Raw genomic sequence first — 55,487 nt, forward strand, 5'->3', positions numbered from 1 at the left:
TCCTCCGGGAACAACACGTCAGACTCGGTAACGATGTAGTACGTCCCAGCGGTCAGCGTCGTTACTCGCATGATCCGTAGTGACTCGGAGCCGTACACGTCTGTCCGCATCACGGGCAGGGCCTCCCCCACCACCCGCCGCAGCTCCGCTCTCGCGCTAAATGTGCTCACGTCTTGCCTTGCCCCCCACGCTGATGAAACAGACGGGCGGGGGTGCGTAACCCACCCCCGCCCAGCCCCCGTACTCCACCTCTACGGCTACGGCCGCCCGTTTGTCATCCCCAATTCGTATCGGACGGCGCGGCAGAAGCCGGAGGCGCGGGCCAGTTGGGATCCGGCTCAGGACTCTCAACGACCGGGCCAGATCCCCAGTTGGTATCGCCCTCAGTGGCTTGCCCCCAACCGGCCAGTTCGGCGGTCGACCCTGTCACCACCACGCCGGCAAGCGCCATGGCAGCCAGGAACCCCCGGAATCGCCGTTGCCTCATAACCCCTCCAAGATGACTGCGAAGACTGCGCTGACCCCGAGTGAGCGATGCCGGGGAGGCCCCCCGGCGCCTCCCCGGGCCTTAACTGGCGCGGTACGGGGGGCGTCCGCCCCTGGGCGCCATTCATCTCTCAACCGCCGTACCCATACGTACGATCGGAAGATCACACTCTGTAGGCTGCACCGCAGCACGGCGTAGATCAAGTCAACAATCGTGCCCCTTGGTGCAGTGCACCAAGGTGCACGCGAGACCGGGCAGGAGGACGAATGAGCGACGCACACAAGTCGGTTCACACACAGCCGTACGAGCTGTCAGCACCCGCCCGCGACCTGTGGCAGCGGCTAGCCGATGGCGCCCAGGTGCCGGAGTCGGAACCCGATCTCCAAGAACTCATCAAACACCGTCTAGCCGCGAAGAATCCATTTGCGGACCTGTGGGGCGCGGGGGATCCACGGCGAGCCCAGCGTGAGGCCCTGGCAGAGGAACACGGCCGGATCAGGCATCACCTCAACCGTGCCCAGCGCGCGGCTGAGCTGTACGAGGGATTGGGCCACGCACAGAACACCGACAGCGGAGGCGTGGAATACCTTCCTCGTCTAGATCTTGCCACCGCCGCTATCTCCCGGGCCGTGCAAAGTGCGGGGCACTACATTTATACGGCGCATCCCACAGACCGTGATCCTGAAATGTTGCGCTCGTCCGCAGTGCAGGACATTGATTTACTCAGCAGGGGAATCCGGTACCGCACCATCTACCCGGACACCGCGAGGGCCCGCGCAGGAGAGCGTGAGTGGGCGAGCACGGTAAGCGCTCACGGCGCGGAGGTGCGGACGCTGTCCGCTCACATCACTCGAATGATCATTATTGACGGGAAATTCGCTTTCGTCTCCGATCTGACAGGTGAGCGCAGTAAGGCCAGAGCTTTCAAAGTCACGAATTCCGGTATGCTGGCACTCCTGGAGAGCATCTATGAGGATCAGTGGGATCGAGCAGAGCCCTGGTTGGGGGGAAAGACCGCCCAGCCGACAGACGGAGCGACCAACGCCAGGTCCCGGCAGATCCTCAGACTTCTGGCCAAGCAATACGCCCTCGCTCAGATTGCGAAGGAAATGAATCTGAGCCTTCGTACAGTAAAAAACGAACTCGCCAAGCTGTATCAAAACGTCGGAGTGGAAACCCTTTTCGCTCTTGGCGTGTGGTGGGCCTCAAGCGACGCCGCCGAGGAACGCCAGAAACCTTAAGCCAGTCCCCCAGGAGGCGCCCCCGTCACTAAGCGTGGGCGCCTCCCGCGTTTCGTATCAGAATTAAGAAAATAGCCCCGCTCAGCACAGCTCCGGCACGGGCCCTGCACTAGAACCCCGTCTAACTCTCTGGGGGCGCCTCAACCACCTTTAGACGGAACAACGCTTTCCGCTCGTCGTCGAGCGGGACAGACCTGGGCCACCTGATGACAAGCTCCCCGTCCCGCTCGGGATCGCGCGGAACGTAGTGAGCCCCCTGAGTTTCATGTAGGTCCAGGACTTCGCCTTGGACAACATGATTAAGGAAGGCTCTAAGCGCCAGTTGAGACCTTTGAGAAACTTCGGCACCCATCCTTTGCCGGAGAAACGCCCTGAGCCCTAGGTACGGCTGCTGTGCCCACAGTTTCTTCTTAGCCGGGTGGTTAGCAATGTCCCATGGAAGTGCGGCGGTCACATCTTGGATGGGCCCGCGACTGTACTTGCCCATGTCATTGAAGCGCTTTGCGACTGCCTGTCGACTTACACCGAACTCGGCGGCGATCTCCGCACGCGACATGCCGAGTGCTTCTCTCTTCAGCAGTTCAGCGTTGTCAGGGAGAATCGGCTTCCTCATTACGCGCCATTCCGATCACTCGTTCAACGTTCACTGACCTCCAGCGGACGGGAGCGCGGAGCCGTAGCCGACTCTACCGGCACCGCCTACGCGCCTACACCGCCCAATCACGGCACTGTGATCCAGGTCTCAGTCCCCCGCTTCGCGTCCGATGCCACCTCACAGGACAAGTACATACCTAGCGAGAGTGAAAGACGCGAAGTTTACTTAGATCAGTAGCTACTCTCTTACTGAGAGTAGCGTAATGGTGATGACTTGGTAAGCAGAATCAAGGACTCCCTTTATCTAAGCTTTCCTCTCGGCCGAGTCTCCGGGCCGACCACGCCGCCCAGGCGTAGGACGGGGGCAGAGGGTGACCCCGGCGCCAGACCAGAAGCCGCCGGGGGTCACGGCTTAGATCCGAAGGCAAGAACCAGCCCACCCCTCAGAGCCGTGAGCGAAACACTCACCCAGAACACGCGATCGAACGGGGGTGAGTATGCCGCGCGCCGCTTCCATCTGCCTTGTGCATGGCTGCACTAAGCGGACCGCTCGCGCAGGCCGATGCGGGGAGCATGCCCCGTCCGAGCAGCCTTGGGCCCGCAAGAGCGCCAGGAACCTGCTCAAGGACAGTGCTTGGGAACGACAGGTCCGGCCCAGGGCCCTGGCTCGTGACAGTTTCGCCTGTCTTGTGTGCGGCGCCTGTGAGCGCCTGGAGGTCGATCACATCTTGCCGATCGCCAAGGGCGGTACATGGGCGCTCGATAACGCACAGACCCTGTGCCGGCGATGCCACGAGGAGAAGACGGCCAGGGACCGGCGGAAGAAGTAACGGCCCTTAGCTCAGTCACGGGAGAGCACCGGAGTGAAATCCCGGGGCGCGGCGGTTCGAGTCCGCCAGGGCTAACTAGGAGTGATTGACGGTACCACTCCTACTCAAAACTCTCCCCGTCCGTAGTTTCCGGAGCTACGTTGCGAAAACCGGCACTGGCCATTAGCTCAGACAGGTTAGAGCACGCTCCTGATAAGGGCGGGGTCCCTGGTTCAAATCCAGGATGGTCAACGGCGGGGTAGCTCCCCTTAGCCTGAAACTCCCCCTGATCAGGGGACGGATGGCTAGCGTGTTTCGTCTAGTGGCCCAGGACGCCGCCCTTTCAAGGCGGTAGCGCGGGTTCGAATCCCGTAACACGCCTATGTAGTACCGAAGTTGGGTAGCGAACCTCTCATGGACGCCACCTTGCACTGCCCGAGCTGCTACGAAGCTGTCACGGTCGACGTCAAGTCCGTACCGCACAACGAGGCCAGGAAGGTCCTTGAGCTGAGCTGCGGACACAGACTTTCAGTGCCGACAGGTGCTGGGGAGCTTGACGTGCTACGACTCCCTGCCCACTTGCTGGCGAACGTGGCAAAGCTCAAAGAGGAGGGTCGTTGGCCCCGTCCCGTCAATCTACGGTCCTTCGATCCCGCAGCTAATGAATTCCCACCACTGTAGAAACCTACTCCTTAAGGATCGAGGGTCCGGAGCGGGTCGAGACACGGGTTCGAATTTCACAACGTAACACGCGCACGCTCCCTTAGTTCAGCGGATAGAACACCGCCCTGTCGAGGTGGATGCCGCCGGTTCGAATCCGGCAGGGAGCGCAAGGCCCGAAAATAGCGCTCTGACCGGCGCAACGATAGGGCTGGGGGCAAGCTCACGGAGAGCGCTGCCCGAGTACCGACGGCTAGTCACCCGAGGGAAAAGGCGGCGGGCCGGTTCAACTCCGGCGCCCCGTCATCTGGTCATAGCTCAGCTGGTAGAGCACTCGCTTTGGGAGCGAGGGGCCGCAGGTTCGAGCCCTGCTGATCAGACCGCCAGGCCCCCGAGGAGGGGCCTTTTTTGTTGTCACCTCAGGGAAGTGATGCACCAATGTACGACGCCCAGGCGGAGCCGCCCGAGGACTCCCACCTGAGGTCAGTGACCCAACCGAACCGTGCTCAGAGCAAGGTGCGCTGGCACCAGGAGGCGGCCTCTGAGCTTGAGGACCTGGGCGACCTGTACGGGTACGGCCTCGATGTGCCGGGGGTGCAGCTCCGATGACACGAGGACCTGCCCCCAAGGAGAACGCTCAGCGACGCAACGTTCACCCGGGAGCACAGACATTGCCGGCGGAGGCCCAGAAGGGCCGTGAGCTGCCTAAGGGACTCGGGATCACAACTTCTGGCGCCAAGCGGTTCTGGAAGACGTGGAGCACCGCGCCGCAGACGGCCGCATGGGCTGAGACCGACTGGGCCGAGCTGGAACTAACAACAAAGCTCGTTGATGGCCTCTTCAAGGGCGACTTGAAGCTAGCCGGTGAGATCCGTCAGCGGGTCGCCAAGTGGGGGGCCACGGTTGAGGATCGTTCGCGGCTCCGAATGACTTTCCAGAAGCCGGGCGAGGAAGAGACCGCGGCACCTTCTCCGGCCCGTGTGGAGATGGACATTGACGAGGAGCTTTACAAGCTACTGAACGGCTCCTAAATAGGCGGTGATCCTTGCAGACAGGAAATCTTCCCGCAGGGGTCCCGAAGCCTACTGAGACACTCGGTTACGGCATCATCCGATGGGCTCAGAAGTTCATCGTCCAGCCTGACGGTGACAGGGCCGGTGAGCCCTGGCTGTTCAACCCCGAGCAGCTCCGATTCGTCTTGTGGTTCTACGCCATCAAGCCTGACGGATCATGGCACTACTCGGCAGCCACTCTAAGACGTGCAAAGGGCTGGGGGAAGACACCTCTCCTTGCTGCCCTCGCTATTGCCGAATTCCTGGGCCCTTGCAGGTTCTCCCATTTCGATTCGTTCGGTCTTCCTGTCGGTAAGCCTGTCCCTTTGCCGGTCGTGCAGATAGGCGCTACCGCGCTGGACCAAACAGAGCAGACCATGGACATGATCCGAGGAATGCTCTCGGAGTCTCCAGCCGAAGCAGTTTACGGCCTGGACATCGGCAAGATGGTGGTCCAGTTCAAGAGCGGCAAGCCCGGTTCCATCAAGCCGAAGGCTACCGCCGGCAGGACTAACGAGGGGAATCGCCCGACCTTTGTCCGGGGCCCCAGTGGACTCGTCTGCTGGGGCCCCGGTCATTGCGTGATTCGCACTTATGGACGAGGTCCATCACTGGGTTAGTTCCAACGGTGGTCCGGACTTCTATCAAACTCTGAAGCGGAATATCGAGAAGACCACCAAGGCGGGTTCCCGCTGGGTCTGCACGACTAACGCTTACAACCCGAACGAAGACAGCGTGGCCCAGATCATTCACGAGAGTGAGATGGTCGCGCAGGGCTATTGGCTGTACGACTGCCTTGAGGGTTCCATTGCCCTGGAGGATCTTCGGGATGCGGAGAAGGTCCGCGCCGCTCTTATTGAAGCGTATGGCGACGCGTCATGGGCCGACATTGAGGGTCTGACGCGAACGATCCTGTTTGACCGCACGACTCCCGACAGCACATATTGCCGCTTCTATTTCAACCAGATCGCGGAGTCCTCGGACGGCTGGATGAGCAAGGCCGAGTGGGACGCCTGCCTCGATGAGGAGGACGCGATCATTCCTGGGGATCAAGTGGCTTGCGGTTTCGACGGATCGATCCGCGGTGACGCAACAGGGCTGGTCGCAATCAGATTGCGCGATGCCAAGCTTTTCGTCATTGGGGTTTGGGAGCGACCCGAGAATGCTCCTGATGATTGGGAAGTTGACGTTCTCGCTGTAGAGGCCGCAGTAGCAGAAACGTTCCGCCGCTATCGCGTCGAATGGTTTTACGCTGACCCGCCCTACTGGCAAGAGAACATCGGCCGTTGGGCCATCGAGCACGGGGACGACATCGTTTACGAGTTCTGGACCAATAAGCCGACGAGAATGGCTCAGGCTGTCGAACGGTTCCGTACTGCTGCAATGGTCAATGACCTGAAGCATGACGGAGACCATCACCTGACCCGACACGTTCTCAACGCCGTTACTCGGGAAGTCCCTCAGGGCCTTCTCATCCAGAAGGACAGTCCGCGCTCTAAGCGCAAGATCGACCTAGCTGTTTGTTCCGTTCTAGCTCTGGAGGCCAGAGCCGATGCCATCTCGGATGGACGTCTAAAGATTCGCAGGAGCCGCGTAGTGGGCTTCTAAGGGGGCCCATTTATGATCGTTCCGCCAAGAGGCCACACCTCTTTCATCGGTAAGCCAGAGAATCCGGAACAGTGGCTCATGTATCTGTACGGAAAGATACCGGGTCCAATGCACCCCTCTAAGGCGTACTCCGCCTATTATGAGGGAGAGCAGCAGAAGCTTGCGTTCTCACAGATGCGCTATAAGGCCGCTTTCGCCAGTGTTTTTGAGCAGTGGCGAGACAACTTCTGCGGCACGATCATCGACGCCACGAATGAGCGCCTTCATGTCGACTCCTTCCGCATTCCGGGCCAAGACGACGGCAGGGATGCACGGTCCTTCTGGCAGCGCTCTTGCATGGATGCCTACTCGACCTCGGTGCACCTTGAGTCTCTGATCACGGGTATCGCATACGTCGTCGTCTGGGCGGACGCCCAGGGCGAGCCGACCATCACGCCCGTCCCCGGTAGCCGTATGGCCGTCAGCTACAAGCCCGGCTCCCTCTGGGAGCTGGAGGCTGCGGCACGGTTCGAGATGGATGCCTGGGGCCGGCAACAGGTCACGCTGTGGACCGAGGAGTACGTCTATGAGGTCGCATACGGCACGACCGAATGGGACCAGGGCGTACGGCAGTCGAACCCCCTGAAGAGGGTTCCCGTCGTGCCTTTCGAGAACCGATCTCGGCTCGGCATGGAGCCCACCTCTGATCTCGCGAACTGCGTACCGATCCAGGATGCAATCAACAAGATCACCATGGATGCCCTGACGGCATCCGAGATGGCTGCTTATCCTCAGCGCTGGGTCACGGGAATTGAGATTCAGGAGGACGAGAACGGCAACCCTGTTGCTCCGTTCAATGTCGGCCTGGACAAGCTTTTGCAGGCTGAGGACCCCAACGCGAGTTTCGGCGTATTCCAGCCGGTTGACCTTAAGAATTACGTGACGTTGGTTGACATGCTCGTTCAACATCTCGCCACCGTCTCCAGGGTCCCCAGTCATTATTTCCTGGTCAACTCCTCCAACACGCCTTCCGGCGAAGCGATCATCTCGGCCGAGGCCGGACTAGTCGCTAAGGTCCGTGAGCGGATGCTTCATTTCGGTGAATCCTGGGAGCGAATCATCAGACTGTGCTTTGCAGTCAAAGACGACAAGCGCCAGGACGCTTTCGAAATGGAGACGCGTTGGCGTGACCCCGAGTACCGCACTGAAGCGCAACACATTGACGCACTGCTCAAGCTGAAGCAGCTTGACGTTCCCCTCGAATTCCTGTGGTTCGAGGCGGGATTTACCTCCTCTCAGGTATCCGACTTCCGCGAAATGCGGAAGCAGGACGCTATGGCTCAGGCCGAGATTCAGAAGCTCATGCCGCCGCCTCAACCCCGGCACGACCCCGCAGCTATTGCCGCCAAGCAGGACGCTTCAAAGCCTCCGCAGGGCAACAGCGGAAACGCTGCCCGAAAGATCAACGAGGTTAGGGGCTGACTCCTAGCAAGCCAGCCCCCTCAGCTTTCACGACTATCCCTCTCTCCTAGCCGCGTTTACAGCCTTCTTAAGGGCTGCGATAGCCGGACTCAACATGTCTTCCGGCATGTAGAGCTTCCGTCCGTCCTTCAGCTCTGTGCCATCGAGGCGGTACAGCAACTCTTCCCAGTCAATTCGAGTGCCCTGTTACCAGCCATCAGCGATCTCGTAAGCCGCATCGACTATTTCGTCTGTAATCTCGCCCGCGGAATACGGAGTGAATTCCTGCATGAATGTAGGGAAGCGCATGAGGCGCCAATAGTCAAACGGCATCCTATCCAGATGCGTTCGGCGCCTATTTAAAACATGACCGGCCGAAACGGCACGGCCCCTCTTCCGAAATGGAACCGTGTATGACAACTGAGAACGATGGTGCCGGCGAGAGTTCCACAACCCCCAAGACAATGGGCAATCCTTCGGACACTCCGCCTGTCACGCCTCCTGCCTCTCCAACGCTGGAGGCGGTCACCGCCGACCGAGACCGCTGGAAGGCTCTCTCTCGCCAGAACGAGAGCAACTACAACACGACCCGCACGGAGCTTCAGCAGCTTCAGGCAGCGCAGGAGCGCGCCGTTGAAACCGCTCGCATCGAGGGCCGGACGTCCGCCCTTGGAGAGGTCTCTACCGAGCTGGTGACGGCTGAGCTTCAGCTTCAGGCCCTCAGAGCTGGTGCTGACCTCCCTGACCTCTCCTATCTGGATCTGAACCGCTTCGCTGGCGACGACAGCCGCCCTGACGCGGATGCGGTCAGGGCGTTTGTCGAGTCCCTGCCCACTAAGGCTTCCGGATCGGAGTTCCCGCACCTTGCGGGGGCTGGTCACAACCGAGGTACTTCCGGCGATTTCAGCAGCAACGACCCCACGGAACTTGCTGACTTCATCGCCGGGGGTTCGTTCCTCTAAGCCTCTCCGTCTTTCAGCCCTCCATCCCTGGGGGGCTTTTTTCATGCCCTCTTGGAGGCCGAATGCCAACTCAGCACCACTTCAATTTGAACCCGGTGCAGGTAACCATTGCCGCACTTGGGATTCTTGACCGTCAGCTCACACTTGGTGGTATCCCAGCCCGGTACTCGGAGCTGAATTTCACTGGTGGAGTCGGTGACGTCATCAACGTCAACCGAGAGAGCAGGGGGATTCCGGTTCAGGAGTCGGGTATTTCGACTCCGATCAAGAACCCGATCACGGGTGACAAGAACGTGTTTGCGGCGGCTTCGGACCGCCCACTTCCCGACGTTGATCGTCGGGCGCCAAACGGCTTCGTGAACGAGACCCGCTTCCCAGTCCAGCTCACTACTTCGGCCTCTAACGCGACTGCGCTCGGCATGGAGCAAGTAGCTTTTGACCTCCGCCAGTTCGGCGCTCAGGTCCTCACCAAGCTCACCCGAGGTTTCGCCGAGTACTTCGATGACACGGTTGCCGCCTTCATCAAGGCAAACATCAACCGATCAGGCCTGACGGCTGCTCAGGCTAAAGCCGTTGGCGGTGACGTTGCGGTCAGCATTCCGCAGGCGGACGGTACGGGCGAGAACATGAGCGCCCGCGCTCTTGCGATTCGTGCCGCACTGGTCGACGCGCGAATGAACATGAACCTTGCGCTTGTTCCGACTTCGGAGCGATACCTTATTGCTGGTCCTGAGGTTGAGGCAATCCTGCTGAAGGACCCGGAGTTTGTTGCCGTGGACTACAGCGGCGACACCAACGCACTTCGGCGTGCAACTGTCGGCCGTATCTACGGCTTTGACATCGTGATTCACAACAGCTTCGGCCTGGAGATGTTCCTCTTCCACAAGTCGGCCATGCTGATTGCTTCTGCCTGCCCGGCTCTGCCGATGGGTGCCGTTACCGGCTCCATCCAGAACGTGAACGGCATTGCTACCCGCATGCTGGTTGACTACAACTACAACCAGAAGTCGGACACCATCGGGCTCGACACGATGTACGGCCTTGCCACCATCAAGGAAGACCCGGATTACTCGGTTCGTGGCACGACCATCGGTGAGAAGTTCGTCCGTGGTCTGAAGATTTCCATCACGGAGACCGCTCCCGCTGGCGGCTGATCTCCCCTGACTACTTAGGGAGTTCGCATGCCACTGGCAAACACTGAGGACGTAGCTGCCCGCCTCGGGCGTCCCGTCCTCCTGGACGAGCATCCTCGCATCGCGGCCTTCCTTGAGGACGTCTGTGGACTCATTGAAGACTACTGCGGGAGGGACATGGACAGGCGACTTGGCCAGTCCATCACCCTCTACCCAGCGAATAGTTGCGTCCTCCCCATTCCCCTTCGTTATCGGACCTTTCTTACCGTTGCCGGCGCCCGGCAAGACGGACGGGAGGTCACCGGATGGACCTTCAACGGTCGACAGCTGACCCACAAAGACGGTTGGGGCGAATCCGCGGTGGTCCTCACAGCCTCTTGGGGCTACGAGGTTGTACCTGCCTCGGTCAGGGCCGTTGCCTGTTCCGAGGTCATCCGCTGGCTTGCTCTCGCACCGGGTATCGGCAGGGAGCGAGTGGGAGAAGTCGAGGTTGAGTTCTCCGCGCCCAGCTCGGCGCAGACGCTCTCTCAGGCATCCCGGACGAGCCTCACGCCATACAGGCGGAGCCGTATCGGTTCCCTCACTCTTCGCCGCCAGGGCACGGCCCTCACCCTCAGGAGGCCGGTTGATTCCCATGACTGACCCTGTGGAGGTCTGGCGTACTACCGAGAGGGTCAAGGCCGCGTACACGAGCCGACCCGACTGGGACCAGGCCGTGAAGGTCTGGGCTGGCCTCGCATCTGTCCAGCCCGACAAGGCATATGAGTTTGCCTCCCCTGCAAGGGACCAGTCCCAAGAGCGCTATACGGCCTTCCTGCCGTACACGGCCGCCGTCGCCGCAGGCGACAGGGTGAAGTTCGACGGCCACGCGTACGAGGTCGAGGGAGAACCCGAACGGTGGGGCCACACCTCCCGCCGGCACCTGAAGGTGTCCATTTGGAGGGCTCTGCGATGACCGAGCCCAAGAGCGCCCGTACGAGGCTCGTCCTTCACCAGGGCTGGCAGCGAGAGGCCCTTGCGCTCCCGGGTGTCAGGGACCTGGTGGCCAAGCGCACGGGCGAGCTGCTGCACAGGGCGATTACTGACGCTCCCCGGAGGAGCCACGGCGCCCTGCCCTGGAACGCGGTCAAGGAGAACCTTGAGGCGTACGTGCAGCTCTCGCATGAGGGCTGGTTCGGCAACGTCCTGATCGAGAACGATCCCAGGGTCCGTCACGCGATGTTGCAGGAACGGGGGTTCACCAGCCCCCGAGGCCGAAGGGTCAAGGGCCGTAGGTACCTCAAGGGCGCCCTTCTGAGGATGAAGGTGAAATGAGGATCGACCCAATCGAATTTCTGGTCATCTATCTCAGCTCCCTCGCAGAGATCCCTAACGGATCAGTGCTGGGTGACCTCAACAACCATGTCACCGGGGAAACCGCCGTCTACCTAGAGCACATGGGCGGCTTCCGCGTGATCCGAGACCGCATGGACAGAGTCGACGTTGAGTATTCCGCATACTCGATGGACCGTAAGGGCGCCGTTGACCTGTCCCTTCTTGTCCGCGAGAAGCTTCTAGAGGATCTCCCGGACACTGCGGTAGGTAGTGCCCTCGTGCTGGATGTTGAGGAGATCGACTCTCCGAAGTACGACCCTGACGAGTCCTCACGGGAACACGTCTACTGCGGGCAAGTGGCTGTCTTCTATTCCGAAGCATGAGGTACCCGAATCATGACGTCGTCGGATGAATCTCCCACGAACCCATGGCGGCCGTACCAGGCCCTCAGAGCTTCGTAAGAAAGTCCGTACGGTCCAGGATCAACGGACAGCATGAGCGTGATGGCTTCAGCGTCTGCCTCAGCGCAAACCATTCTGAGGATTTCACTCCCCCACCCCTGCCCTTGATCATCCGGCCGTACTGCGACCTCAGACAGAATGGCGGGTTGATTACCCGTGGGGTCGAGCAAGAGACTTGCTGATACCGCGCCCGCATGCAGGACATAGACATCTTTCATCCCTCAACCCTAGCGACTCAAGCCCTGCACTTGGGGGCCTTTTGCGCACTCAGGAGATCTTCTATGGCGAATGACGCAAAGAATATTCGGTTTGCCCCAAACGGAGCTATCTACGTAGCTCCCGGCGCGACCACGCCGCCCACCGAGTTGGGTGATGGTGCGACGCCTCCAACCGGGTTCAAGGCGCTCGGGTATGTCGATGAGGGCGGCGTAACTCTGACACCAGCCATCGAGACTCAGCCCGTGAATGCGTGGCAGTCGGCCAGTCCTGTGCTCTACACAGTGACTTCCGCCAGTTTCTCCATCAAGGCAACTCTTCAGGAAACCAACCAGGTTACGACTGAGCTTTTCTGGGGCGCCGAGTGGCTTGAGGTCATGTCGAATGATCCGACGCCAGTTGGGACCGGCGTTTTCCGGCTTGACCTCTCCTCTACTCCGGACCTCAGGGAGCTGTCCATTGTCGTCGACTGGAACCAGAACGCCATCAGGAGCCGGTGCGTGATCCCTCGCGCGATGATTTCGGACCGGGGCGCTATTCAGCTTTCACGCACCGAGAACGGCAAGTTTGAGTTGACCATAGAGGCATTGGACTCCGCCGGCGGCCTTGGTTTCGTGTTGACCAACGATGACATCGTTACAGAGGTTGCCTAACTACCCCCGAGACGGGGTGGGGTAACACTCCGGCATCTCCCTCTTAGACAGGCCAAGGAGTCTCCTTATGTCAGCTCAGAAAAACCGCGCCTCAAAGAAGAACGGTGCCAAGAAGGTTGCTGCGGCCAAGTCCGAGGCGACCAACAGTCACGTCACGTTTCAGCACCGCGGTCTCACATTTAAGCTCCGTCACCCGAAGAACTTTCCCCTTGAGGTTCTGATGACGGACGATGAGATCGTGGCGACGCAACTGATACTTGGCGAGGACCAGTGGGCCGCCTATCTCGCCACCCGTCCTGACATCGAGGACTTCGGCGAGTTCGCTAAGAAAATGTCCGAAGCGCAGGGGCTGGATCTCGACTCGGGAAACTGATGTCAGTCGTCCACGTAATCCAGGATTTCCCAGGTGAACTCGAAGCGGACCTGATGGAGTTCTTCGGCGTAGACTTCCTGGACCTGTGGCGTGGGCGGCTATCGCTGCGTCGACTCGGTGTACTCATCAACTCCCTTATGCGCAAGCCCGGACGTTCAACTCTGCTGATGGCCATGGATGAACGGGCCACATGGGGCGAACAAGATTACTTCCTCGCGCGCATCTCGGACGCACTTGAACTCTCGAACTTCCTGTTCCTCAAAGCCAACGTCCCAGACGAGGATGCGCGCGGCCTTGAGATTCCTGCACCACTACTACGGCCCGGCGCCTCGGAGCCGCAGACCGCGTCAGGGCCAGAGCTAGAGCCGGTGTTCAGCAACGCCCATGAACTCACCAGCTTCTTCGGGCGGATGAGCAGCCTCTAGGAGGTCCAATGGCAGAAGGACGCGGACCGATCAAGGTCGGTACCGGGTACATCGAAATCATTCCCAAGGTCCTCCAGAAGGACATGCAAGACCTTCGCCGCAGGGTTCACCGTGAGATGGCAACGCTTGGCGCGACGGCCGCCAAGGAGGTCTCAAAGGCCGCTAAAGATGGCCTTGCCGGCCTGCCGAAGGAAACGCAGAAGCAGGCGAAGAGGGCCAGGCAGACGGTTGAGGTCGAGGCCAAGGACTCCGCCAAGACCCTGAAGAGGATCGAAAAGCAGCTCACCAAGGAGTACGGCGAGGAAGCAGTCAAGCGCTTCCGCGCCTTCCGCCAGGCCGAAGAGCAGAAGCAGGGGCTTCTGGAACAGACGTCCGCTCAGACTCGGACCGCTCTGCGTGAGACTGTGCGCCTGGAGGAGCGGACCGCGCGCGAGCGTCAAACCGCTCTTGAGCACCTGGACCGCGAGCGCCGACAGCTCCTGATCCAGACTCAGCGCGAGCACGACCGCATTGAGCAGGAGAAGCGCCGGGAGGCGGAGAAGCAAGCCCGGCTTGCCCTGGCGTCCCAGCGTGAAGCCCTGCGGCAGCAGGTAGCCGCTCAGCGCGAGGCGGCGCGTCAGCAGGTTGCAGCCCTCAGGGAACAGGCTGCCGCACAGCGGGCGACACTTCAGGACGGGATTGCTGATCAGCAGCGCCGCATGGTCCAACTCCGGGACCAGATCCGGGACATCAACCGGAACATCAACACGGCTAACACCACTACGCAGAGCTATTTCAAGCGCACTGAGACCAGTCTCCGCCGGATGGGCACCTGGTTTGATCAGGTCGGCATGTCGATCAATGAGGCTGCGAACATCCTCGCGACGCGCTTCCTGGCCCCGCTCGCTACCGCTGGTGCTGCCCTAACAGCTGTCGGCGTCGAGAACGCTGACAAACGCCTTCTGGGTCAGCTCGGCCTCACTTCTGCTGGTGTTTCGAAGTCTGTTTCTGCGGCCCAGATGGAAGCCATTCAAAACTACGCGATCAATACGCCGTTCTCCATCGACGTGATGCACGAGTATCAGATGAAGCTCATCCGCTCTGTTGCTGGTGCTGACAAGAACTGGTACAGCTCGGATGCGGGTACGCGTACGGGGGCGGCCAACCAGGCTGCCGGTAAGACGACTGATTTGATTATGGCTATCGGTGACTCGATGGCACGGGCCGGAAACCTGAATCCTACTCAGTTCCAGCGCGCTATGTACGCGATGGACATGATCATGGACATGGACCGTGCGCCCACGAAGAATGTGAAGCAGCTCGCAGCCGCATCCGGTATGCCGGCTGCTGAACTTGCCGCAATCCTGGGGTTCAAGAACTCGCAGGAAATGTGGAAGGTCATTGGAACGCCTGCAAAGGATGGCGGGGGTGTCTCTGGTACTCAGATCATGGACGCCATGCTCAACTACTGGAACCCTGAAGCCTATCCAGGAAGCCAGACGGGCAGGGGCTCCAAGGGCTTCGCCGCCGAAATGACCAGCGAGACAATCACTGGTCGCCTTCAGCAGATGAAGGAGCGTGCGGCTTTCGAACTGGGCAACCTGTTCGTTGCAAAGGACGAGGGCGGGCAATACAAGTACACGGATCTCGGTAACAAGCTCGCGGGATCCGGCGGGATCCTGGAACAGGTAGAGGCTCTGGCCAAGAAGTGGTTCCCGAAGGTTGATGATTTCCTTGGTCTCTTCCTGGATTCGCTTGGTCAGTTCATCAGCACGATCGACAGGGCAGCCACATGGCTTGAGGATTCTGGACTGGCGGATGTTGCCGCGAGTGTCGGGCGGTTCCTCCTTGAGTGGGGCCCCCTGATCCTCGCTGTGGGCCTCCTGTCAAAGGTCATCGGTAAGGCCGTGGGCCTGGTCGGCCGCCTCTTCGCTCCGGCCGCAGCGGTGACCCGAGCGGGTGTACGCGCCTACGAGGGACAGCGGGACATCCGTAGCCAGCGTGCCGCAGCCCGCACAGCGCGGGAGGACGCTCAGGATTCCGGCTCGTCACGTGCGGCCGTTCGTCAGGCGGGCCGGGACGCATACCGCCAGCAGCGGACGACCAACCGTCAGGGTGACGACCGGTCGGCCCGGACGCGGCTCCTGGACGGCTTCATGGGACGTGACTCCCGTGGGACTGAGGGAGAGCGGCAGATACGCGCCCTGGAGGATCAGATTCGTGAAGCCCGCGACAGCGCCAACCAGTTGCGCGACGAGCTGCGCGAGACCAACCGCGAGTCAATGCGCCAGATCACGTCTGCCCTCGCCGGCAACGGTCAGACCTCCGTCCAGGGTGCTGCCAACGCGGCTCAGAACGCCGTCAACTCCGTCCGGACACAGGCCCAGCAGACCAACAACACAGGTCTTGACCAGCTTCGGCAGGAGATCGAAAAGACTGAGAAGGCGGCTCGGGATACCGTCACGCAACTGAGCAAAGTCAAGGACAATGTCACTGCATTGGACGGCCAGAAGCTCACCAAGGTCACCGCGGAGTTTGGTCAGCTCAGATCGGGAGCCGAAGAGGCCGGTAAGCAGATCACTTCCGGAAACGCTCGTGTCGGTGCCCTCAACGGCAAGCATGTCAAGGGAGTCACGGGCTCGGTCAACCAACTCCGCGACGCTGCCAAGAGGGCTGCGGACCAGATCGGCGACGGTGCTATGTCGTCGTCTGCGTCTGGTCGTGCCGCGAACCTGAACAAGCGCAAGCTGACCGACATCATCAACGAGTTCAAGAAGCTCACCAATGCGGCCGAGGACTCGTACAGGCAGATCGGGCAGGGAACGGGCGCCAGCTCCCTCGCTGGCCGCGTGGGGCTCCTCAACGGCAGATCACTGAAGAAGATCACCGACGCGGTACAGGACCTGGAGAAGGCGCTTAAGAAGGCCCATACCGAAGGTGACGGCCTAGACGGGGCGCTTGACCGGATCGGCAAGAAGTCCCCTGGTGGAGGCGGAAGCGGGAGCAAGCCCAAGAAGAGGGCCCGAGGCGGCGTCATGCAGCCTTCGGACGTCTCCTTCGCTGGGGTCATGCCGGGGTATCAGCCCTGGGCAGACAAGATCCCCACTCTCCTCACTCCCGGTGAGGCGGTTCTTCGCCCCGAGGTCACGAACCATATCGGCGAGGAGACCATCAACGCTTGGAACTCCCTCGCAGTCCGTGGAAAGATCTCGCGCCATGCCCGGGGTACCGGTGGCGGAGGGAAATTCGACCTTGCCCAAGTCAAGGAACTGATTGAACTCCAGAACATCTATCCCGTGGGCACCGCCATGCTCAAGACGATGAAACTCGACGGCACTTCTGACCAACTCGGCGGGAGTGTTCAGGGGGGAATCCTCCGCACCGGAGATCATTCCGCAAATGCGGGTGGTTCCGCTGGGGCACAGAAGTTCCGTGGCATGTACGACTGGATGACTGAGGACGTTTTCACCGTCCTCAAAAAGGTCCCCACCCTTGTAGGACAGGCGGCCGGAATTCTTGGCGGCGCTTTCGCTCCGGTCCAGGCAGACTATTTTTGGACTGACGTCTGGAGAGGGAATGGAAACATTGTCGATCGCGGTAGAGCATACCTCGATCACCTCTTCAGCATGGAAACACTGGAAAAGGTCTGGGGCAATCTGTGGGGCGGAGTCACTGACTCTTTGGGGTCCATCTGGGACACAATCACTAACCCGGTCGATGCGTTCAGCAATGTTTTCGGGGATATCGGAGACATCGTCTCCGGGTCCTACAACAACCTAATCGGGATGGTCGACACCGTTAAAGAAATCAAGGATTCCCCTCTCGGCTATGCGGGCCGCGTGTTCGACGGATTCATGGAGAACGCGCGGGAGTCCATGCCGAACACTAAGGGACTCTTTGATTTCAGAAGCGGTTCCAAGGTCAGTGCCGATGTACCGGAATTTTCCGCCGCGGCCTCACTACCTGAAGGCAGTGGCGCTAAACGATGGGGTGTCATTGCGGCTCAGGCTCTGAGCATGCTGGGGCTTCCTGCATCTGCTTTGAGTACGGTCCTTTACCGCATCAACATGGAATCTGGCGGTAACCCCAACATCGTCAACAAGTGGGATAGCAACTGGGCTGCCGGACATCCGTCTGTGGGATTGATGCAGGTAATCGGCCCCACCTTCAAAGCATTTGCCGGCATGTTCAAGGGGACGGGGCCATTCAGTTACGGAACTTCCGTCAACCCGCTCGCCAACATCTACGCAGGCTTGAACTACGCCCGTAATCGCTACGGCTCTCGCTGGCAGTCAGTATTGGCCGGCAACACTGGTTATGCGACAGGAACAATGTCTGCATCCCCCGGTCTCGCAATGGTCGGGGAGCGCGGTCCTGAACTGGTCGACTTCGGCCGTGGAGGCGCACGTGTCTATACCGACCAGGAGACCCGGGACATGGTGGCTGGGCGCCGGTACGAGATCCACATTCATGAGGCGAAGGACGAGCCCACCCCTCAAGCCGTAATGCGGGCTCTCCAAACGGCAGAAGCTCTCTACACGACTCCCTTGTAAGGAGGCCCTATGCCACTTCCCGCCAAGGCGGCACCGAGGGTACCGGAATCCCTTAGGGATCTACCCCCTGTACCTCAGGAGTGGGGGCGTACGAGTGTGGTACTCGCCGGAAGCAATGGTGAGGGGGACGCAATCCCTCTCACCTCCGTCAGCAATACCGTATGGCCCGGGATTCTGATCCAGCCCGGGGCGACCGGGCTGGATATGCCCCTCTATCAGCTTTTCTCGGATGAATCACCGAATCTCGACGGTTCAATTTTCAGGTCTACGCGTGCGTCTGCACGAGAGATCATGATCCCGGTCTTCCTCTACGGAGTAGACAGGCCCACCGTAAATTCCCTGAAGCGGAAACTCTTTCAGGCGCTCAATCCCAGGAATGGCTACTGCGCTATCCGGTTCACCGAATGGAGCGGGGAGACACGGCAGCTTGCGGCCTACTACAAAGGCGGGATGGAGGGCGCCGAGGGAGACACGGCCGGTTTCACCTGGGCCAAGTACGCGCTGAACTTCACTGCCATGGACCCGTACTTCTATCCCCTGTCCCCCCGCTCGATCAAATGGAGCTTCGGCACCGGGGATCCGCTCCTCAGCGACAGCAAGAACCTCTTTCCCATGGAGATCAGCGAGGGCGTGTTGGGCGGGGACGGCGAACCCCTGATCATTGAGAACCCCGGAGATGTCGAAGCTTGGCCTGTCTGGGACCTACGCGGCCCCATCAGGTCTTTTCAGCTCACGTCATCAAGTGGAGCGACCATCAAGGCTTCTCCTCCCGGTGACAGTTCGGATCTCATACCGGCAGGACGCACATTGACTATCGACACGAGACCGGGCCGGAAAACCGTGAGGGACGATCGCGGAACTAATTACTGGGAAAGACTCGACACCAATCCGGAGTTCTGGCCGGTGGCGCCCGGCAGCACGGACGCCCTGATCACGGTCGTCACCGGATCCGGCAAGTCGGCCATCACCCTTCTGTTCCACCCGCGATACGCATCGTTTATCTGAGGAGGGCCATGGGGTACCGTGTCGAAGTTTTCGACAAGAATTTAAAGAGGGTCGGTGAGATCGATGAGTGGATCTCGCTGGATTTCACTATCCGACTATGCCAGGAAGGCTCGTGGCAGATCCTCATCAAGGACGGCACACCACAGGCCGACCTCATCGAGAAAGGGGGTGGCATCGTCATCCGGCAGGACGGGGTTGCTCGCCCCCTCCTGAGTGGCCAGGTAGACGTATTCCAAAAGTATTGGACGAAGGTCCAGCACACTGGGCCCGGCTCACTGTATATCGGCGGAAAGTGCCACAACTCACTGGCTTACAGGCGCCTAGCCTTCCCCGATACGTCCCGCCCAGTCTCACAGCAGCATGCTGCCGCTCTGGGCAGCCGGATATTGAACTGGTCGAGTGCGGGAGCAATGATCTACCACGAGTTGAACAATGCACTGGGAACCGGTGCTCTACCGGACCGCAAGATATCCGGAGTCAATCTGACCCCTTCTGCGCTTGGCAAGGGGAAAGCGGAGACACTACGGTTCGACGTGATCGGCTCAAAAATTGAGGAGTGGTTCGCAGCTCTGGGAGTCGCATACCGCTTCATTTACAACGCCACGAGCCAGATGATTGACCTGGAGATTTTCGAGCCACGCAACTTGTCTAAGTCAGTGAGGTTCTCCCCCGAGCTGGGAAACCTACGCGAATACATCTGGACCCTGAGCGCGCCGAGAATAACCCGCGCCATTGTCGGGTGCGCTGGTGAAGGACTGGACAGATACTACTACCAGAAGGTTGACACCGCCTCAGAAACCGAGTGGGGCATTTCAATCGAACAGTTCGTAGACCGTCGCGACATCGGCGTAAAAATGGACAGGCGCACGGGAAAGACCGTCAAGGCGGAAGAGTCCATGACGGATGCCGAATTCGCCGAAGCCATGAAGGCTGCCGAAGAAGCCGCAGCTGAAGCACTTCAAGACGGAGTGAAATCCGGGAACTTCCAGATCTATCCCATTGACACAGACTCCTGCCTGTTCGGCCGGGATTACTACGTAGGCGACATCGTGACTGTAGCGGTGGACGGCTCCGAGTATTCCGATGTTGTGCGGGAGGTGGTCATTTCTGTGGACGATGCCGGTAACGCGGCAGACGTGAGCCCGAAGCTTGGGCAGCAGGGCACGGGCGAGCCCTTGAACCTCTACAAGACCGTGTACGAAATGCAAAAAAAGCTTCGGCGCCTTGAGGCGAGGATGTGACATGGCAGAGATCAGTTTCCCCTTCAACGCGGCCAATTCCAACGGTGGGACTTCCGTTGTCTCCCAGACGCAGTGGCAGCAGATGGCCGCCGCGTGGGGAGGGGACCGTATTGATTTTCAGCTGACGAACTCAAACTATTCCGGGACCGACCTGCCTTTTACGCTCACAGTCCTGAACGGCCGGCAGGTGCGTGTCTCTGCTGGCTCCGCATGGGTCGGCGGCTTCTATTACCAGCTCACCGGATCCAAGACGTTTGACATCCCGGAGAACGCCACCACGAAGGGGCGCAAGGACCTGATAGCCATCCGGGTCGACATGTCGAAGAGCGCTGTCCAAATGGTTCTCATCACTGGCACTTCGGCCACATCCCCCAAGGAGCCGACTCCCAAACGCCTCATTGGCGGCGTCTGGGAGATGCCTATCTTCGCCGTGGACGCCCCTGCCAGCAATGGCGCGGTCACGGTGACGCGCCGGGGTCCCTTCCATATGCCCCCCTCGGTCGGATATCCGTGGTCTGCGGCTGAGAGCGTGGCCTTGTCCCCCCGAAACTCCATCTCCTATGACCTGGACAGTAATTCGAGCGGTGGACAGGTCGAGTACTGGAATGGCCAGGAGGGCTACGTAGCAGCAAGACATCTAGGGCCGTCCCGTACCTACACGCCAAGCATGGTCAACTCCGGCTCGATCTCGTCCAACTACAGAAATGGCCGCTGGCGGTGGATCGCCCCAAACCTCGTGTGGTTTTCCCTAAGGGTTGAGAACTCGACCAACACGGATGTGAAGAAGGGCGCCACGTTCGCCATTGGAGTGACCCTACCGACAACGGCTAACGCCCGGCTGGGTCAAGTAGTCCTGGGCCACTTGGACAACGACACAGCCAAAGCCGGTGGGCTTCCCAATTTCACAAGCCTGTCATGCAGGATCCACAAGGGTGCGAACACCAGCAATCTCTTTCTCTACTACCCCAATCCGCGGTTCCTTTCCGAGGGGCTTGATGGTCTTGCTGTGATCCCCCGTAAAAGCACTATCACCATCAGCGGAGTCTACGAAGCGGCCGAATTCAAGGAGTGAGAATCGTGGCACGAAACCTTTTCGGCGGTGGCCCTGCTGACGTGGCAGAGGACACGTCAGGCGCCCGTGTGCCGGGCGCTACCGGATCCGTTTGGGACGGCATCACAGAGGGAGCTGCCCAGGTAACCGACATGACGGACCTGGACGGCTCGCCCATGAGCGAGCTGGTGGCCGACGACGCGGGCATGGTCCGGCCTTTCTACGGCCCCGAGGACGCTGAGCGCCTGTGGGTCGACTTCGGGGGCGGCCGGGTCGCCCTGGCCGCCGCCGATGTCGGGGACCGTCTGAACGCCCATCTCTTGAGCCACGACCCCCACGGGGACCGGGCGGCAGTCGTCGATGAGCTGAACGCCCAGAAGGGCGCCGCAACAGGTCTGGCCACTCTCGATGAGTACGGGCTGATACCCCTGGGCCAGATCCCCGCCGTCGCCCAGGCCCCCGCCATGGGCGACTGGATCAACGTTCTCGCGCCTGCGTATGGCGCCACCGGCGACGGAAGCACCGATGACACAGCAGCGCTCCAAAAGGCCCTATCTGGATGTGCGGCGGGCGGAGTCGTGTACCTCCCACGAGGCGTGTACCGCGTATCTGCCCCCCTCGATGTCCCCCGGGGAGTGACCCTGATGGGGTCCCACTCGAATCTGATGGTGGGCCCGGGGATGAACGAGGACGATTCACCCTGTTACGTCCAGGCACTTCCGAACTTCGTTGGACGCGCCCTGATCACCATCGCGGGTGATGACGATGGGAGTCACCCAGCGATCAATGCGGAACAGCGCCTCACAAATCTGATGCTCGACGGCTCGAAGTTCTTGGCCGGCACCGCAGATGGCGTCTATGCCTGGGGCAATGTACAGAACGTCGTACTACGCGATGTCTGCATTCGGAAGATGCCGGGCAATGGAGTTGCGACGGGCCCCAATGAAGCGGACGAGTGGCCCTACTCCTGGCGCCTTCACAGTGTCATGGTGGACAACTGTCATGCGAATGGTTTCGCATTTGAACGTAATACCGACCTGACCATGATTGACTGCCAGGCCATCGGCGTAGGCTCCAGTGGATTCCAGTTGACTAACTGTGCTAATTCAACTCTCCTCGCTTGCCGGGCTGAATGGACCGGTGGTTATGGCTTCCATCTGACGGGCGCGTGGGGGAACTGGCCCGGATCTGGCTCGGGAATGATGTCCGCGTGCTCTACCGATCGATGCGGTTGGGACGGCGTCCGGATTGACGCCACGGGTAACGGACCTTTCATCATCAGTTCCCTGATGACTCGGCGGGATGGCCGCAACGGCGGTACTGGCGGAGGGGGTTACGCGGGCCTGGCTCTGCTCCAGCGCTCGCCTGTCATCGTCACCGGCCTCACTTGCTACCCGGGCACGGATGACCAGGGCACCGCCGGAACGAGCCCTCAGTACGGTGTCCGGATCTCCGGAGCCCGGGATGTGCATCTGGATAGTGCGTATCTGCATGCCGCTACTGCGGGCATCTACGACGACGGGACGAGCCAGCGAATCCGGCTGGGACGGGGTATCACAACCAATGCGGGCAACAACTACAGCGAGGCTCGAATACCGATAGGCGACTGAAAGGCGGCCATGCTTGGGGGCATGGCTGCCTTTTTCATGCCCCCACACCGAGGAGACTCCTTGACTCCACTAGACATTATTGGCCTTGCAGGGACGCTCTCCTCTGTGATCGCTGCCGCGGTGGTCCTGGTTGCCTCTCACAAGACCAACTCTGCCCGCATTTGGCGCGAGGAAGCCGAAGCGCAGAAGACTCGTGCGGACCGGCTAGAGAACTCTCTGAATGAGATCAAAGAACGTCTCACACGCATTGAGACCGAGAACAAGCGACTGATTCAGCTACTGACAAGTCTCGACCCTGCACGGTTGGCTGTTGTCCGCCTTCCGGGCGAGACGAACACGATGGAGGACTAATGGCTACACCCATGACAGCGGACCAGTTCGTCAAGGCACTCAAGGCCGAAGGCGTAAATGTTAAGGAGCGTTCCGGCTGGCGTACCCACAACCGGAATCACAAGGGCGCGTGGGGGCCCGTGCATGGTGTTGTAATCCACCACACCGCCGGGCGCAACTCTCTGGCCTTTGTCTCGTCAGGCAGCAGCGCCCTTCCCGGGCCTCTCTGTCACACTCATTTGGCTAAGGACGGAACAGCGACAATGGTCGGCAATGGCCGTGCGAATCACGCTGGGACCTTCGCCAGTAACGCACACACGGCCGTGGTGACCGAAAGTTCCACTCACCCCAAGCCGAGTAAGGCCGAGCCGATTGATGGCAACACTCACTATTACGGAATCGAGATTGAGAATCTGGGTGACGGCAAGGACTTTTATCCTCAGTCCCAGTACGACGCTGCGGTCAAGTGGGCTGCGGCTATTTGCCGCCATCACGGGTGGACCGCTGACAGCGTGATCGGACACAAAGAGGGAACCACGCGGAAGATCGACCCCAAGGGCCCCATTGGCAAGGCTGCGGGCTCCCTGTGGGACATGACCGACTTCCGGAAGGATGTTACGGCTCAGCTCAAGAAGAGCGCAGGCAAGCCGCCGACAACCCCGTCTAAGCCCACCACTCCGAACAAGCCTGCGGTTCCCGCCTTTCCAGGCGCACAATATTTCCGTCCTGGCGCGAGGAACCAGTATGTGACTCAGCTTGGCAGACAGCTGGTCAAGACGGGATACGGGCGCTTCTACAAGGTGGGGCCTGGCCCTCAGTGGACTGGCTCCGACCGAGCTGCGGTGAAGGCTTTCCAGACAGCCCAAGGCTGGACCGGAAGCGACGCTGACGGCTATCCAGGCCCGCAGACCTGGAAGCGTCTTTTCTCCAGCTGACTGGCTCGCATGGCAAAAGATTCGCTAGCAGGATTAGGGACTGGGCTCTAGGTCCGGTCCCCCACTTACCAAACCAACAGTACGAGGTGATGCAGCATTAACGTTATTCTCTCGAAGCATGGAGTTCGAACCTATTCGATTCTTGCGGCGCTCGTCCCAGCCCTATTGATCGTCTGGCCCAAGCTGCCCTGGGAAGCTCTCTTGGCCGCTTCTGCGGCCCTCCTGGGTGTGGGCGAGGCTGCCCAGCGACACGAGGACACCAAGACCGCCCGAGCCCTCTATCGGGACAGCCCCTTTGAGGCTGAGCTGAGAGGCACTCCCGACAAGTAAGCCGAGCAGCAAAACAAAAAATGCCCCCTCCCGAAAGGGAGGGGGCATTTTTTTCGTTCACTGTCTCAGGCTAGGCGGGCGAAACTTCGTCGCCGCTGCCCAAATGTTGCCTCTGCTATGCGTTCGCTGCGGCGTACGCTTCCTTGATTCCCGCAGGCACACGGCCACGTGTGCTGACAGTGAAGCCGTTGTCCGTGGCCCACTTGCGGTACTCCTCGGCTGAGGGCTCGCCCTCAGCACGGGCAGGCTTCACAGCTCCACGGCCGCGGATGCCGGCGGCAGCCCTGCCCCCAGTGCGACGGCCGCTCTTGACGAACGGCTCCAGAACCTCGCGCAGCTTGTCGGCATTCTTGCCGGTGAGGTCAATTTCGTAGGTCCTACCGTCCAGCCCGAACGTTACGGTCTCGTCGGCCTCCCCTCCATCGATGTCGTCAAGGAGGAGAATCTTCACCTGCTGGGCCATCGTTGTGCCTTCCACTTTGATCTGTCTGGTTCTGACGGGCTGAACTGTTTCCGTCGTATCCCTACGGAAACAGCATCCATATTTCATTCAGCGCCATACGGCGCGTAGCTGTCACGGTGAGGCTGTCACAGGCACCCACCCCCCTCAAGTGTGATTCGCTCAATCCACTCTCCGGATGCCCATCTCCGACAGAGATCGGTGTACCGCCCCTGTACGACAAGGGACGCTGCGGGCCGGACCTTGGGCATGGATGACGGCGCCACAGCCCTACGGCCTCCGGGACTGGTTGTGCTCACCGGTAGTCGGGGATCTCTGCAATGGGAGTGAAGCGGCATCCCGGGCTCAGGAATCCGACTACTTCCCCTGTACGAACATGGCGCACGGCCTTGTCGTACTTCTCCTCAGAGGCAGAGAGGGGGGCCTCCTGGTCCTGGTGCTCCTCGACCTCCAGGCGCTCAGGCTCAGCAGCCTCCACCTTCCGGCCCGGTGACGTGGGGGCCCACCAAATGCGGGACTGGAGGGTGCAGGTCAGCACCACGTCCCCCGTGTCCTCGTCGAAGATGTCGTACTTACCGTCGCCGGTGTACGTCAGTCCTGCCAAGATGACCGGTTCGTTGGGCTCGCTCGACCGCTTCCCTCCCTTCCCTCCGAAGTGGAACCGCGCTTCGTGGTTGCTCGCACGAACTCCGGGAAGAGTTCGCAGTTCGGAGTTTGACCACTCCACACCCTTCGGCTCCTCGGCCAGCTCGACCCTGCCAGCATCCGGAAACAGGGTGGTCCAGGTCGACCGCTCCTTGGGCTCAACGCCAGCCGCGCCGACGCATACCCGCACTCCCTTTGACCGCACCCCGTTACGTGTCGCGGTCACGTCCGCCGGCAGCGCCAGCAGCGTGCCCGTACGGGTCACGGAATGCCCACGGGTGTCCACACCGGCAGCGGATACGTAGTCCCCGACCTTGAATCTTTCCAGGGCCTTCTTGAGGTCTGTCGTCATGTCTTCTTCCTCCCAATTGATTGATCGGGCACGGTTGCCGTGCTCCCGGCTGTCCAAGAGGACGTTCAGATCCGGAGCGCGCATCTGCTCAGTGCATACGTCACAGTCACAGTCGTGGCCAACACACGCGAGGCAGCCCGGGTCATCGCACAGCCGATCTGGCCCGTAGCCGTCTCCCCTGTTGTAAGAGAAGGGGTAGATCACGTGCTCCCGCTCGTACTTGTGGCCGTGAGCGAGCGGAAATTTCGGACACGGGAACGTCGAGGCCCGAGCGGATTGCTCCGTCTCGAATGCAGCTCGACAGCTGGTGCACTGCTGCCCTTCTGACGGCCTCTCCCTTGTCCGATGGGTCATGCGACAGCTGCCGGGACCTTCATAGCGGGCTGTCGTGCTGGCGTCTTGCGAGGAGTCTTGGCCCGTGCCGACGGCGTCGAGCCCGCGGTGGCCTGCTTCGCAGTAGACGGAGCCTTCTTAGCAGCCCCCACCTTCTTCACAGGGGCCGCCTTCTTCGCGGTGGTCTTGCGTCCTGTCGCACGTCGCTGGGCAAGGACGTGCACAGGCTTAGGTACCGCCTCAGGGCCGGGTTCGGGTTCGGCCACCAGCCGGAACACCATGGGGTTCTGTCCGGGTCTGTTGACCCGGTGCTGTTCCACCTCCACGTCGGGCATGCCGTCAACGACATCGAAGATCTGACTGGCCGTGTATCGGGAGCTGAGAGCGCGGTAGAGCTGAGTCGAAGTCATATCGCCGTGCAACCTCAGCTTCTCCCTGATCTTCACGTCGAGAGGCTGGATCGTGCGTGCCTTCTGTACGTTGCCCTGGGAGATGAGCTGTTTCACGGACGCTATGGAGAACTCCACGAAGGCCCTTGCGGCTTCAAGTGCCTTGACGCTGATGAGCGTCTTACGCTCAGCCGCAGTGAGCACACAGGCGACACGCATGACCTGTTCATCGGCTCTCTCGATGAAGCAGGAGACCTCTTCCGGAAGCTCATCCATGGTGTCTTCGTACTCTGCCCGGAGATCATCAAAGCGTTCTGCCGCAGCGTCGCTCAGCATCATCTCCCTGGTTTCCTTACGCGCCCACTCGTACGCGAGACGCAGTGACCCGCTCACCTTGATTTCGTGCAGAGGGTTGCGGCGGTTCTTAGCCGTCCGAATGAGCTTGGACCGCTCGACCATCACGGGCAGGATCCGGTTGTATGAGCCTCCCTGCGCTTCCGTGATGGAGATGTACTTGCTCCAAGCGGCAGGCTGGATATGCACGTGAAAGCCGAGGGCGGGAGTGTCAACGGTGACCTCTACCCGCTTTCCGTCCTTCTTCGTGACGTTCGAGACTCGACCTCCGTCCCAAGCGGTCCGGAACACCCCTGAGTATTTGGGGCAGCGGTTCGCCAGTTTCAGAGTCGTGGACCATTCCTCATCCACGATAATCAGCCGCCCATCCAGCCCCCCTTCCTGTGTCAGGGAGTCCTGTTCCGTCTCGTAAAGGGTCTGCACCAGGGAGGGGCCTGAGGAAATACCTCCCTGCGTCCGCCGCCCTAGGAAGTCCCCGATGGAGTCGCCCAAGATGGCCTTTGCCGTCGAGAGCGCGTATCCTTTACGCCCGACGCGCGATCGGCCAGCCAGCGCCGTCCAAATCACCGAGGGCCGCCCGTTGGGCTGCAAGATATTGCCGTTGAGGGCGGCTGAGTACAGAGCCAGCACGGCCGCGTGAACCCCTACGGGATCCGCTTCGGTGTGTGGCATAGCGGCTTTGACTGCCACTCCGATAGGACCGTAAGACATGGTCTCATAGCGGGCCTTCTCGTCCACAACCATCCTTCCTGTTCGTGTTTGTTGCACGTCCACACTCAGAGGTGTGAGCGTCCATGGATCGGGCCGGAAACGTATCCTTTCCAGCCCTCACCAGGGCAGCTCAGCCCTCGTGGCAATCCTCGTGCTCTTCTTCCGTCATCACCACGAGGTCAGAAACATCCGGGGTGACGTCCTGATAGGTCGTGAACTCTTCTTTGCAGTCCCCACACTTGTACGTGACCTCTACGCCTGTGGCCTTACCTCTCATATCGCCGCCTCACTCCCATGGAGAACCTCCCACATATCTTCCGCAGCGCTGAGCGCAGCTTCCGCATTCGCCTTGAACATGTCTGCCGCAAAGCCGTATCCCCGATTGCCGATCTGAGAGGCATCCTGCCTCGCCTTTACCGCAGAATCGGCCTGCCCTGCCTCGTAGGCGTCACGAGCCGCACGTTCGGACTCTGACATATTCCTGGCGAAACTCTCCAGTGCCAGGCGAAGGATGTCCTCCCGGAATCGAAGAAATTCGCTACACGGCGCCATCTTTTCTCTCATGGCACGCTCTTCAGACTCAGTCACTGGCTAGGCTTCCTTTCCTGAGTTCCACACGCGCTCGGACGACACCTTCACCACGCGTACTTCCTCGTAGGTGTCGCTGATCTTCTTGGCCTCAGCATTGGCAGCCTGCTTCGCGTTCTCAAAGATCTGACGGTTCTCACCGATTCGACACGGGTCCATCAGCTTCGCCTGATGTTGCGAATGAGCGTTCCAATCCCAGCAATCCGACTCGTTCTCTACGTACTCCACCTGAAAAACGATGTTCTTCCCAGCGAAGCCGATGAGCTGGGACAGGTGCGTGTACTCCACGGCCCTCCTGGTATTTCTGCGCTCCGCCTGATAGGCGCGAACGGCTTCCCGTACCAGTTCCCGTACCGCTGCGGGAGGGCAAACGTAGGCGTTGGCTGCCTCGCCAAGGCCCTGGCAGAGGGCCTCGTAGGCGCACGCACGGGCACGTGGGTCAGGGTTGCCGGCGGCCTCCCTGGCTCCGTCGCGTGCCCTCGCTACGTCCAGGCTCCAGTTACTCATGGCGCTCACTCGACGTTCGCCAGCTTCTCCGGTACCCACTCGAACCCGGTGGTTTTCGCGAAGTAGCCCGCAAGAGACACGGGATCCACCACCCAACGAGAAGTGATCACCATGTAATGTCCCAGCGTTTGAGCCGCAATGCTGTCAAGAGCACTGCTCCTCAGCGTTCCGGCAGGCATGGGATCCTGTACCAGTCCCCTATAGGTGCCGTGCTCTATGAGATCTGAGGCATTGCGGACCACCACCATGAATTCCGTAAGGCCGGGGGTCCAGTGGATCTCTACGCGTACGTCGAGTGCGTCATCAGACCCAACGGCCAAGTGACTGTGTTCCATTCGTTCCCTTTCGATAGTCGAAGGAGCAAGGGACGCGGGGAACGTATCCCATTCACCACGTCCCAAGCTCACCCGACTAGATCAGGTTGTTGCGCTCCCGCCACTTCTTGAGAGCCTCTTCACGCTGCGCAGGGGGAAGGCAGCCCTTGTGACGCGGGCTGGGCTTCCAATTGCCCTCCTTGTCCTTGCGCCCACGGATGTGACTGTAAAACTTCACGACTGTCTCCCCGCATCCTTCCAATTCGCAGCGCCACTTAGAACGACTGTCAGAGCCGTTGTACAGCCCCTTCAACGTCCAAGCATTGAAGTGCGCTACCGCTACCGCATTACGGTAGGCATCGATGTTCCGCTTATTCGCTCCCTGCTTCAGCACAGGGGAAATCGAGGGAAGTTCGGGATTTGACTCAACCATGGCTCACACTCCCTTGGGAAACCTTGCGCGAGCGAAGATTTTCCGCTGCCTTGCAAGCTATTGAGTGAAGGAATCCTTCCGGCAGTTCCGCGTACTCCTGCCCGTGATCCTCGCGGGCATAGGTGCGGTACATGCCTTCTGCGTGATCCTTGGCCCGCTGCCAATTCCCGTAGGAATCCTGAAGCGGGCCGCGATTGACGGGCACTGGGTAGGCCGCATAGTGCCCGAGCCAGTATCGCCAGCAGGCATGGGACTTTACGGCACGATGCATCGCCGTCCACATGTTCAGTTCCGTGCGCGTCTCCGAGTTACTGGCCGATTCCTCGAAGCAGGTTATGTCCGGGCTGGGCCATATCCGCACCCCGAGGATTACATCGTCCGGAACCAGCTCATGACGCTCGCGATATACCTGGATCGGCGACGTCTCCCACCCCTCGAACACGCCGACGTGTTCGCCACACAGAATGGTTCGCAACTGCTTTCCGCGATACACCATGTGGCGTACTACGGTGCCCGGAAAAGGACAGTGGCCCGGCCTGTAGAGCCTCAGGAATACCTCACATAGGAACTCGTTTGATTCTTCTTCCATACCCACACTCCTCCGATAGGCGGTAAGTAAAGGGCACGGAGCCCGTATCCCATATCTCCGTGCCCCAAGCTCACCGACTAGCGGCGGGAACGGCACTCCCGACAGAAAGCGCACGGGTCCACTAGTCGGATTCCGTCTCTTTCCTGGATCAGAGCGACCCATGATCCCTCAGGAATTTCTGCTGGGGAGTTTGCTGAAAGCCGGACAGTTGCTGCCCGCCATCCGCTGTATCCGTCTATATCGACGGCCGCCCATTCAGCAAGAACTTCATCCCGTCTGCGAGCGTTCGTCACACGCTCGGACTCGGTGTACTCCACCAGAACAGCAGGTGATGACGCCCCGTTCGGGTAGGTATTGTGTTTCGCGCCCGCCTCGCTCGCATAGACGTAGAAGCGCAAGTCCATCGCGATGGCCTGTGACTGTCGGCGCACGGTCACGTGTTCGCCCCTTCTCTACTAGACGACATCAATGGACAGGACGCGGTTCGGATGAATGTCCTCGTGAAGTCTCATGTCCGTCTGCACGCCAAGTCGACTTCCAATGCCAACCAAACGGCCGGTGAGCACCGCTTCCCCTTCCAGGAACGTCACAGACAGAGACTCACATTCGTAGAGGCCACGGTGTGCAGCACGGATCGTTTTGACACCGAGTGTCCCTCTATTCACAATGGGCGCCTTCCACTAAAGCCTCTGAACTTGTCTCTAGAGGCCCGATACCGGAGACAGAGTGGCAATGGCCCTGAGTGAACGGCTGCACTTCCCTGCCCCCGATATTGAGCCGCTAGCGCTTGGGGGATTCGCCGAGAGGGACACACTGATAATCCGTGGTCGGATTGACCGGCCTGCTCGCGCCCCTTACCGAGTGCAAAACCACAACATGAGTGATGTTACTTTTCGTCATGGCTGCACCATCCACCTATATGGCCCCGACAATCACCCCGGGCAGGCGATATCGTCCGAACCGGACGGCGAGACCGTTTTTCAACGGGCACCGGAGACGTATCCCTAAACCTCCGTGCCCGTGAACCTGATACGGCAGTTGGCGGCGGACGCACTAGCCCCCTGCGTTCTCACACCCCCGACAAGAAAGCACACGCCCATAAGGGCTCCTGTGCGCTTCGATGCTGTGGCCCTGCAACTCGCGGGACACAATCAGCGTTTTTCCGGCAAGGTCGGAACGGCGCTGGTCGTCATCACACCACCACGGCGCACCCGACTCCAGGTCGAAATACCGGTGTATGACGTCCTGCAATCCCTCGTACCGACTCAGGTTGAGCCGTTCGTCAGACCAGCCCGTAATAACCGGGTAGGCCCGTGCATCACTCAGCAGACAGACCAGCCTGTCACCTACTTTCACTTCAGCTGTAGCAACCCACACGAGGTCAACGTTCATGAGTCCTCCTGTTGTTTCCCCAGCGCGCTTGATACGCAGTGGACAGAGGGGAACACAAGACGTATCCCTAGCTTGTGTTCCCGTGCTGCCGACTACGGTCTAGTGGGCCTTGGGCCGCTTCCTCAGGTTCAGCTCTACGAATTCGGGAGGGAGCCCGTGACGCCCTGCGTATTGCACCGCTTCCGCGTAGCTGTCAAACCGTTTGCACCATCCGAAACCAATGTGTGCCATGTACATTGCTCTCCTAGTGCATTGACATGCAGTGATCTTCAACTGACCCCGTACGCTCACCCAACCGCTTGAAATGATTGGGCGGAAGCTCGCCACTGGCCGTAAGTGCGCTCACCAGCTTTTCAAGGTCCCACATTTCTGGGTCGTGGAGCGTGGGTTCAACCTTTTTGGCCGTCGCGGGAAACCCGCTCCCCAAAGCCCTAGCCATGTGCTCTTCACAAGCCACGTAGTAGGCAGGCCCGTAATAGAAATAGTGCTCAGGCATGATCAGACCTCCCGAGACTTGAGCCAGGGCGACGTAGGATTCACATCAATGATGTCCCCCAAGTTCCATAGCGGGTTCTTGCGACTCGTGACCCGAATGAGAACAACTCGCTCGGTTCCCCGTCGTTCCACACCTTTGACCACACCAAGCACAGACCCGCCCCGTACACTCTGGAAACTCACCTTCTGCCCCTTCCGAAAGCGGTGCATGGCCCATTCCTCACGGAACTCGCTCATGCCGCAGTCACCCTCGTTGGCACGCGTCAGACCGGACGCAATGACGCGCATGTGGTCCCGCATGCCGTCCGCAACGTCACGCCACGGCTTACCCCTGTAGTCGGAGGGAACCGCAACGCTCTTCACGTCCCGGAAGGGTTCGGCACCTTCCGCACGCTGAACGACGATCTCCTCTGCGCCGTACCTCCAAATAATGTTCTGCTGCACGTGGCCAGAAAGGATGAGTTGATATCCCTCCCCCTTGCTGTGGTCATACATCCACGGGACTACCCTCATTCGCTTTCCTCCCCTTACACCATTACGGCTATCCGCAATGGGTGAGAGGGTGCACGGAAGTCGTATCCCTATTCCCACCGTGCACCCGACACCCCTACGGAAGCGGGATGACCCGAACGTTGTACCCGTTCACCAGGGCATATCCGGTGTTGTATATATCCGCTCGCACTAGCAGCGCATTACCCGGGAAAATGATGCACTCTGTGAAAGCGTTGACTGAACGAATCATGTCGTCCCATCCGTGCACAGTGAACGGCCATGTTCCGCCCTCATCCGTGATGTGGACCCGGAACCACTCGCGTTCGCGGTAGTCACGGTGGAACGTAAACGGACGCAGGTGGATTGCTTCACGATCTCTCACTACAACCCCTCAGGGATCGACCTATAGCCCTTTCTGGGCCCTTACTGGCATCGGTTAGAGCGCAACCGACACTCCCCCCGACTCACGAGCTATCAGGGGCTTAGGAGACGCTCTAGCGGCGGATGAGTGTCAGTCACCGCATACCGCCTTCTTGCGTCCCGGACACCCCGTGTTGAGCGCGTGAGCCGTAGGCAATCTCAGTTGTCCGTCCACGCCTTCCTCGCACATCCCCTGGCTCGCCGCGTCCGCTTGTGTTGATTGGTTCCGTAGGCTCCAACAACGGCGTTCGCGGGTTGCCACACTCCGTGATCGGTTGACATGTAGGTCTATTCATCCCGGACGACCAAACCCGGTTATCGGTAGTGGTTTGGCTGACCACTCCTATGAATGCTTGCCCAGCGGCAAGAGAACAACGAGATCTAAGGTTTGGCCTGCCTCTTGACTCATCCCCGTCATCGCGCTTTCGCTATCGCCCTACACCATGTGGTGAGACCCTCCATAAACGCTCTCAGTGAGCCTTGGGAATACCGTAGGTGCCTGGCGCACACCTACGGTGTGCCGGTGAAGCTACGGGCCCTCTAAGCCCACTCAGAGCGCGTCACTACTCGCGCTCAAGGAATGAGCAGTCAACAGACTGTCACTCAGACTCGCTATTCAGTTCTCAAGGAACACCGTTCCGGCATCACCCGTCGTGTTCACGTCCGGAGCACTGCCACTGTTGTCATTCGTACTCACCCCCCGGCCTCTTGCTCCGAGACACCGTCTTTGCGTGATCCCCGTTTCCATCTGCCCTTTAGGCCGGTACTCCGGGGCCGCTCTGGTGTGGCGCGGTCGGTGGTGACAGGCAGAACATTGCCCGCCTTCATCACAGGAAGCAACTTTGAGCTTCGAGTGTTGAGAGAGCCGCGCTCGCGCACGCTGGAGCCCCAAAAGGCCAGGTCAGGGGCCACTTCCCTAGTGGCCCCAATAAGGACATACACCCTCAGATCAACGCCATCACAGGAGGCAACTTATTTGCTTGCGCTTTACCTTTACAAGCCGCGAAAGGTGCATACTGGAACCCTCCCATTACCTTGCCTTGAATATGCAACATTGCTTCATAATTGTTTCTGACAATCCGCCATTCGGGCATCCTCGGACATAAAGGTTTACGAGGGGGCCCTCGCACCCCGCTCCGACGCCTCGCCCTGTTGCCCAACATGCACCCTGTGCCCCATATGTGAGTGACTCAGATCACTCGGCTATTGGGACGCCAAATCCACGCACGCCTATTACTGCACCAATTCCGCAATGCAGCATTATCATCCAAAAGCACGCGAGTAATTAATGATGTCGCACATTACGTGATGCATAAACAGGGGGGGTAATATAACGAAAATGCTTCCATGAGGACCGCAGGGGCGCCTTCCTTGGATCGTGTACGGGTTTGACTTCTTTCACATAATCACAAGTGGCCCTACCCCCTGAGGCCCCTTTCGACCCATCCGAGCAGCCGGCACACTCACCGCGGACTCTCCAAGCCAACTCAGAGGCAGATCCGGGCGCCTATTGGTGCATCACTTGGGTGCGGTAACAACATCATTGTTGACTGCACCACACTTTCTGCCTGCGGTGTCCTGGTCCGCCCAAGCGGACACGTACATTCTTATTGAGGGGGGTCCTATACCCCGTCGAGAACCCCTGACATAGCACAGGGGCACCCTCTCAAGGAAGGTGCCCCTGTGAATTCGCATTCCCGAAGCTACGCTGTGAGTTTCCGGATCTTTGAGTGCAGCAGCTCCGTTACCAGAGCGCGGGAAGCATCCCCGCTGTGTTAGCCGGGTCATCGAGCCATAGAGTGTGCGTCCCGTCGCTCCACACCGTCAGGCCGTAGCGGTCGATGCCGGGGCGGCCGGCGTTCACCCAGTGAGTGAGAAGGGGTTCGCGTTCGGCCCAGAGGTCACGCGGGCCTCCGTGGTCGAGGTGTGCCGTCCGGACGTCGAGCAGGGTGATGCGTGCCCATGACGATGTGCGCGGCTCCCAGAGACAGTGGGTCTCTCGACCTGCATCGTTCTTCAGGGTGATGGTCTCTACCGTGGGGTGGACGAGGTTCGGCAGGAACTGGGCCATCTCGGCCCCGAGACTGGTCGGGAGATCGATCTCCCGCGCGCTGCCGGTCTGTGTGACCAGCATCCTGGTGAGCTGCTGTGCCGTCGCGCTCACGCTGTCCGTGCCCGATCGGGCTCGCATAAAGGCCGCCATCTCGGGCAGGAACGGCCCACTCGCGCGGCGGTCGCGGTCAACCGTCAGACGCGCGATGCCGTAGCCCACGTTGGCGACGATGATTCCCCCGGGACGGACTTGCTCCCGCCACGAGGCAGGGACACGGCCGACACCGCACGTGGCCAACAGCCTCTCGTACGGTGCGTGCTCAGCACAGCCAGCCATGCCGTCCCCAGTGATCAGCTTGGGCATGAAACCCGTCTTACCAAGTCGGTTCTGTGCCGCGCTCACAAGGGCAGGGTCGACATCCACTGATACGACTCGATCGCTGCCGAGGCGATGCGCCAGCAGGGCAGCGTTGTATCCAGTACCTACACCGATCTCCAGGACGCGATTGCCGTCCTCCACATCCAAGGCTTCGAGCATCTTGGCCATGAGAGAGGGCCGCGTCGATGAGCTGGTGGCGGTGCCGGCCGCGTCGAATTGCGTCAGCAGTGAGGTATCCCGGTAGGCCGCAGTGAGCCACGCCGGGTCTGCCTGGTCGTACTCGTGCAAGCTGTCCTGGGCTCGTACGACGAACCTGGGCACGAACACGTGACGCGGGACGCTGGTGAAGGCGTCAATCCAGCGCTGGGAGCGCAGGGCTCCCGTGGCTGTGAGCTGGTCTGTCATCATGCGGCGCAGTTCGTCAGCGGATGGTGCGGTGACGGTCATGGATGCCTTCCAGTAGGTCAGCCAGTGCGTGAGTGATGGGGGTACGCAGTTCCGGGACAAAGGCCCACTGCCCGTTCGGATTCACGTCGATCAGATGCCAGTCCCCGCCGTGACTAACGAGAAAGTCCATGGCGGCGTAATGGATGTCGAAAACGCCCATCAGCTTGCGGACGCCAGCAGCGACCTTGTACGGGACGTCGCAGGGCTCGTACGTGTGGCTGTCGTAGTCGGTACGGATGTCGATGCGTGCGGCCTCTGACGAGCTGTGGATCTTGGCCGCGAAGAGCTGATCGGCCACGACCGTCAGGCGCACTTCGTACGCCTTCGGAATCCACTCCTGGAATTGGTGGGCGGTCAGGCTGACCTTGTCTGTGATCTCGGCGGCGTGAACCTTGGTGGTCCACAGCGCGTACGGCTCGCCGTCGATGCCGCTGGGGGCCTGGGTGCCAAGGGCCTTGTACGCGGCAACCCGGCCGGGCAAGTTCTCGATGAAGGTGCGGGCCTTGTCCGGTTCGTTGGTGATCAGCGTCTCGGGGATGTCCAGCCCGCACCGAGCTGCCGTCGCGAGGGCGACGGGTTTAACGCCTGCGGCGGCGTTTCGCTGGGGGTGATTCAGCCAGGTGCATTCCAGCGTTGCGAGCACGCCGCCGAGGCCCGCGCGAGCCTCGGCGGCTGCCCATTCCGCGTCCGGCCTCGACAGATCGAGGTGGAAGCGGTACTCCGTCGGACGCCGGTAGTAGACGGAACGAACGTGACCGAGGTCCAAGTCCCGGTACTCACCGCGCAAACTGCCGTCCCAGGAGCCTCGGTGGGAACTGATGCGCGCAGTCACGCTCAAGATCTCAGGGAAGTCTCCGGGATCGAGCCGGTGAACGGGTACTCCGCGGTCGTTGAGTTCCGCTATCACCAGGTCGGCAGTCGCATCTTTCGGGCCGGTCAGAACCAGGACAGTCATCGGTCAAACCCTTCGGTCAGTGAGTCGGCGGTCAGTCGACGTCGTTGCCTTTCTCCTCGTCAAGCTGGCTGTCCTCCGTCGTCTGAGCGACAGTCTCGAACTTGCTCTCCATCGACGGGGCGTGAATGAACGGCTCGCCACCGTCCACGGTCACGCTGATCTGCCGTTCCGGGCAGAGCCGCAGGGCCGGGTACACGCCCGCGTCGGGGCGAACGGGAACGGCTTTGGTCACCCCAAAGGGGCGGACCGCAGCCACTCCGTGCCCAACGGGGCGAACTTCCATCGCCCCAGTGCTTTTCGCCATCTGACTGACAAGCATTCGGTGCTCCTTCGGTCGCCTACTTTCGATGACCCGTCTCAGTCGCTGCCTAGACAGCAACCGGGACAGGAGCCCCCTTGTCCGGACTCGAACCGGAGTCACCCAGAGGGGATACGTACGCGCGCGACGCAGTCTCTGGGGGCTCTACCATTGAGCTACAAGGGGGGCAGTTCAGGGTTTCTTACCTTTACCGTCGATCTTGTCCCTCATCTTCTTTGCCAGATCTGCCTTAGCAGCTTCCCGATTGGCCTTGTCTTCGACTTCCCTCTTATCGGCGGCGGTCGGCTTCCGGATACTGCCTGCCATGATTCTCCTTCTTAAGCTGTCCCTGATTGAGACTGGAGTCCCCTTGCCCGGACTTGAACCGGGGTCACCGGGGGCGGGGAGAGTTGTGAGTTGGCCGCCGCCCGGGCTCTGCCTGACTGAGCTACAAGGAGTCAGCCCCACAAGGGGCCTTTTTCCATTCTCAGCTTTTAGGTCGGCGATTTTTGCCGCCCCTGGACCGCAATTTAACCCCGGCCTCGCTCAGCATCCGGTGCACGAACCCGAAAGACCGTCCGGTCTCCTCACATATCGCACGGATGGAAAGGCCCCGCTTCTCGTACCATTTCTTCAGCAGTTTGGCCGCCTCTTCCCGCTCCAGGCCCTTGAGCGGCGTTCGTTTCTTCCAGAGGTTTGCGATTTCGGGGTTCCGGTCCTGCATCGACTGAAGTGCTCCGTTAGTTGTCAGAGTGATGTGTGAGAGATGGCCATGCCCGCCCCTGCCGGAGGGTCTATATCGAGGCTGGGAACTTTGAAATAGGTAGCCAGTTCGACAGGGGCGGAGATTGGGGGGTATGTCCCCTCCCCCGCCGGATCGACTCATATCCGGGGGAATATGAGACTTCCATCGGCAGGGGAGGGGGTCTATAGGTGGCCGTTGATGCCCGCGACGACGATGAAAACACTTGCCGCCGTGACGACAATGGCGGCCAGTGCGCCAACGCATTGCTCCCCGTATTTGAGGGTGCCGCGCGTGATGAGGGATCTCATGGTGCACACCTCAGGCATCCGGGGCAGTTGACGGCGCGGTGCCATTCGTCCCACTCACCCGCGTCCGCCTTTGCGAGTGACCATTGATCCAGCCCCTTGCCCGGAGCGGCGCCACAGTCGGGCGCTCCGCCGCGCCAGATATGCGAATCCTTTTTGGTGCGAGTGCCGCCGCGCATTCGGTGCACAGTCCGTACGTCGCCCGGCAGCGTGCCCGGCACCCATTCGTTGGCGCTCACTTGGAGAACCCACCAAGCACACGGCGCGCGTGGCGGAACTGGTCCAGTTCGTCAAGCGCTGCGTTGACTTTCCTCGCCATTTGGCTGGCTTCGTCAAGCGAGATCCACCCGAGCGAGATTCGGTAGTCTTCTTGCTCACAGTTGTCACACGGGGTGTCAATGCCGATGCAGTCGAAATCGACTCCCACGCGCCGGAGCGCGTTAACGAACTGCGACCCCACTTCCTCAGCTTTTTCGCGGTCGTTGTTGACCCAGTACTCCGGGCCGACAGGTTCGTAATCCATGTGCCGCCTTCCTTTCAGAGCCTGCGGCGGTGGTTCGCTTCTTGGACCTTGATCCGGAGTTCCTGCATGGTCGGGCTGTCAGTAGATGCGCGGTGTGGGTGGGCCAAGATGATCTCGCCGTACTTCCGGATGCCTGCCGCGTCATTGCGTGCCCGGCTTGCGCTTCGGCCGTTGCGCGCCGCCTTGCAGATCACGCACTCAGGTGCGGGTTCAGGTTCCGATACGGCCAGGGCCGGAAGCCTGGCGTTCACCACTCCTCACCGATCCTCGGCACCGATGCGATGAGGAGTCCCGTCTCGATACGACGGAGGACAGGGCGCGTTGGCAGCGTGTACCCGCCACGGGGAACCCAGCGGGGTGCCAGGCCCCAGACTCCACCGGCCGCTATCAGCGCGTGCAGCTGGTCCGCGTCACTGGGGGACGTGCACGTCCGGGTCACGTCCGCTCCTCTCCGTAGCGGGATCACTACCAGGGCAGCCCACAGTGGCCTACAGTCAGATTCCCTTCAACTAGCCAGAATCGAAGGAGGGGTTGAAAGCAGCATGGTCAACCGCAGGGAGCTGAACCCTGAGAGCAGCCCGCGAGCGGCCTTCGGCGCCCGTGTGCGCAGGTTGCGGGAGGATCGCGGGTGGAGTCAGGAAGACCTAGCCGGGAAGGTGGAATATTCCAGTCAGCATATTTCGGCTATCGAAACTGCCCGGAAACCGCCAACCCTCTCCTTCTCGCGCAAGCTCGACCTTGTGTTCGGCACAGGGGATACGGCCGATTCGTTCGAGCGTGAGTGGCGCGACATGCGGCACGGCTCGTTGTTGGAAGGCTTCCCGGAGTACGTCGGGTACGAGGGGCGGGCAGCGGAAATCCGGCTCTACGAAGTGGGCGTCATCCCCGGTCTGCTCCAGACACCGGAGTACGCATCCGTACTTGCCGGGAGCGCCGTCAAGCGGGGGGCGGTCACGGTCGATCAGGCCAGCGAGCGGGTTGCGCTGGTTGCGGAGCGACAAGCAGCGCTCATCCGGACGCCCCCGCCATGGGTCTTCGTGGTGCTGGACGAAAGCTGTATCCGCCGTCCCATCGGTGGACCGGCCATCATGGAAGCCCAGTTGGCGCGGCTGGTTGAGTTCGCGGCGCTACCGAACAGCGTGCTTCAGGTCGCCCCGTTCGACATGGGAGACCGCAGACCGTTCAACCTACCGATAACGGTGCTGACCCTCCCTGACCGCTCGCTCTTGTCGTACGCGGAGTCCGCTCAGCGGGGGCATCTCGAACGGGACAACACATTCGTTCTGCCCATGCTGAGCGCCTACCATCAGCTACAGGCGGAATCGCACTCACCGGCGGAATCTGTCGCCATGATCAGCCAGTTACGAAAGGGCATCCCGTGATGACCGAACCCCTCCGATGGTCCAAGTCCTCCTACAGCGACAACGGCGGTCAGTGTGTTGAGTGGGCACCCGCGCCCGCCGCGACGACGGGTGAGTTCCTGGTCCGTGACAGCAAGGCCCCGAACGGCCCCGTTCTAACCCTGACCGCCGAGAGCTTCGCCGGACTGGTGGCGCTCGCCAAGTCTCACGGCTGAGCACCCCATGAACACCGCCGGAGCCCCGCCATTCCTCCCCCTTCGGAACGGCGGGGCTCTTCGCTACCCTGCGTAAAAATTTGGGGCTTCGCCGGCCTCGATTTCGCGGGGTAAAACGGACATGCCGGGCGCCGCGGAATGACTTTCCGTGATCGCGGGGCGAGTCATCAGGGCACAAGCAGCGCTCCTACTCCGCCGACGTGGCTTCCGGCGTTGCGGGCTCGCTGACCCCGGCGCCTGCGTCGTCGGCCGGAAGGTTGGGGGCCGGTTCGCTGACTGTGCCCGCGTTCTCCGGACCGCCAGGCAACCCGCCCTCCTCCATTCCGGGGAAGGGGAGGTACACGTCCGGGATACCGGGCGCGTCGGGGAGCAAGACGCTACCCACGTCGTCCAGGAACTTGCCGTCATGCTGTGCGTCTTCGAAAGGTCCCTCCTCCCCCGCCTCAACGGGCTTGGGCGTGCTTGAGGGCGGCGCGGCCTCCCTGGTGTCCGGCACGGCCCTGAGCCCTTCGGGCGTCAGCGAGGCAGGCGGAGCGCCGGGGCCACCGGGCTCTGCTGAGCGCCCAGACGGCCGCTGAGCGGCCTTGCTGGGCCCGTTCGGGGCTGGGGTCGTGTTAGCGGTGTCGGCAGGCTCGGGGGCCGGTGGTGCCGGCGTATCCCGTACGAGTGCCACGGTGCTCACCCCTTGCGTTGTCGCGGTAACGACACGCTAGGAAGAGTGAGCACACTCTGTCTGTGGCACTTTGACTACTCGTCAGCCGGAACTACCCCAACTGGCCACGTCAGAGTTCAAGTTGAATACCAGTAGCCATGCGACGCATCTCGGGTGTGAGCGTCCGACGGCCCTCGATGATGCGTCGCAGTACTGTCCGTGCGTACGTCTGATTGGGCAGCCACTCAGGGGCTGCCCGTTGGATGTCGGCCAACACCTCGAATCCGTCGGCATACTGCCCAGTCCTCGCCAAAGCGTCAGCGATGCCCAGCTCATAACGGTTCCGGTTACTGCTGGGGGGCATTGCGGACGCGGGGACACGCTTAGCAAGGTCCAAAACAACGTCAGGACGATCCACAACTCCCGCGTTCTCTGCGCGCTTGAGGTGGACCGTCGTTGGCCCGAAGGCGCGGATCGCGTCCGTCTCAGACTTAGACTCCCTACCGAGTGCGACAGCAGCGGCCCTCGCCAATCGGAGTGCGTCAGCCGCCTGCCCGGGTTGGGAGTTACGCACAGCAGCAGCTGTCACTTTGAGCAACATCAGCCCCCATGTGCCCAGCTCCGATGAGGTTGCCCGGGACATACGTGGTTCGGTCTCGTCAGCCCACTTCACTGCCAGGTCCAGGGCGGTTTCCAACTGCCCCTGCCGCAGGAGAAGCCAACATTGTGTGTTGACCGTCGCCGCCCCCTCCAAGCGGTCAGCCGCGTCATCCAGAGCCCGGCGAAGAGCTACTTCCGCAGTGTCTCAAGCCTGGCGGTCCCCCGCTCCCCTTGCTCAAGCTTCCGAATGATCGACAGCGAGACCCCCGATGCCGCAGCCAGTTCCGATTGTGTGAATCCGCGCCGCTTGCGGAGTTCCTTCAGGTTCTTCCCTGTTTCGCTTCGGGATTCGCTCATATCGGAAGGGTACGGCGCTGGCGCGGACCACGTCATTGTCTGTAGCTCAGCAGCTCAGAGACACAGCGCCGTGCCGGAGGTGGGATGGCGAGCGGTCCGGGCCGCCAGCCCATACACTGTGGCGCGAGGGCCCTCCCCACGTATCCCGGGGAGGGCCCTCGCGTCTAGAAGTGCTTGGTACGAGCGCGGCCGTTGCTGCGCTGGGAGCGCTCGCCTGAACCGCTACCCACCGAGAAAGCTGCCTCCCCCTACGCAAGAAGCACAATGGACGCCGAACCGCTGTCGCAGTGGGCCGTAGGGCAACGACGCGCGTTTCCCCAGGTCAGGGAGCTACAGACAGAGTGAACGGATAGGCGACCTGAGAGAACGTTGCCGAAGGGGCCGATGCCGAAGGGTATGCGGATGCCGAAGGGTGGCGGCGGGAAGCCGCGCTGATCTCGGCGTACGCGGCTGAGTACGGGGCTACGTACAGGTTGAAGGGCGGTCCGGGACGAGGTTCCGGACCGCCCTCTCTATGTGCTCATCCGTCGCGGCTGGGATCCACGGGATCTACATCGGGATCTAGATCCGCACCTGTACGGCGCGGGCGAGGCGGTCGTGGAGCCCGCGGGAGTCGCGGTCCCAGATCAGCGCGGGGATGGCGAGGCAGAGCAGCGCGCTGCGTACGAGCGCGCGGCCGAATCCGATCCGCTCGCCGCTCTCGGTGATGACCCGCAGGCCGAAGAGGCGCTTGCCGGGTGTGAAGCCGACCGTTCCGAGGGTGAGCACGCTGAGTACGAGAAGGACGCCGAGGGCCCAGTTGCCCGAAGCCTGCCAGTCACCCCCCGCGAGCAGCCCGTATGCGATCAGCATGCACAGCGCCCAGTCGACGAAGAGGGCGCCGAAGCGCCGGCCGAGCGGGGCGACGGAGCCCGGTCCGTGCTCCGGCAGACCGAGCCGCTCGCCGCGGTAGCCGAAGTCGACGCCCATGTCCTCGGCCGCCGCGCGGGGGCCGGAGAGCCACGATCCGATTGCTTGCCTGTTGTCCACCCGTCCACGGTACTGCGACCCGTTCGCGGCCCCGGGAACGGGGGGTAGCCGCAGGAACAGGGGGTACACGGGCGTCAGCGGAGGCGCCGTACGCCCCAGCGCGCACCCGGGCTGGTTAACTTCGGCGAAACAAATGGGTCATGCTGGAGAAATCCCGGAAACCTATGGTCGGGTCCAGCGTGTGCCACCGCACTGGCCGCACGACCGATAACCCCCGCCCCTCCCCGGGTCGGGAGGAGGAGGAGCTGGATGTTCCAGAACGCCGACGAGGCCAAGAAGTTCATCGCGGACGAGGACGTCAAGTTCGTCGACGTCCGTTTCTGCGACCTTCCTGGCGTGATGCAGCACTTCACGATCCCCGCGAAGGCGTTCGACCCGGCTGAGGAGCTGGCCTTCGACGGCTCGTCGATCCGCGGCTTCCAGGCCATCCACGAGTCGGACATGGCGCTGCGCGCGGACCTGTCGACGGCCCGGCTTGACCCCTTCCGGCGTGACAAGACGCTGAACCTCAACTTCTTCATCCACGACCCGATCACGGGCGAGCAGTACAGCCGCGACCCGCGCAACATCGCCAAGAAGGCCGAGGCGTACCTCGCCTCCACCGGCATCGCGGACACCGCGTACTTCGGCCCCGAGGCCGAGTTCTACGTCTTCGACAGCGTGCGTTTCAACACCACCGCGAACGAGGGCTTTTACCACATCGACTCCGAGGCCGGCGCCTGGAACACCGGTGCGCTTGAGGACAACCGCGGTTACAAGGTCCGCTACAAGGGCGGCTACTTCCCGGCCCCGCCGGTCGACCACTTCGCCGACCTGCGTGCCGAGATCTCCCTGGAGCTTGAGGCGTCCGGCCTCCAGGTCGAGCGCCAGCACCACGAGGTCGGCACGGCCGGCCAGGCGGAGATCAACTACAAGTTCAACACGCTGCTCGCCGCGGCCGACGACCTGATGCTCTTCAAGTACATCGTGAAGAACGTCGCCTGGCGCAACGGCAAGACCGCGACGTTCATGCCCAAGCCGATCTTCGGTGACAACGGCTCCGGTATGCACGTCCACCAGTCCCTGTGGCAGGGCGGCACCCCGCTCTTCTACGACGAGCAGGGCTACGCGGGCCTCTCGGACACCGCCCGCTACTACATCGGCGGCATCCTCAGGCACGCCCCGTCGCTGCTGGCCTTCACCAACCCGACGGTGAACTCGTACCACCGCCTGGTCCCCGGCTTCGAGGCCCCGGTCAACCTGGTCTACTCGCAGCGCAACCGCTCGGCGGCCATGCGCATCCCGATCACGGGCTCCAACCCGAAGGCCAAGCGCGTCGAATTCCGCGCCCCGGACCCGTCCTCGAACCCGTACCTGGCCTTCTCGGCCCTCCTCCTCGCGGGCCTGGACGGCGTCAAGAACAAGATCGAGCCGGCCGAGCCGATCGACAAGGACCTCTACGAACTCGCCCCGGAGGAGCACGCGGGCGTCCCCCAGGTCCCGACGTCCCTCCCGGCGGTCCTGGACGCGCTGGAGGCGGACAACGAGTACTTGCAGGCGGGCGGTGTCTTCACCTCGGACCTGATCGAGACGTGGATCGACTACAAGCGCACGAAGGAAATCGCCCCGATCCAACTGCGCCCGCACCCGCACGAGTTCGAGCTGTACTTCGACATCTAAACAGGTAGGACATACCGACCCTTGCGGGGTAAGGCCCCCGTCGCTCTTCGCGGAGAGCGACGGGGGCTTGGCGTTGCCCCGGATGAGGAGGAGAGAGGTAGACCCAACGGCGCTTCGCGGCAAGTCGCTATCCGCGAGAGCCGGCGGCCGTGAGGTGGGGCGGGCGGGGTGTGCGCGGCCGGGCCGGGGGCCGCGTACGGGCCGCGACCTGGCTGTACGCTGCGACCATGCAGTCGTCCGCCCCCTCCTCCCCGTCAGGTTCCCAGCGGCCGGGCCCGGTCGCGGACCCCGCCCGGCGCGGACTCCTGACGGAGCGCATCGCCCGCCAGCTGGAACACGACATCAGGTCCGGGGAGATCGCCGTCGGGACGAAACTCCCCTCGGAGCGCGAACTCGCCGCCCAGTTCGGTTCCAGCAGGAACGTCGTACGCGAGGTGCTCCGGCGGCTGGAGGCCCAGCATCTGATCGAAGTCGCCCCGGGGCGTGGCTCCTTCGTCCGCGAACAGTCCTCGGGGCAGGCCAGAGGGTACGACGCGCTGTACCGGGCGGGCCGCCCCACCGTCCGGCAGCTCATCGAGGCACGGATCCCGCTTGAGGTCGAGATGGTCCGGCTGGCGACCCAGCGGGCGACGGACGAGGACATCGCGACCATGCGGACCGCACGGGACGCCCTGGAGTCGGCGACCGATGTCGTCGTCAAGGCCCAGGCCGACATGGACTTCCACGACGCCATCGCGGTGGCGAGCAAGAACCCGGTCCTGCGGATCATGCTGTCCTCGATCAGCGGGATGATGTTCGAGATGATGCTCCGCTCGAACTCCGATCCATCGATCGGTGAGGCCGGTGTGCCGCACCATCCGGAGATCTTCGAGGCGGTCGAGGCGCGGGACGTGGACCTCGCCTGCGCGCGGATGCGGGAGCACCTGAGACTGGGCCTGCGTACCTACGGGGCGGATCTCGATCTGCAGGTCGACACCATGGCACGCAACCACATCGAGACACTGCTGGGCCAGGCCGAGGGTCGCCGGAGCGGCAACCGAGCGGGCGAATAGTCCAGCGACCGATCGGCGACCGGTTCCGCAGGGCTTCCCTTCACAAGACCTTCCTTCACAAGACTTTCCTTCACCGGACCTTCCTTCACCGGACTTCCCTTCAGGGGGCTGGTCGACATGCCTCTTCTGCTGTTACGGTCCCGTCTGAACCAACTGGTCCTACCAGTTGGACCAACAAGGTCGCCTGTAGCGCGGGCCGGGACGCGACACGCACCGCACGGCACCACGAGACATCGCACGACACCGCACGACACCGCAGAGAGACGAGGACAAGGATGTCCACGAGCAGCCAGCTCCTGAGCCGGCGCGCCTTCGGGAGGCTGGTCGCGGGGGCCGCCGGGGCGGGGGCGCTGAGCGCCTGTTCGACCAGGGGCGGGAAGCCCTCGGCCAACACCCCGCTGCGGGTCATGGCGATCAACCATGTGTGGTCCCAGGCGATCAAGCGCCGTACCGAGGAGTTCGAGGAGCGGATCGGCCGGCGGGTCTCGATGACCCTGCTCACCGCCGACCAGCTCGCGAGCAGCTATAACGTCAAGCTGAACGCCTCCGGCACCGACGTGGACGTGATGATGGTCCGCGCGCTCCAGGAGCAGCTGGTCTTCGGCCACAACGGCTGGCTCGCCGACCTCAGCGACCGGGTCGACGACGCGGCGTTCGACTGGCTGGACTTCCAGAAGGCCCCGCGCGAGGCGTCCGTGACCGCGGGAAAGGTGCTGAGCGTCCCGGTGGTGACCGAACGCCCAGCGCTCTACTACCGCAAGGACCTGGTCGAGGACCTCGGCGGGCCGCCGCGCACCCTGGACGCGCTGATGGCCGCCGCACGGGAACTCACCCGGCGCGAGCAGGGCTTCTACGGCTACGTGGGCCGGGGCCAGCGCAGCGGCGCCGTCTCCCAGTGGTCGAGCTTCCTCTACTCGCACGGCGGAGACTTCGTCGTCGACGGGAAGTCCGGCATCGGCAGCCCTGAGGCCCTGGCGGCGTACGAGTACTACGGCGGTCTGCTGGCCGAGGCCGGGCCGCCCGGGGCGACCAACATGAGCCTCGAACAGGCGATGCCGATCTTCGCGCAGGGCAAGGCCGCGTTCTACATCGACGCCGACGCGATCTACAGCAGCTTCCTCGACCCGAAGGTGTCCAAGGTGCGCGAGAGCGTCGGCTTCGCGCCCTTCCCGGCCGGTCCGGCCGGTGCCAGGCCGCACAACATCCCGTCCTGGAGCCTCGGCATCAACACCTTCTCCCTGCTGCGCGACGACGCCTGGGAGTTCATCAGGTGGGCCGCGGGTCCCGAGATGTCGGCCGCCCTCCAGTCCGACGGCATACCCGGCGCCCGCTCCTCGGTGTGGTCCGACCCGAAGACGCTGGCCTCCTTCCCGCCGGATCTCGCCGAGGCCATGCGGATCAACGCGGAGCGCGGTCGCGGCTACGACCGGCCCCGGGTCCTCCAGGTGGGCCGGGCCCGCGACATCGTCGGCCGTCCGCTGGTCGCGGGCATCCTCGGTCAGTCCGTACGCCCTGTCGTGCGCGACGCGGACGCGGAGTTCGCCGAGTTCCTCGTACGCGACAACCGCCACAAGGAGTCCTGATGTCCACCACCGAGGTCTCCACGGCCCGCACCGCGGCCCGGCCGTCGGAGGCGAAGCCGCCCCGCGTACGCCGGCCGCGCACCTTCGAGCAGGCCAACCGGCGGCTGAAGTGGGCGATGCTCGCTCCGGCGCTGCTCTTCGTGGGCCTGATGATCGTCTTCCCGCTGGCCTTCACTCTCGACCTCAGTCTGACCGACGCCTTCGGCGCGGTGAACGCCGACAGGACCCACATCGGCCTGCGCAACTTCACCGACGCGCTGGGCGACACTCGCAGGTTCTGGCCGGCCGCCCGCCGCACCCTGGTCTTCACCGTCGGCGCGGTGGTGCTGGAGACGGTGCTCGGGCTCGCCCTGGCGATGCTGATGCGCAAGCCGTTCCGGGGGATGCGCTGGGTGCGCACCGTCCTGATCATCCCGCTGCTCGCCACGCCGGTCGCGATCGGCATCCTGTGGCTGCTGATCCTCGACCCCACCAATGGGATAGCCAACCATCTGCTCGCCGCGGTCGGCCTGCCCCGGCAGGAGTTCCTCGGCTCTGTCAGCCAGTCGCTGCCCACGCTGATGCTCATCGACGTATGGCAGTGGACGCCGATGATGACACTGCTGCTGCTCGCCGGGCTGACCACGCTGCCCGAGGAGCCCGAGGAGGCCGCCCTGGTCGACGGAGCCAACAGCTGGCAACGGTTCCGGCACGTCATCCTGCCGATGCTCGGACCCACGCTCGCCACCGCGCTGGTGCTGCGTGCCGTCGACGCGCTGAAGACCTTCGACATCCTCTACGCCACCAAGGGCGCCGGCGGCGGTTCGGACTTCGAGGTGGAAACCCTCAACGTCTACGCCTACGGCCTCACCTTCGACTACCAGGAGTACGGCCTGGCTGCCGCCGTGCTGGTCCTGTTCACGCTCTTCATCATCGGTGTCGTGGTACTGCTGCGCCGCCGTGGCGGAAGGAAGAACGCATGAGTGCCACCGTCTCCCGCGCCGCGCGCCCGTCGCCCGTCCCGCACAACACCCCGCGGGCCCGCCGGCGCGGGACATGGTCGTGGCTGCGCGGCACCGCCATCACGATCGTGACGCTCGTCTTCGCGCTGCCGATCGTGTGGATGTTCGCCGCGGCCTTCAAGACCAACGTGCAGGTCACCGACCCGTCGGTCGGCCTGTGGTTCAAGCCCACCCTGGACAACTTCCGCAGCATCGTCGAGGCCGGGCAGATCGTGCGCTCCATGGGCAACTCGCTGCTGGTCGGGCTGGTGTCGACGGTCCTCTCCGCCGTCATCGCCGTACCGGCGGCCTGGGCCGTGGGCCGGTTCACCATGCACCGCACCGGCTCCCTGATCCTCGTCGCGCGCATCGTCCCGGCGATCTCGCTGCTCGTCCCCTGGTACTACCTGTTCGCGCGGATGGGCCTCGTCGGCTCCTACACCGTGCTGGTCCTGAGCCACATGTTCGTCTCCGTCCCGCTCATCATGTGGATCATGATCAGCTTCTTCGCGGGGCTGCCGGTCGAACTGGAGGAGGCCGCCCGCACCGACGGGCTGAGCGCCTTCGGCGCCTTCTGGCGGATCTCGCTGCCCCTCGCGGCGCCGGGCACCGCGACCGCCTCGCTGCTGGCCTTCGTCTTCAGCTGGAACAACTTCATGTTCGCGCTGGTCTTCGCCGACGACCGGACCCAGACCGTGCCGGTGACCCTGTTCAACTTCATCTCCTACGCGAGCACCGACTGGGGCGGTCTGATGGCAGCCGCCACCCTCATCACCGTGCCGGTCGTACTGGCCGCCGTCCTCGGACAGAAATACCTGGTCGCCGGGTTGACCTCCGGCGCCACCAAGGGCTGAGAAGCCGTTCCCAGGCGCGGCCGGAGCACAGCCTCCGCACCGGCCCAGGGCTGACCCCCACACCTCCGACATCCGGAAAGAGAACACACGCATGAAGATCGTCGACGCGAAGGTCGTCGTCACCAGCCCCGGCCGCAACTTCGTCACCCTGAAACTGACGACCGACGAGGGCCTCACCGGTCTCGGCGACGCCACCCTGAACGGCAGGGAACTCGCCGTGGTCAGCTACCTCACCGACCATGTGGCGCCCCTGCTCGTCGGCCTCGACCCGCACCGGATCGAGGACACCTGGCAGTCGCTGTACCGGGGCGCGTACTGGCGGCGGGGACCAGTGACGATGGCCGCCATCGCCGCCGTCGACGTGGCGCTCTGGGACATCAAGGCGAAGACCGCGGGGCTCCCGCTCTACCAGCTGCTGGGCGGCGCCGGCCGCGAACGCGTCCGCACCTACGGCCACGCCAACGGCCGGGACATACCCGAACTCCTCGACTCCGTACGGGCCAGGCTGGCCGAGGGCTACCCCGCCGTCCGTATCCAGTCCGGCATCCCCGGCCTCAAGGCCGTCTACGGGGTGTCCGACACCGACGACGTCGGCGCGCCGGTCCTCCACCAGCGGGCCCGCCCGCTGGTGGAGGACTGGGACACCGAGGCCTACCTGCGCCATATGCCGGCCGTCTTCGACGCGGTACGTGCCGAGTTCGGCGCCGAACTGCCGCTCCTCCACGACGCCCACCACCGGCTCACCCCGATCCAGGCCGCCCGGCTCGGCAAGGACCTTGAGCCCTACCGGCTGTTCTGGCTGGAGGACTGCACGCCCGCCGAGAACCAGGAGGCCCTGCGCCTGGTGCGCCGCAACACCACCACCCCGCTGGCCATCGGCGAGGTGTTCAACACGGTGTACGACTACCAGGCACTGATCACCGAGCAGCTGATCGACTACGTGCGGTCCGCGGTCACCCACTTCGGTGGCGTCACACCGCTGCGCAAGCTCTTCGACTTCGCCGCCCAGTACCAGATCAAGAGCGCCGTGCACGGACCGGAGGACATCTCCCCGGTCGGGATGGCCGCCGCCGTCCACCTCGACCTCGCCGTGCACAACTTCGGCATCCAGGAGTACTCGGGCCACACCCCCCTCACCCACGAGGTGTTCCGGCACTCCTACGCCTTCACCGATGGGTACCTGCACCCGGGCGAGGCCCCCGGCATCGGGGTGGAGCTGGACGAGGAGCTGGCAGCGGCCCACCCGTACGACCCGGCGTATCTGCCGGTCAACCGCCTCCACGACGGGACCGTCCACGACTGGTGATCGGTGACGGGTGTGACCTGGCCGGCACCTTGGTCAGGTGGGGTGCCGGCCAGGGGCCTTGGGGCGCGGGTCAGGGATTCCCGCGTGTGCCCTGCGTGATGCGGGCGATCGCCTCGACGGTCAGGGCACGGTCATGCGGTTCGGTCTCCAGCGCGCGGTGGATGGAGAGCCCCTCGATCAGCGCGTCGAGCTGCCGTGCCGTCGCCGGGTCGAAGTGCCACTCCAGCGCGCGGCGGCTCCGGCGCATCCACTCCCGGGTCAGCTCGCGATAGGCGGGGTTCCGGGCGGCGAGCGTGTAGAGCTCGTGGGTGAGGACGAGTTCGCGCTGATTCCCGCTGGACAGGTGGTGGACGAGGTCGGCGACCGCCTCCCGGGCCTCGTCGGGGGTGTTCGCGGCGCCGAGACGCTCCTCGAAGACGGCCACGATACTGCTGGAGAAGCGGATGAACGCTTCCCGCAACAGCTCGTCCATGCCGCCGAAGTGATACGTCATCGATCCGAGTGGCACTCCGGCGCGGGCGGCGACCTTGCGGTGCGACGTCCCGGCGACCCCCTCCTCCGCGATCAGGTCGAGCGCGGCGGCGATGATGCGCTCCCGCCGCTCGGGGTCGTTCCTTCCGGTCGCCACGGTGCTTCCCTTTTCTAGATCGAGCGGATCAACCGGGCCGGATTGCCCACGGCAACCACGTTGGCCGGGACGTCCTTCGTCACGACGGCTCCGGCGCCGATGACGCTGTTGTCCCCGATGGTCACCCCGGCGAGCACGATCGCTCCGCCGCCGAGCCAGACATTGTCGCCGATCGTGATCGGCTTGGCCGCCTCCAGCTTGTCCCGGCGCGGCTCCGGCTCCACCGGGTGGGTGGGGGTGAGCAACTGTACGTTCGGCCCGATCTGGCAGTCGCGCCCGATGGTGATGGGCGCCACGTCGAGCGCGGTGAGATTGTAGTTGATGAACGTGTCCTCGCCGACCGTGATGTACGTGCCGTAGTCGACGTAGAGCGGCGGCCGGATGTGGGCACCCGCGCCGATACCGCCGAGGAGTTCGGCGATGACGGGCTGCGCGGCATCGGCGTCCTCCGCGTACGCCGCGAGGTACTGGGCGGCCAGGCGCACGGCTCGTTGCTGAGCCTTCGCGATGTCCGGGTCATCGGAGATGTAGAGGTCTCCGGCGAGCATCCGCTCATGGTTGGTACGGGGGTCTCCCGCGAAGTGGTCCGTCATGCGTACGATCGTACACTCCAGGCGTACGACCGTACGCTCCTGTTCGCTCCCCTTCTTCGATTCGTCTGCCGAGGCCCCACTGTCATGGATGCCGCTACGCGCCGCTGGCGCACCGCCCTGTTTCTCTTCATGCTGGCCGCCGGCACCGGCATGGCGTCCTGGGTGGCCCGTACCCCGGCCGTCCGGGACGGCCTCGACGTGTCCACCGGCTCGATGGGGCTCGTGCTGTTCGGTCTTTCCACCGGTTCGATGGCAGGCGTCACGGCCTCCGGCCCTCTCGTGCGCCGCTACGGAGGCCGGGCGACCATCAGCGTCGGCGCGTCGCTGATCGTCGCCGGACTCCTGGTCGTCGCGGTGGGCACGAGCCTGTCGCTGGCGGGCGGGGTCTTCTGCGGACTGGCCCTGTTCGGTGGCGGGATGGGACTCGCCGAGGTCGCGTTCAACATCGAGGGCGCGGCCATCGAGAGCATCATCGAGAAGCCCGTCCTGCCGGTGCTGCACGGCTGCTTCAGCCTCGGCACCGTCGTCGGCGCACTGCTGGGCATGGCGCTGACCGCCGCCGCGTTCCCCGTCGGCTGGCACCTGTCGGCCGTCGCGGTGCTCATCGCGGCCGCCGCGGTCCGGGCCGTCCTCCTGATCCCGCACGGCACCGGGAGGGAGGCGGCCGGTACCGCCAACAGCGCTTCGGGGCAGGGCGGTTGGCGGGGCCAACTGCGGGTGTGGCAGGACCGGCGTCTGGTCCTCATCGCGGTGATCGTCCTGGCCATGGCCTTCGCGGAAGGCGCCGCCAACGACTGGCTGCCACTGCTCATGGTGGACGGCTACCACGTGAGCGCCACGGCGGGGTCGCTGACCTTCCTGGCCTTCGCCTCGTCGATGACGCTCGGCCGCTTCGCCGGCGGCCCCCTCCTGGAGCGCTTCGGCCGGGTCAAGGTCGTCCGGGTCAGCGCCGTCACCGCGGCCGTGGGGCTGGTGTTGGTGATCGTCTCGCCCAGCCCGCTGGTGGCGGGCGCCGCCACAGTGCTGTGGGGACTCGGCGCCTCGCTCGGCTTCCCGGTCACCCTTTCCGCGGCGGGCGACCACCCGCACGACGCGGCGGCGCGGGTCGGCGCGGTCGCCACCGCGGGGTACATCGCCTTCCTCGTCGGCCCGCCCGCACTCGGCTTCCTCGCCGACCACATCGGACTCCGGCTCACCATGACCGTCGTCCTCGCTCTGCTGATCGTCGCCTCCACGCTGGCCGGGGCGCTCGGATCCGGCCGTCGCGCCGGTACGGAACCGGCCCCGGTCACCCCCTAGGTCCTGTCCGGTCGATCTTCGCGGATCAGACCGCGGCGTCTGGTGCCGTGCATCGCAAGGCGGAGGATCGGCCTCGTACTGGACGTACTTGGCCGACTCCGACAACGCGGCGAGGTGCGGTGCCAGGCGTCGCGGGCCCGCGAAGATCGACCGGACAGGACCTAGGTGACGCCGAGGCCTACCTCAGGTTCCTCACCACCCAGCCCGAGGTCGCCGCCGGACCGGTCGCGGTGAGCGGCTACTGCATAGGCGGCCTCCTGGCGATGCGTACCGCCGCGGCCCACCCCGGCCGGGTGGCCGCCGTCGCCGCGTTTCACGGTCCCGTGGGCGCGGACGGGCCCGACGCCTTCGCCGAGGGCGCGGACGGGCCCGACGCCTTCGCCGAGATCACCGCCGAGGTCCACTTCGGCCACGCCGAAAGCGACCTGACGCCCGAGGCCCTGGGCGAGCTCAACCGGGCCCTGGACGCCGCGAAGGTCGACTACACCTCCGAGATCTACCCCGGCACCGTCCACGGGTTCACCATGTCCGACACCGACGCCTTCGACCCCGCCGGACTGCGGCGCCACTGGGACCGTCTCCTCCCCCTCCTCGACCGCACACTGGCCAACAGCTGAGGCTCCGACCTCTTCTGCGATCGGGGAGACCAGGCCCGTCGGCGGCTGGGCCCTCGGCTGGGTCCCTGGGCCCTGCGTTTGGGCCCTGGCTCGTCCTTAGGCTGCTGTCGCTTGGGGGAACGGGTGGTGACGCCGGCGAGGAGAACAAATGAAGGGCTCCGACAGGTTCCGGATATGGCATGGGCATGCTAAGGCGCGGAGTAGCCCGCGGCTTGGTGGGCTCAATGGGCTCGGTGGGCTCAATGCGCTCGGAGACAGAGGGCAGAGCGGGGCCGAGTACGCCGCGATGGTCGGGGTCGTCTCGCTGGTCGTGGCGGCGATCGTCGGTCTGAGCGTGCCCGCCGACACGGCGACCGGGCTGAAGAGCGCGGTGTGCCGAATACTCCACCCGCTCAGCGGCGCCGAGGCCTGCTCCTCGGGTGACTACGCGGGCGACGACGGCGACGGAGGCGACGGCGGGGGCGGGGGTCCCGACGATCCCTTCGTACCCAACGGCGACCCGTTCGAGCCCGCGAAGTGTCTGCTGTCCCAGGACCAGACCAAGGCCACCGTCGTCATCCAGGTGGCCTTCATCAAGATCAGCTCGTCGGAGACGGTCAAACTCCAGCAGTGGTCCGACGGAACCGTCACTCTGGAGCGGGTGAATGAGACCGGGGGCGGGGTCACGGCGAGCATCTCCGCGGGGATTCCGGGCCTGAAGGACTGGGGCGGCAGCGCCTCGCTGAGCGGCAGCTTCATGTCGGGCAGCGGCAGCGGCGGGCAGTGGCTCTTCAACGGGAACAAGAGCGGCGATCCGCAGGCGGACCTGGCGGCCAACCTGGAGGACGCCCAGCAGTTCGCCGCGTACCTCAAGGCGAACGACGGCTGCAAATACCAGAGCGGCTACAACCCCGGTGCGGCGATGGGAGCCTGCGCCCAGGACGCGGCCTCCAAGAAGCCCGACCTCGAACCGGAGTTGGCGCCGGACGTCGACATCACCAAGACCTCCACCGAGGCATCCGGCGGAGTGAGCTTCGGAAAGTCCTTCAAGAGCAACGGCAAGAGCGGCAAGGACACCAAGGGCGGCAAGGACGGCAAAGGCGCCGACGGACCCAAGGACCTCGGCAGCATCTCCTTCGAGGGACTCTCCGGCTCGATGACCGAAGACGTCGTCGTCATGCGCGCCAAGACCGGCCCCGACGCCGGCAAAATCACCTTCGTCTACACCTTCTCCGTCAGCGGCACCGCCGGCGGCGTCGCACAAGCCAAAGGCAGCAGGATGCAGCAGGTCGCGGTCACCTACGACGCCGCGGCCTACGACCAGGAAGAAAAAGACGGCAAACCACACCACCCCCAGAAACTGACCATCACCACCAGCCAGGAATCCGGCGACGGCCCCGGCATCCAGACCGGCGCGGGCGCCAACGCAGGCCCCGTGACCATCGACGTCGGCGGCGGCGGCGGAACCATCAACTCACAGATCCACACCGAATCCGCCGAAGTCACCCTCGACAACGACACCGACAGCACCACCGTCGAGGACTGGCTGCGCGGACGCGGCGACACCCCCGCCAGCAACCCCCTGCCCACCCCCTCCGACGCCGCCGAAGCACTCGACGACGACGCCGGCCCCATCGAACGCCTCCTCCACGACAAGGGAAAACTCACCCGCCTCGACTACCAGGCCAACACCGACTGGTGGAACGCCTCACTCGGCATCGGCTTCGGCATCTCCGCCGGACAACTCACCCTCGGCTTCAAACTCTTCGGCATCGACATCACCCACGAAGAAAAGAACCAGACCATCACCGGCGACCCCACCTACGCCAAAGGCCCACAGAGCGGCGGCGCCCGCCCCTGGGTCGAATGGAAGAACTGCACCCGCACCAAACCCATCCCCACCTAGGGCGTGTTACGAAAGTCCCGCCTGGCCCGCGTCAGCCGCGCTGGTGCTAGTGCTGGTGCTGGTGCTGGTGCTGGACGAGCGCGGGCGGTGTCCTACTCATGTACCAACCCTCGACGCGGGGTCCGACGAGGTCGGACGGCCAGCCCGCCGTCTCGACGGCGGCGTCGTAGACGGCGT

Annotated in this window: 57 protein-coding genes, 8 tRNA genes and 1 pseudogene (1 of these 66 running past the window's edge); 38 read left to right on the forward strand and 28 right to left on the reverse strand. The window is 62.9% G+C overall.

Annotated elements, in window-relative coordinates; genetic code table 11:
- Positions 1–753: 753 nt before the first annotated feature.
- Positions 754–1,728, forward strand: coding sequence for a LuxR C-terminal-related transcriptional regulator (locus tag AB0M67_RS04725; RefSeq protein ID WP_365742571.1), 975 nt, complete (start codon positions 754–756; stop codon positions 1,726–1,728).
- Between the two features lie 121 nt (positions 1,729–1,849).
- On the opposite strand, the gene AB0M67_RS04730 is transcribed toward AB0M67_RS04725, so the two are convergent.
- Positions 1,850–2,341: a helix-turn-helix domain-containing protein gene (locus AB0M67_RS04730; RefSeq protein ID WP_365742573.1), complete on the reverse strand. Its 492-nt coding sequence runs from the start codon at positions 2,339–2,341 to the stop codon at positions 1,850–1,852.
- Positions 2,342–2,819: 478 nt separating this feature from the next.
- Here AB0M67_RS04730 and AB0M67_RS04735 point away from each other — a divergent pair, with 478 nt between their 5' ends.
- The 17 genes from AB0M67_RS04735 (at position 2,820) to AB0M67_RS04815 (ending at position 11,683) form a co-directional block, all read left to right on the forward strand.
- Positions 2,820–3,152 carry an HNH endonuclease signature motif containing protein gene (locus tag AB0M67_RS04735; RefSeq protein WP_365742575.1) on the forward strand — a complete coding sequence of 111 codons (333 nt, stop codon included), beginning with the start codon at positions 2,820–2,822 and terminating at the stop codon, positions 3,150–3,152.
- A tRNA-Phe gene (locus AB0M67_RS04740) sits at positions 3,153–3,227 on the forward strand.
- 81 nt (positions 3,228–3,308) lie between these two features.
- Positions 3,309–3,383, forward strand: a tRNA-Ile gene (locus tag AB0M67_RS04745).
- 56 nt (positions 3,384–3,439) lie between these two features.
- Positions 3,440–3,512: transfer RNA gene (locus tag AB0M67_RS04750), tRNA-Glu, on the forward strand.
- Between the two features lie 376 nt (positions 3,513–3,888).
- Positions 3,889–3,961 (forward strand) — tRNA-Asp (locus AB0M67_RS04755).
- Between the two features lie 39 nt (positions 3,962–4,000).
- Positions 4,001–4,097, forward strand: a tRNA-OTHER gene (locus AB0M67_RS04760).
- A 1-nt stretch (position 4,098) separates the two neighbouring features.
- Positions 4,099–4,171 (forward strand) — tRNA-Pro (locus AB0M67_RS04765).
- A gap of 58 nt (positions 4,172–4,229) precedes the next feature.
- Positions 4,230–4,400 carry a hypothetical protein gene (locus AB0M67_RS04770; protein WP_365742577.1) on the forward strand — a complete coding sequence of 57 codons (171 nt, stop codon included), beginning with the start codon at positions 4,230–4,232 and terminating at the stop codon, positions 4,398–4,400.
- A 62-nt stretch (positions 4,401–4,462) separates the two neighbouring features.
- Complete coding sequence (locus tag AB0M67_RS04775) at positions 4,463–4,822, forward strand: hypothetical protein (RefSeq protein WP_365742579.1); 360 nt, start codon at positions 4,463–4,465, stop codon at positions 4,820–4,822.
- Positions 4,823–5,437: 615 nt separating this feature from the next.
- A complete protein-coding gene (locus AB0M67_RS04780) occupies positions 5,438–6,451 on the forward strand; it encodes a hypothetical protein (RefSeq protein WP_365742581.1) in 1,014 nt (337 codons plus the stop codon).
- A 12-nt stretch (positions 6,452–6,463) separates the two neighbouring features.
- On the forward strand, positions 6,464–7,912 hold the full coding sequence (locus AB0M67_RS04785; RefSeq protein ID WP_365742583.1) for a phage portal protein: 1,449 nt from the start codon (positions 6,464–6,466) through the stop codon (positions 7,910–7,912).
- 392 nt (positions 7,913–8,304) lie between these two features.
- Entirely contained in the window at positions 8,305–8,853 is a 549-nt protein-coding gene (locus tag AB0M67_RS04790) for a hypothetical protein (RefSeq protein ID WP_365742585.1), read from the forward strand.
- A gap of 62 nt (positions 8,854–8,915) precedes the next feature.
- Positions 8,916–10,007, forward strand: coding sequence for a hypothetical protein (locus AB0M67_RS04795; RefSeq protein ID WP_365742587.1), 1,092 nt, complete (start codon positions 8,916–8,918; stop codon positions 10,005–10,007).
- A 27-nt stretch (positions 10,008–10,034) separates the two neighbouring features.
- On the forward strand, positions 10,035–10,628 hold the full coding sequence (locus AB0M67_RS04800; RefSeq protein WP_365742589.1) for a phage gp6-like head-tail connector protein: 594 nt from the start codon (positions 10,035–10,037) through the stop codon (positions 10,626–10,628).
- On the forward strand, positions 10,621–10,941 hold the full coding sequence (locus AB0M67_RS04805) for a head-tail adaptor protein (protein ID WP_365742591.1): 321 nt from the start codon (positions 10,621–10,623) through the stop codon (positions 10,939–10,941). The genes AB0M67_RS04800 and AB0M67_RS04805 overlap by 8 nt, the downstream gene beginning before the upstream one ends.
- Positions 10,938–11,300 (forward strand): hypothetical protein, encoded by a 363-nt coding sequence (locus AB0M67_RS04810; protein WP_365742593.1) that lies wholly within the window; start codon positions 10,938–10,940, stop codon positions 11,298–11,300. The genes AB0M67_RS04805 and AB0M67_RS04810 overlap by 4 nt, the downstream gene beginning before the upstream one ends.
- Positions 11,297–11,683 (forward strand): hypothetical protein, encoded by a 387-nt coding sequence (locus AB0M67_RS04815; RefSeq protein WP_365742595.1) that lies wholly within the window; start codon positions 11,297–11,299, stop codon positions 11,681–11,683. The genes AB0M67_RS04810 and AB0M67_RS04815 overlap by 4 nt, the downstream gene beginning before the upstream one ends.
- Here AB0M67_RS04815 and AB0M67_RS04820 read toward each other — a convergent pair.
- Positions 11,668–11,979, reverse strand: a complete 312-nt coding sequence (locus AB0M67_RS04820; RefSeq protein WP_365742597.1) for a GNAT family N-acetyltransferase — start codon at positions 11,977–11,979, stop codon at positions 11,668–11,670. The genes AB0M67_RS04815 and AB0M67_RS04820 overlap by 16 nt on opposite strands.
- 63 nt (positions 11,980–12,042) lie before the next feature.
- Here AB0M67_RS04820 and AB0M67_RS04825 point away from each other — a divergent pair, with 63 nt between their 5' ends.
- From AB0M67_RS04825 to AB0M67_RS04865, 9 genes are all read left to right on the forward strand, one after another.
- Positions 12,043–12,630 (forward strand): hypothetical protein, encoded by a 588-nt coding sequence (locus AB0M67_RS04825; protein ID WP_365742599.1) that lies wholly within the window; start codon positions 12,043–12,045, stop codon positions 12,628–12,630.
- 67 nt (positions 12,631–12,697) lie between these two features.
- A complete protein-coding gene (locus tag AB0M67_RS04830) occupies positions 12,698–13,003 on the forward strand; it encodes a hypothetical protein (RefSeq protein ID WP_365742601.1) in 306 nt (101 codons plus the stop codon).
- Entirely contained in the window at positions 13,003–13,428 is a 426-nt protein-coding gene (locus AB0M67_RS04835) for a hypothetical protein (protein ID WP_365742602.1), read from the forward strand. The genes AB0M67_RS04830 and AB0M67_RS04835 overlap by 1 nt, the downstream gene beginning before the upstream one ends.
- A gap of 8 nt (positions 13,429–13,436) precedes the next feature.
- Positions 13,437–17,960: a transglycosylase SLT domain-containing protein gene (locus AB0M67_RS04840; RefSeq protein ID WP_365742604.1), complete on the forward strand. Its 4,524-nt coding sequence runs from the start codon at positions 13,437–13,439 to the stop codon at positions 17,958–17,960.
- Between the two features lie 9 nt (positions 17,961–17,969).
- The gene (locus AB0M67_RS04845) at positions 17,970–18,965 is read left to right on the forward strand and encodes a phage tail domain-containing protein (RefSeq protein WP_365742606.1); all 996 of its coding nucleotides are present in this window, start codon (positions 17,970–17,972) and stop codon (positions 18,963–18,965) included.
- Between the two features lie 8 nt (positions 18,966–18,973).
- A complete protein-coding gene (locus tag AB0M67_RS04850) occupies positions 18,974–20,206 on the forward strand; it encodes a siphovirus ReqiPepy6 Gp37-like family protein (protein WP_365742607.1) in 1,233 nt (410 codons plus the stop codon).
- A gap of 1 nt (position 20,207) precedes the next feature.
- Complete coding sequence (locus AB0M67_RS04855) at positions 20,208–21,278, forward strand: hypothetical protein (RefSeq protein WP_365742609.1); 1,071 nt, start codon at positions 20,208–20,210, stop codon at positions 21,276–21,278.
- Positions 21,279–21,433: 155 nt separating this feature from the next.
- Positions 21,434–22,867, forward strand: a complete 1,434-nt coding sequence (locus AB0M67_RS04860; protein ID WP_365742610.1) for a glycosyl hydrolase family 28-related protein — start codon at positions 21,434–21,436, stop codon at positions 22,865–22,867.
- Between the two features lie 362 nt (positions 22,868–23,229).
- The gene (locus AB0M67_RS04865; protein WP_365742612.1) at positions 23,230–24,132 is read left to right on the forward strand and encodes a peptidoglycan-binding protein; all 903 of its coding nucleotides are present in this window, start codon (positions 23,230–23,232) and stop codon (positions 24,130–24,132) included.
- Between the two features lie 445 nt (positions 24,133–24,577).
- On the opposite strand, the gene AB0M67_RS04870 is transcribed toward AB0M67_RS04865, so the two are convergent.
- From AB0M67_RS04870 to AB0M67_RS04965, 20 genes are all read right to left on the reverse strand, one after another.
- Positions 24,578–24,925 (reverse strand): Lsr2 family protein, encoded by a 348-nt coding sequence (locus AB0M67_RS04870; RefSeq protein WP_365742614.1) that lies wholly within the window; start codon positions 24,923–24,925, stop codon positions 24,578–24,580.
- A 292-nt stretch (positions 24,926–25,217) separates the two neighbouring features.
- Positions 25,218–25,919, reverse strand: a complete 702-nt coding sequence (locus tag AB0M67_RS04875) for a hypothetical protein (protein ID WP_365742616.1) — start codon at positions 25,917–25,919, stop codon at positions 25,218–25,220.
- A gap of 350 nt (positions 25,920–26,269) precedes the next feature.
- Positions 26,270–27,733, reverse strand: a complete 1,464-nt coding sequence (locus AB0M67_RS04880; protein WP_365742618.1) for a DUF3987 domain-containing protein — start codon at positions 27,731–27,733, stop codon at positions 26,270–26,272.
- Positions 27,734–27,979: 246 nt separating this feature from the next.
- A complete protein-coding gene (locus tag AB0M67_RS04885) occupies positions 27,980–28,294 on the reverse strand; it encodes a hypothetical protein (RefSeq protein ID WP_365742620.1) in 315 nt (104 codons plus the stop codon).
- A gap of 3 nt (positions 28,295–28,297) precedes the next feature.
- Positions 28,298–28,801, reverse strand: coding sequence for a hypothetical protein (locus AB0M67_RS04890; RefSeq protein ID WP_365742622.1), 504 nt, complete (start codon positions 28,799–28,801; stop codon positions 28,298–28,300).
- Positions 28,802–28,806: 5 nt separating this feature from the next.
- Positions 28,807–29,136: a hypothetical protein gene (locus AB0M67_RS04895; protein WP_365742624.1), complete on the reverse strand. Its 330-nt coding sequence runs from the start codon at positions 29,134–29,136 to the stop codon at positions 28,807–28,809.
- A 76-nt stretch (positions 29,137–29,212) separates the two neighbouring features.
- Positions 29,213–29,548, reverse strand: coding sequence for a hypothetical protein (locus AB0M67_RS04900; RefSeq protein ID WP_365742626.1), 336 nt, complete (start codon positions 29,546–29,548; stop codon positions 29,213–29,215).
- Entirely contained in the window at positions 29,541–30,137 is a 597-nt protein-coding gene (locus AB0M67_RS04905) for a hypothetical protein (protein WP_365742628.1), read from the reverse strand. Before AB0M67_RS04905 ends, AB0M67_RS04900 begins: the two co-directional genes overlap by 8 nt.
- Before the next feature lie 1,053 nt (positions 30,138–31,190).
- Positions 31,191–31,529: a hypothetical protein gene (locus tag AB0M67_RS04910; protein WP_365742630.1), complete on the reverse strand. Its 339-nt coding sequence runs from the start codon at positions 31,527–31,529 to the stop codon at positions 31,191–31,193.
- Positions 31,530–31,773: 244 nt separating this feature from the next.
- The gene (locus AB0M67_RS04915) at positions 31,774–32,025 is read right to left on the reverse strand and encodes a hypothetical protein (protein WP_365742632.1); all 252 of its coding nucleotides are present in this window, start codon (positions 32,023–32,025) and stop codon (positions 31,774–31,776) included.
- Positions 32,026–32,027: 2 nt separating this feature from the next.
- A complete protein-coding gene (locus AB0M67_RS04920; RefSeq protein WP_365742634.1) occupies positions 32,028–32,537 on the reverse strand; it encodes a hypothetical protein in 510 nt (169 codons plus the stop codon).
- Positions 32,538–34,680: 2,143 nt separating this feature from the next.
- Positions 34,681–35,814 carry a methyltransferase domain-containing protein gene (locus tag AB0M67_RS04925; RefSeq protein ID WP_365742636.1) on the reverse strand — a complete coding sequence of 378 codons (1,134 nt, stop codon included), beginning with the start codon at positions 35,812–35,814 and terminating at the stop codon, positions 34,681–34,683.
- Complete coding sequence (gene tgmB, locus AB0M67_RS04930) at positions 35,789–36,769, reverse strand: ATP-grasp ribosomal peptide maturase (RefSeq protein WP_365742638.1); 981 nt, start codon at positions 36,767–36,769, stop codon at positions 35,789–35,791. The genes AB0M67_RS04925 and tgmB overlap by 26 nt, the downstream gene beginning before the upstream one ends.
- A gap of 31 nt (positions 36,770–36,800) precedes the next feature.
- Positions 36,801–37,088 carry a putative ATP-grasp-modified RiPP gene (gene tgmA, locus AB0M67_RS04935; protein ID WP_365742640.1) on the reverse strand — a complete coding sequence of 96 codons (288 nt, stop codon included), beginning with the start codon at positions 37,086–37,088 and terminating at the stop codon, positions 36,801–36,803.
- Between the two features lie 72 nt (positions 37,089–37,160).
- Positions 37,161–37,253 (reverse strand) — tRNA-OTHER (locus AB0M67_RS04940).
- 6 nt (positions 37,254–37,259) lie between these two features.
- Positions 37,260–37,394 carry a hypothetical protein gene (locus tag AB0M67_RS04945; protein WP_365742642.1) on the reverse strand — a complete coding sequence of 45 codons (135 nt, stop codon included), beginning with the start codon at positions 37,392–37,394 and terminating at the stop codon, positions 37,260–37,262.
- A 38-nt stretch (positions 37,395–37,432) separates the two neighbouring features.
- Positions 37,433–37,525: transfer RNA gene (locus AB0M67_RS04950), tRNA-OTHER, on the reverse strand.
- 29 nt (positions 37,526–37,554) lie between these two features.
- Positions 37,555–37,770 carry a helix-turn-helix domain-containing protein gene (locus tag AB0M67_RS04955; protein ID WP_365742881.1) on the reverse strand — a complete coding sequence of 72 codons (216 nt, stop codon included), beginning with the start codon at positions 37,768–37,770 and terminating at the stop codon, positions 37,555–37,557.
- Positions 37,771–37,994: 224 nt separating this feature from the next.
- Positions 37,995–38,120 (reverse strand): hypothetical protein, encoded by a 126-nt coding sequence (locus AB0M67_RS04960; protein WP_365742644.1) that lies wholly within the window; start codon positions 38,118–38,120, stop codon positions 37,995–37,997.
- A gap of 232 nt (positions 38,121–38,352) precedes the next feature.
- Positions 38,353–38,640: a hypothetical protein gene (locus AB0M67_RS04965; RefSeq protein ID WP_365742645.1), complete on the reverse strand. Its 288-nt coding sequence runs from the start codon at positions 38,638–38,640 to the stop codon at positions 38,353–38,355.
- Between the two features lie 542 nt (positions 38,641–39,182).
- On the opposite strand from AB0M67_RS04965, the gene AB0M67_RS04970 reads away from it, so the two are divergent.
- Together AB0M67_RS04970 and AB0M67_RS04975 are read left to right on the forward strand one after the other, a co-directional pair.
- Positions 39,183–40,022 carry a helix-turn-helix transcriptional regulator gene (locus AB0M67_RS04970; protein ID WP_365742648.1) on the forward strand — a complete coding sequence of 280 codons (840 nt, stop codon included), beginning with the start codon at positions 39,183–39,185 and terminating at the stop codon, positions 40,020–40,022.
- Entirely contained in the window at positions 40,022–40,216 is a 195-nt protein-coding gene (locus tag AB0M67_RS04975) for a DUF397 domain-containing protein (protein WP_365742651.1), read from the forward strand. The genes AB0M67_RS04970 and AB0M67_RS04975 overlap by 1 nt, the downstream gene beginning before the upstream one ends.
- A gap of 187 nt (positions 40,217–40,403) precedes the next feature.
- On the opposite strand, the gene AB0M67_RS04980 is transcribed toward AB0M67_RS04975, so the two are convergent.
- The 3 genes from AB0M67_RS04980 to AB0M67_RS04990 form a co-directional block, all read right to left on the reverse strand.
- Positions 40,404–40,712, reverse strand: coding sequence for a hypothetical protein (locus tag AB0M67_RS04980; protein WP_365742653.1), 309 nt, complete (start codon positions 40,710–40,712; stop codon positions 40,404–40,406).
- Positions 40,713–41,657: 945 nt separating this feature from the next.
- A complete protein-coding gene (locus AB0M67_RS04985) occupies positions 41,658–41,861 on the reverse strand; it encodes a helix-turn-helix domain-containing protein (RefSeq protein ID WP_365742655.1) in 204 nt (67 codons plus the stop codon).
- A 525-nt stretch (positions 41,862–42,386) separates the two neighbouring features.
- A complete protein-coding gene (locus tag AB0M67_RS04990; RefSeq protein WP_365742657.1) occupies positions 42,387–42,854 on the reverse strand; it encodes an RDD family protein in 468 nt (155 codons plus the stop codon).
- 249 nt (positions 42,855–43,103) lie between these two features.
- On the opposite strand from AB0M67_RS04990, the gene glnA reads away from it, so the two are divergent.
- From glnA to manD, 6 genes are all read left to right on the forward strand, one after another.
- Positions 43,104–44,513 carry a type I glutamate--ammonia ligase gene (gene glnA / locus AB0M67_RS04995; protein WP_365742659.1) on the forward strand — a complete coding sequence of 470 codons (1,410 nt, stop codon included), beginning with the start codon at positions 43,104–43,106 and terminating at the stop codon, positions 44,511–44,513.
- A gap of 227 nt (positions 44,514–44,740) precedes the next feature.
- A complete protein-coding gene (locus AB0M67_RS05000) occupies positions 44,741–45,565 on the forward strand; it encodes a FadR/GntR family transcriptional regulator (protein ID WP_365742661.1) in 825 nt (274 codons plus the stop codon).
- A 275-nt stretch (positions 45,566–45,840) separates the two neighbouring features.
- Positions 45,841–47,148: a sugar ABC transporter substrate-binding protein gene (locus AB0M67_RS05005; RefSeq protein WP_365742663.1), complete on the forward strand. Its 1,308-nt coding sequence runs from the start codon at positions 45,841–45,843 to the stop codon at positions 47,146–47,148.
- On the forward strand, positions 47,148–48,110 hold the full coding sequence (locus AB0M67_RS05010; RefSeq protein WP_365742665.1) for a sugar ABC transporter permease: 963 nt from the start codon (positions 47,148–47,150) through the stop codon (positions 48,108–48,110). Before AB0M67_RS05005 ends, AB0M67_RS05010 begins: the two co-directional genes overlap by 1 nt.
- On the forward strand, positions 48,107–48,982 hold the full coding sequence (locus AB0M67_RS05015) for a carbohydrate ABC transporter permease (RefSeq protein ID WP_365742667.1): 876 nt from the start codon (positions 48,107–48,109) through the stop codon (positions 48,980–48,982). The genes AB0M67_RS05010 and AB0M67_RS05015 overlap by 4 nt, the downstream gene beginning before the upstream one ends.
- A 91-nt stretch (positions 48,983–49,073) precedes the next feature.
- Positions 49,074–50,288: a D-mannonate dehydratase ManD gene (gene manD / locus AB0M67_RS05020; protein ID WP_365742669.1), complete on the forward strand. Its 1,215-nt coding sequence runs from the start codon at positions 49,074–49,076 to the stop codon at positions 50,286–50,288.
- Positions 50,289–50,358: 70 nt separating this feature from the next.
- Here manD and AB0M67_RS05025 read toward each other — a convergent pair whose 3' ends face one another.
- Complete coding sequence (locus tag AB0M67_RS05025; RefSeq protein ID WP_365742671.1) at positions 50,359–50,916, reverse strand: TetR family transcriptional regulator; 558 nt, start codon at positions 50,914–50,916, stop codon at positions 50,359–50,361.
- Between the two features lie 14 nt (positions 50,917–50,930).
- Positions 50,931–51,509 carry a sugar O-acetyltransferase gene (locus tag AB0M67_RS05030; protein WP_365742674.1) on the reverse strand — a complete coding sequence of 193 codons (579 nt, stop codon included), beginning with the start codon at positions 51,507–51,509 and terminating at the stop codon, positions 50,931–50,933.
- Here AB0M67_RS05030 and AB0M67_RS05035 point away from each other — a divergent pair.
- From AB0M67_RS05035 to AB0M67_RS05045, 3 genes and pseudogenes are all read left to right on the forward strand, one after another.
- Complete coding sequence (locus tag AB0M67_RS05035; protein ID WP_365742676.1) at positions 51,471–52,808, forward strand: MFS transporter; 1,338 nt, start codon at positions 51,471–51,473, stop codon at positions 52,806–52,808. The genes AB0M67_RS05030 and AB0M67_RS05035 overlap by 39 nt on opposite strands.
- A gap of 167 nt (positions 52,809–52,975) precedes the next feature.
- Positions 52,976–53,425, forward strand: a pseudogene (locus tag AB0M67_RS05040) (dienelactone hydrolase family protein); the annotation flags it as partial.
- 286 nt (positions 53,426–53,711) lie between these two features.
- Positions 53,712–55,310, forward strand: a complete 1,599-nt coding sequence (locus AB0M67_RS05045) for a hypothetical protein (protein ID WP_365742678.1) — start codon at positions 53,712–53,714, stop codon at positions 55,308–55,310.
- Positions 55,311–55,356: 46 nt separating this feature from the next.
- On the opposite strand, the gene AB0M67_RS05050 is transcribed toward AB0M67_RS05045, so the two are convergent.
- On the reverse strand, positions 55,357–55,487 hold the 3' end of the coding sequence (locus tag AB0M67_RS05050; RefSeq protein WP_365742680.1) for a DUF5996 family protein. The gene runs 832 nt beyond the window's last position; only the last 131 of its 963 coding nucleotides appear in the window; its start codon lies beyond the right edge, outside the window — the gene reads right to left on this strand; its stop codon occupies positions 55,357–55,359.

Source organism: Streptomyces sp. NPDC051662, assembly GCF_040681655.1.
Lineage (GTDB): Bacteria > Actinomycetota > Actinomycetes > Streptomycetales > Streptomycetaceae > Streptomyces.

Excerpts from the sequence above, each read along its gene's own strand:
- AB0M67_RS04725 (WP_365742571.1), top strand. The coding sequence starts at position 754 with ATGAGCGACGCACACAAGTCGGTTCACACACAGCCGTACGAGCTGTCA.
- AB0M67_RS04730 (WP_365742573.1), bottom strand. The coding sequence starts at position 2,341 with ATGAGGAAGCCGATTCTCCCTGACAACGCTGAACTGCTGAAGAGAGAA.
- AB0M67_RS04735 (WP_365742575.1), top strand. The coding sequence starts at position 2,820 with ATGCCGCGCGCCGCTTCCATCTGCCTTGTGCATGGCTGCACTAAGCGG.
- AB0M67_RS04770 (WP_365742577.1), top strand. The coding sequence starts at position 4,230 with ATGTACGACGCCCAGGCGGAGCCGCCCGAGGACTCCCACCTGAGGTCA.
- AB0M67_RS04780 (WP_365742581.1), top strand. The coding sequence starts at position 5,438 with ATGGACGAGGTCCATCACTGGGTTAGTTCCAACGGTGGTCCGGACTTC.
- AB0M67_RS04785 (WP_365742583.1), top strand. The coding sequence starts at position 6,464 with ATGATCGTTCCGCCAAGAGGCCACACCTCTTTCATCGGTAAGCCAGAG.
- AB0M67_RS04790 (WP_365742585.1), top strand. The coding sequence starts at position 8,305 with ATGACAACTGAGAACGATGGTGCCGGCGAGAGTTCCACAACCCCCAAG.
- AB0M67_RS04795 (WP_365742587.1), top strand. The coding sequence starts at position 8,916 with ATGCCAACTCAGCACCACTTCAATTTGAACCCGGTGCAGGTAACCATT.
- AB0M67_RS04800 (WP_365742589.1), top strand. The coding sequence starts at position 10,035 with ATGCCACTGGCAAACACTGAGGACGTAGCTGCCCGCCTCGGGCGTCCC.
- AB0M67_RS04805 (WP_365742591.1), top strand. The coding sequence starts at position 10,621 with ATGACTGACCCTGTGGAGGTCTGGCGTACTACCGAGAGGGTCAAGGCC.
- AB0M67_RS04810 (WP_365742593.1), top strand. The coding sequence starts at position 10,938 with ATGACCGAGCCCAAGAGCGCCCGTACGAGGCTCGTCCTTCACCAGGGC.
- AB0M67_RS04815 (WP_365742595.1), top strand. The coding sequence starts at position 11,297 with ATGAGGATCGACCCAATCGAATTTCTGGTCATCTATCTCAGCTCCCTC.
- AB0M67_RS04820 (WP_365742597.1), bottom strand. The coding sequence starts at position 11,979 with ATGAAAGATGTCTATGTCCTGCATGCGGGCGCGGTATCAGCAAGTCTC.
- AB0M67_RS04825 (WP_365742599.1), top strand. The coding sequence starts at position 12,043 with ATGGCGAATGACGCAAAGAATATTCGGTTTGCCCCAAACGGAGCTATC.
- AB0M67_RS04830 (WP_365742601.1), top strand. The coding sequence starts at position 12,698 with ATGTCAGCTCAGAAAAACCGCGCCTCAAAGAAGAACGGTGCCAAGAAG.
- AB0M67_RS04835 (WP_365742602.1), top strand. The coding sequence starts at position 13,003 with ATGTCAGTCGTCCACGTAATCCAGGATTTCCCAGGTGAACTCGAAGCG.
- AB0M67_RS04840 (WP_365742604.1), top strand. The coding sequence starts at position 13,437 with ATGGCAGAAGGACGCGGACCGATCAAGGTCGGTACCGGGTACATCGAA.
- AB0M67_RS04845 (WP_365742606.1), top strand. The coding sequence starts at position 17,970 with ATGCCACTTCCCGCCAAGGCGGCACCGAGGGTACCGGAATCCCTTAGG.
- AB0M67_RS04850 (WP_365742607.1), top strand. The coding sequence starts at position 18,974 with ATGGGGTACCGTGTCGAAGTTTTCGACAAGAATTTAAAGAGGGTCGGT.
- AB0M67_RS04855 (WP_365742609.1), top strand. The coding sequence starts at position 20,208 with ATGGCAGAGATCAGTTTCCCCTTCAACGCGGCCAATTCCAACGGTGGG.
- AB0M67_RS04860 (WP_365742610.1), top strand. The coding sequence starts at position 21,434 with ATGAGCGAGCTGGTGGCCGACGACGCGGGCATGGTCCGGCCTTTCTAC.
- AB0M67_RS04865 (WP_365742612.1), top strand. The coding sequence starts at position 23,230 with ATGACAGCGGACCAGTTCGTCAAGGCACTCAAGGCCGAAGGCGTAAAT.
- AB0M67_RS04870 (WP_365742614.1), bottom strand. The coding sequence starts at position 24,925 with ATGGCCCAGCAGGTGAAGATTCTCCTCCTTGACGACATCGATGGAGGG.
- AB0M67_RS04875 (WP_365742616.1), bottom strand. The coding sequence starts at position 25,919 with ATGACGACAGACCTCAAGAAGGCCCTGGAAAGATTCAAGGTCGGGGAC.
- AB0M67_RS04890 (WP_365742622.1), bottom strand. The coding sequence starts at position 28,801 with ATGAGTAACTGGAGCCTGGACGTAGCGAGGGCACGCGACGGAGCCAGG.
- AB0M67_RS04895 (WP_365742624.1), bottom strand. The coding sequence starts at position 29,136 with ATGGAACACAGTCACTTGGCCGTTGGGTCTGATGACGCACTCGACGTA.
- AB0M67_RS04900 (WP_365742626.1), bottom strand. The coding sequence starts at position 29,548 with ATGGTTGAGTCAAATCCCGAACTTCCCTCGATTTCCCCTGTGCTGAAG.
- AB0M67_RS04905 (WP_365742628.1), bottom strand. The coding sequence starts at position 30,137 with ATGGAAGAAGAATCAAACGAGTTCCTATGTGAGGTATTCCTGAGGCTC.
- AB0M67_RS04910 (WP_365742630.1), bottom strand. The coding sequence starts at position 31,529 with ATGAACGTTGACCTCGTGTGGGTTGCTACAGCTGAAGTGAAAGTAGGT.
- AB0M67_RS04915 (WP_365742632.1), bottom strand. The coding sequence starts at position 32,025 with ATGCCTGAGCACTATTTCTATTACGGGCCTGCCTACTACGTGGCTTGT.
- AB0M67_RS04920 (WP_365742634.1), bottom strand. The coding sequence starts at position 32,537 with ATGAGGGTAGTCCCGTGGATGTATGACCACAGCAAGGGGGAGGGATAT.
- AB0M67_RS04925 (WP_365742636.1), bottom strand. The coding sequence starts at position 35,814 with ATGACCGTCACCGCACCATCCGCTGACGAACTGCGCCGCATGATGACA.
- tgmB (WP_365742638.1), bottom strand. The coding sequence starts at position 36,769 with ATGACTGTCCTGGTTCTGACCGGCCCGAAAGATGCGACTGCCGACCTG.
- tgmA (WP_365742640.1), bottom strand. The coding sequence starts at position 37,088 with ATGCTTGTCAGTCAGATGGCGAAAAGCACTGGGGCGATGGAAGTTCGC.
- AB0M67_RS04945 (WP_365742642.1), bottom strand. The coding sequence starts at position 37,394 with ATGGCAGGCAGTATCCGGAAGCCGACCGCCGCCGATAAGAGGGAAGTC.
- AB0M67_RS04960 (WP_365742644.1), bottom strand. The coding sequence starts at position 38,120 with ATGAGATCCCTCATCACGCGCGGCACCCTCAAATACGGGGAGCAATGC.
- AB0M67_RS04965 (WP_365742645.1), bottom strand. The coding sequence starts at position 38,640 with ATGGATTACGAACCTGTCGGCCCGGAGTACTGGGTCAACAACGACCGC.
- AB0M67_RS04970 (WP_365742648.1), top strand. The coding sequence starts at position 39,183 with ATGGTCAACCGCAGGGAGCTGAACCCTGAGAGCAGCCCGCGAGCGGCC.
- AB0M67_RS04975 (WP_365742651.1), top strand. The coding sequence starts at position 40,022 with ATGACCGAACCCCTCCGATGGTCCAAGTCCTCCTACAGCGACAACGGC.
- AB0M67_RS04985 (WP_365742655.1), bottom strand. The coding sequence starts at position 41,861 with ATGACGTGGTCCGCGCCAGCGCCGTACCCTTCCGATATGAGCGAATCC.
- glnA (WP_365742659.1), top strand. The coding sequence starts at position 43,104 with ATGTTCCAGAACGCCGACGAGGCCAAGAAGTTCATCGCGGACGAGGAC.
- AB0M67_RS05000 (WP_365742661.1), top strand. The coding sequence starts at position 44,741 with ATGCAGTCGTCCGCCCCCTCCTCCCCGTCAGGTTCCCAGCGGCCGGGC.
- AB0M67_RS05005 (WP_365742663.1), top strand. The coding sequence starts at position 45,841 with ATGTCCACGAGCAGCCAGCTCCTGAGCCGGCGCGCCTTCGGGAGGCTG.
- AB0M67_RS05010 (WP_365742665.1), top strand. The coding sequence starts at position 47,148 with ATGTCCACCACCGAGGTCTCCACGGCCCGCACCGCGGCCCGGCCGTCG.
- AB0M67_RS05015 (WP_365742667.1), top strand. The coding sequence starts at position 48,107 with ATGAGTGCCACCGTCTCCCGCGCCGCGCGCCCGTCGCCCGTCCCGCAC.
- manD (WP_365742669.1), top strand. The coding sequence starts at position 49,074 with ATGAAGATCGTCGACGCGAAGGTCGTCGTCACCAGCCCCGGCCGCAAC.
- AB0M67_RS05035 (WP_365742676.1), top strand. The coding sequence starts at position 51,471 with ATGGTTGGTACGGGGGTCTCCCGCGAAGTGGTCCGTCATGCGTACGAT.
- AB0M67_RS05030 (WP_365742674.1), bottom strand. The coding sequence starts at position 51,509 with ATGACGGACCACTTCGCGGGAGACCCCCGTACCAACCATGAGCGGATG.
- AB0M67_RS05045 (WP_365742678.1), top strand. The coding sequence starts at position 53,712 with ATGGTCGGGGTCGTCTCGCTGGTCGTGGCGGCGATCGTCGGTCTGAGC.